General features: G+C 70.8%; 48 protein-coding genes and 1 riboswitch (1 of these 49 running past the window's edge). Of the genes, 29 read left to right on the top strand and 19 right to left on the bottom strand.

The window, feature by feature from the left end; all coding sequences use genetic code 11:
- The 4 genes from QH270_RS32925 to QH270_RS32910 form a co-directional block, all read right to left on the bottom strand.
- Positions 1-688, bottom strand: the 5' end (the start) of a protein-coding gene (locus QH270_RS32925; protein WP_280348590.1) for a PspC domain-containing protein. Its footprint begins 1,142 nt before the window's first position; 688 of the gene's 1,830 nt are visible here — the first part of the coding sequence; its start codon is at positions 686-688; its stop codon lies off the left edge, out of view.
- 65 nt (positions 689-753) lie between these two features.
- Positions 754-4,599 carry an NACHT and WD repeat domain-containing protein gene (locus QH270_RS32920; RefSeq protein WP_280348588.1) on the bottom strand — a complete coding sequence of 1,282 codons (3,846 nt, stop codon included), beginning with the start codon at positions 4,597-4,599 and terminating at the stop codon, positions 754-756.
- Between the two features lie 83 nt (positions 4,600-4,682).
- Complete coding sequence (locus tag QH270_RS32915; protein ID WP_280348586.1) at positions 4,683-5,312, bottom strand: MspA family porin; 630 nt, start codon at positions 5,310-5,312, stop codon at positions 4,683-4,685.
- 230 nt (positions 5,313-5,542) lie between these two features.
- The gene (locus QH270_RS32910) at positions 5,543-6,685 is read right to left on the bottom strand and encodes a N(5)-(carboxyethyl)ornithine synthase (RefSeq protein WP_280348583.1); all 1,143 of its coding nucleotides are present in this window, start codon (positions 6,683-6,685) and stop codon (positions 5,543-5,545) included.
- A gap of 438 nt (positions 6,686-7,123) precedes the next feature.
- On the opposite strand from QH270_RS32910, the gene QH270_RS32905 reads away from it, so the two are divergent.
- The gene (locus QH270_RS32905) at positions 7,124-8,596 is read left to right on the top strand and encodes an ATP-binding protein (RefSeq protein ID WP_280348600.1); all 1,473 of its coding nucleotides are present in this window, start codon (positions 7,124-7,126) and stop codon (positions 8,594-8,596) included.
- Between the two features lie 93 nt (positions 8,597-8,689).
- Positions 8,690-9,331, top strand: coding sequence for a response regulator (locus QH270_RS32900; protein ID WP_373867128.1), 642 nt, complete (start codon positions 8,690-8,692; stop codon positions 9,329-9,331).
- Here QH270_RS32900 and QH270_RS32895 read toward each other — a convergent pair whose 3' ends face one another.
- On the bottom strand, positions 9,332-10,459 hold the full coding sequence (locus tag QH270_RS32895; RefSeq protein WP_280348581.1) for a serine/threonine-protein kinase: 1,128 nt from the start codon (positions 10,457-10,459) through the stop codon (positions 9,332-9,334).
- A gap of 209 nt (positions 10,460-10,668) precedes the next feature.
- Here QH270_RS32895 and QH270_RS32890 point away from each other — a divergent pair, with 209 nt between their 5' ends.
- The 3 genes from QH270_RS32890 to QH270_RS32880 all read left to right on the top strand — a co-directional run bounded on the left by QH270_RS32890 (position 10,669) and on the right by QH270_RS32880 (position 14,526).
- On the top strand, positions 10,669-11,424 hold the full coding sequence (locus QH270_RS32890; RefSeq protein ID WP_280348579.1) for a hypothetical protein: 756 nt from the start codon (positions 10,669-10,671) through the stop codon (positions 11,422-11,424).
- 375 nt (positions 11,425-11,799) lie between these two features.
- Positions 11,800-13,371, top strand: a complete 1,572-nt coding sequence (locus tag QH270_RS32885; RefSeq protein ID WP_280348576.1) for a DNA polymerase Y family protein — start codon at positions 11,800-11,802, stop codon at positions 13,369-13,371.
- 210 nt (positions 13,372-13,581) lie between these two features.
- Entirely contained in the window at positions 13,582-14,526 is a 945-nt protein-coding gene (locus QH270_RS32880; protein WP_280348575.1) for a sucrase ferredoxin, read from the top strand.
- A 120-nt stretch (positions 14,527-14,646) separates the two neighbouring features.
- Here QH270_RS32880 and QH270_RS32875 read toward each other — a convergent pair whose 3' ends face one another.
- Positions 14,647-15,603, bottom strand: a complete 957-nt coding sequence (locus QH270_RS32875; protein WP_280348572.1) for an SDR family NAD(P)-dependent oxidoreductase — start codon at positions 15,601-15,603, stop codon at positions 14,647-14,649.
- 132 nt (positions 15,604-15,735) lie between these two features.
- On the opposite strand from QH270_RS32875, the gene QH270_RS32870 reads away from it, so the two are divergent.
- The 5 genes from QH270_RS32870 (at position 15,736) to QH270_RS32850 (ending at position 22,093) form a co-directional block, all read left to right on the top strand.
- Entirely contained in the window at positions 15,736-16,191 is a 456-nt protein-coding gene (locus QH270_RS32870; protein ID WP_232996755.1) for a hypothetical protein, read from the top strand.
- A 57-nt stretch (positions 16,192-16,248) separates the two neighbouring features.
- Entirely contained in the window at positions 16,249-19,815 is a 3,567-nt protein-coding gene (locus QH270_RS32865; RefSeq protein ID WP_280348570.1) for an error-prone DNA polymerase, read from the top strand.
- Positions 19,816-19,885: 70 nt separating this feature from the next.
- Entirely contained in the window at positions 19,886-20,848 is a 963-nt protein-coding gene (locus QH270_RS32860; protein ID WP_280348568.1) for a M48 family metalloprotease, read from the top strand.
- A 98-nt stretch (positions 20,849-20,946) separates the two neighbouring features.
- Positions 20,947-21,906, top strand: coding sequence for a DUF4349 domain-containing protein (locus tag QH270_RS32855; RefSeq protein WP_280348566.1), 960 nt, complete (start codon positions 20,947-20,949; stop codon positions 21,904-21,906).
- Entirely contained in the window at positions 21,866-22,093 is a 228-nt protein-coding gene (locus QH270_RS32850) for a DUF167 domain-containing protein (RefSeq protein WP_280348564.1), read from the top strand. The genes QH270_RS32855 and QH270_RS32850 overlap by 41 nt, the downstream gene beginning before the upstream one ends.
- Before the next feature lie 23 nt (positions 22,094-22,116).
- Here QH270_RS32850 and QH270_RS32845 read toward each other — a convergent pair whose 3' ends face one another.
- Positions 22,117-22,599: a tRNA (cytidine(34)-2'-O)-methyltransferase gene (locus QH270_RS32845; protein WP_280348561.1), complete on the bottom strand. Its 483-nt coding sequence runs from the start codon at positions 22,597-22,599 to the stop codon at positions 22,117-22,119.
- A 135-nt stretch (positions 22,600-22,734) separates the two neighbouring features.
- On the opposite strand from QH270_RS32845, the gene QH270_RS32840 reads away from it, so the two are divergent.
- Complete coding sequence (locus QH270_RS32840) at positions 22,735-23,019, top strand: DUF3017 domain-containing protein (protein WP_110037522.1); 285 nt, start codon at positions 22,735-22,737, stop codon at positions 23,017-23,019.
- Here the strand turns inward: QH270_RS32840 and QH270_RS32835 are convergent.
- On the bottom strand, positions 23,012-23,653 hold the full coding sequence (locus QH270_RS32835; RefSeq protein WP_280348559.1) for a nitroreductase family protein: 642 nt from the start codon (positions 23,651-23,653) through the stop codon (positions 23,012-23,014). The genes QH270_RS32840 and QH270_RS32835 overlap by 8 nt on opposite strands.
- Before the next feature lie 69 nt (positions 23,654-23,722).
- On the opposite strand from QH270_RS32835, the gene QH270_RS32830 reads away from it, so the two are divergent.
- On the top strand, positions 23,723-24,100 hold the full coding sequence (locus tag QH270_RS32830; protein WP_280348557.1) for a winged helix-turn-helix transcriptional regulator: 378 nt from the start codon (positions 23,723-23,725) through the stop codon (positions 24,098-24,100).
- 48 nt (positions 24,101-24,148) lie between these two features.
- On the opposite strand, the gene QH270_RS32825 is transcribed toward QH270_RS32830, so the two are convergent.
- Positions 24,149-25,108 carry an oxygenase MpaB family protein gene (locus QH270_RS32825; protein WP_280348555.1) on the bottom strand — a complete coding sequence of 320 codons (960 nt, stop codon included), beginning with the start codon at positions 25,106-25,108 and terminating at the stop codon, positions 24,149-24,151.
- A 145-nt stretch (positions 25,109-25,253) separates the two neighbouring features.
- Here QH270_RS32825 and QH270_RS32820 point away from each other — a divergent pair, with 145 nt between their 5' ends.
- Positions 25,254-25,886: a TetR/AcrR family transcriptional regulator gene (locus tag QH270_RS32820; RefSeq protein ID WP_280348552.1), complete on the top strand. Its 633-nt coding sequence runs from the start codon at positions 25,254-25,256 to the stop codon at positions 25,884-25,886.
- A 4-nt stretch (positions 25,887-25,890) separates the two neighbouring features.
- On the opposite strand, the gene metX is transcribed toward QH270_RS32820, so the two are convergent.
- Both metX and QH270_RS32810 read right to left on the bottom strand, forming a co-directional pair.
- The gene (gene metX / locus QH270_RS32815) at positions 25,891-27,039 is read right to left on the bottom strand and encodes a homoserine O-acetyltransferase MetX (protein WP_280348551.1); all 1,149 of its coding nucleotides are present in this window, start codon (positions 27,037-27,039) and stop codon (positions 25,891-25,893) included.
- Positions 27,036-28,352 (bottom strand): bifunctional o-acetylhomoserine/o-acetylserine sulfhydrylase, encoded by a 1,317-nt coding sequence (locus tag QH270_RS32810; RefSeq protein ID WP_280348548.1) that lies wholly within the window; start codon positions 28,350-28,352, stop codon positions 27,036-27,038. Before QH270_RS32810 ends, metX begins: the two co-directional genes overlap by 4 nt.
- Before the next feature lie 81 nt (positions 28,353-28,433).
- Positions 28,434-28,544, bottom strand: a riboswitch (SAM riboswitch).
- A 174-nt stretch (positions 28,545-28,718) separates the two neighbouring features.
- Here QH270_RS32810 and QH270_RS32805 point away from each other — a divergent pair.
- Entirely contained in the window at positions 28,719-29,372 is a 654-nt protein-coding gene (locus QH270_RS32805) for a hypothetical protein (protein ID WP_280348545.1), read from the top strand.
- Positions 29,373-33,485 carry a BTAD domain-containing putative transcriptional regulator gene (locus QH270_RS32800; protein ID WP_348537700.1) on the top strand — a complete coding sequence of 1,371 codons (4,113 nt, stop codon included), beginning with the start codon at positions 29,373-29,375 and terminating at the stop codon, positions 33,483-33,485.
- 113 nt (positions 33,486-33,598) lie between these two features.
- On the opposite strand, the gene QH270_RS32795 is transcribed toward QH270_RS32800, so the two are convergent.
- Complete coding sequence (locus QH270_RS32795) at positions 33,599-34,291, bottom strand: hemerythrin domain-containing protein (RefSeq protein ID WP_280348542.1); 693 nt, start codon at positions 34,289-34,291, stop codon at positions 33,599-33,601.
- A 312-nt stretch (positions 34,292-34,603) separates the two neighbouring features.
- Here QH270_RS32795 and QH270_RS32790 point away from each other — a divergent pair, with 312 nt between their 5' ends.
- From QH270_RS32790 to QH270_RS32780, 3 genes are all read left to right on the top strand, one after another.
- Complete coding sequence (locus QH270_RS32790) at positions 34,604-35,824, top strand: NADP-dependent isocitrate dehydrogenase (RefSeq protein ID WP_110037050.1); 1,221 nt, start codon at positions 34,604-34,606, stop codon at positions 35,822-35,824.
- Between the two features lie 280 nt (positions 35,825-36,104).
- Positions 36,105-37,274 (top strand): MFS transporter, encoded by a 1,170-nt coding sequence (locus QH270_RS32785; protein ID WP_280348596.1) that lies wholly within the window; start codon positions 36,105-36,107, stop codon positions 37,272-37,274.
- 124 nt (positions 37,275-37,398) lie between these two features.
- The gene (locus tag QH270_RS32780; RefSeq protein WP_280348540.1) at positions 37,399-37,734 is read left to right on the top strand and encodes a hypothetical protein; all 336 of its coding nucleotides are present in this window, start codon (positions 37,399-37,401) and stop codon (positions 37,732-37,734) included.
- Positions 37,735-37,900: 166 nt separating this feature from the next.
- On the opposite strand, the gene QH270_RS32775 is transcribed toward QH270_RS32780, so the two are convergent.
- The 3 genes from QH270_RS32775 to QH270_RS32765 form a co-directional block, all read right to left on the bottom strand.
- Entirely contained in the window at positions 37,901-38,362 is a 462-nt protein-coding gene (locus tag QH270_RS32775; RefSeq protein WP_280348594.1) for a nitroreductase family deazaflavin-dependent oxidoreductase, read from the bottom strand.
- A gap of 66 nt (positions 38,363-38,428) precedes the next feature.
- A complete protein-coding gene (glpK, locus tag QH270_RS32770) occupies positions 38,429-39,925 on the bottom strand; it encodes a glycerol kinase GlpK (protein ID WP_280348538.1) in 1,497 nt (498 codons plus the stop codon).
- Positions 39,926-40,013: 88 nt separating this feature from the next.
- Entirely contained in the window at positions 40,014-40,766 is a 753-nt protein-coding gene (locus QH270_RS32765; protein ID WP_280348536.1) for an IclR family transcriptional regulator, read from the bottom strand.
- A 118-nt stretch (positions 40,767-40,884) separates the two neighbouring features.
- On the opposite strand from QH270_RS32765, the gene glpK (QH270_RS32760) reads away from it, so the two are divergent.
- The 4 genes from glpK (QH270_RS32760) to QH270_RS32745 all read left to right on the top strand — a co-directional run bounded on the left by glpK (QH270_RS32760) (position 40,885) and on the right by QH270_RS32745 (position 45,715).
- Positions 40,885-42,402: a glycerol kinase GlpK gene (glpK, locus tag QH270_RS32760; protein ID WP_280348533.1), complete on the top strand. Its 1,518-nt coding sequence runs from the start codon at positions 40,885-40,887 to the stop codon at positions 42,400-42,402.
- Positions 42,403-42,431: 29 nt separating this feature from the next.
- Entirely contained in the window at positions 42,432-44,111 is a 1,680-nt protein-coding gene (locus QH270_RS32755) for a glycerol-3-phosphate dehydrogenase/oxidase (protein ID WP_280348531.1), read from the top strand.
- Between the two features lie 117 nt (positions 44,112-44,228).
- Positions 44,229-44,867 carry a TetR/AcrR family transcriptional regulator gene (locus QH270_RS32750; RefSeq protein ID WP_280348529.1) on the top strand — a complete coding sequence of 213 codons (639 nt, stop codon included), beginning with the start codon at positions 44,229-44,231 and terminating at the stop codon, positions 44,865-44,867.
- A gap of 98 nt (positions 44,868-44,965) precedes the next feature.
- Positions 44,966-45,715, top strand: a complete 750-nt coding sequence (locus QH270_RS32745; RefSeq protein ID WP_280348527.1) for an SDR family oxidoreductase — start codon at positions 44,966-44,968, stop codon at positions 45,713-45,715.
- Between the two features lie 57 nt (positions 45,716-45,772).
- On the opposite strand, the gene QH270_RS32740 is transcribed toward QH270_RS32745, so the two are convergent.
- Entirely contained in the window at positions 45,773-47,398 is a 1,626-nt protein-coding gene (locus QH270_RS32740) for a purine-cytosine permease family protein (RefSeq protein WP_280348525.1), read from the bottom strand.
- Between the two features lie 192 nt (positions 47,399-47,590).
- Here QH270_RS32740 and QH270_RS32735 point away from each other — a divergent pair, with 192 nt between their 5' ends.
- From QH270_RS32735 to QH270_RS34780, 3 genes are read left to right on the top strand one after another with little or no spacing between them, the layout of a single operon-like run.
- Positions 47,591-48,808, top strand: a complete 1,218-nt coding sequence (locus QH270_RS32735; protein WP_280348524.1) for a lipid-transfer protein — start codon at positions 47,591-47,593, stop codon at positions 48,806-48,808.
- Positions 48,809-48,825: 17 nt separating this feature from the next.
- The gene (locus QH270_RS32730; protein WP_280348523.1) at positions 48,826-49,260 is read left to right on the top strand and encodes a type II toxin-antitoxin system Rv0910 family toxin; all 435 of its coding nucleotides are present in this window, start codon (positions 48,826-48,828) and stop codon (positions 49,258-49,260) included.
- Positions 49,261-49,269: 9 nt separating this feature from the next.
- Entirely contained in the window at positions 49,270-49,671 is a 402-nt protein-coding gene (locus QH270_RS34780; RefSeq protein WP_432420466.1) for a hypothetical protein, read from the top strand.
- Between the two features lie 49 nt (positions 49,672-49,720).
- On the opposite strand, the gene QH270_RS32720 is transcribed toward QH270_RS34780, so the two are convergent.
- The gene (locus QH270_RS32720; RefSeq protein WP_280348521.1) at positions 49,721-50,659 is read right to left on the bottom strand and encodes a LysR substrate-binding domain-containing protein; all 939 of its coding nucleotides are present in this window, start codon (positions 50,657-50,659) and stop codon (positions 49,721-49,723) included.
- Between the two features lie 126 nt (positions 50,660-50,785).
- Here QH270_RS32720 and QH270_RS32715 point away from each other — a divergent pair, with 126 nt between their 5' ends.
- Entirely contained in the window at positions 50,786-52,015 is a 1,230-nt protein-coding gene (locus QH270_RS32715) for a Glu/Leu/Phe/Val dehydrogenase dimerization domain-containing protein (RefSeq protein ID WP_432420467.1), read from the top strand.
- 4 nt (positions 52,016-52,019) lie between these two features.
- Here QH270_RS32715 and QH270_RS32710 read toward each other — a convergent pair whose 3' ends face one another.
- The gene (locus tag QH270_RS32710) at positions 52,020-52,859 is read right to left on the bottom strand and encodes a helix-turn-helix transcriptional regulator (RefSeq protein WP_280348518.1); all 840 of its coding nucleotides are present in this window, start codon (positions 52,857-52,859) and stop codon (positions 52,020-52,022) included.
- A 147-nt stretch (positions 52,860-53,006) separates the two neighbouring features.
- On the opposite strand from QH270_RS32710, the gene QH270_RS32705 reads away from it, so the two are divergent.
- Positions 53,007-53,948, top strand: a complete 942-nt coding sequence (locus tag QH270_RS32705) for an SDR family oxidoreductase (protein WP_280348516.1) — start codon at positions 53,007-53,009, stop codon at positions 53,946-53,948.
- Positions 53,949-54,076: 128 nt separating this feature from the next.
- Here the strand turns inward: QH270_RS32705 and QH270_RS32700 are convergent, their stop codons facing one another.
- Positions 54,077-54,781, bottom strand: a complete 705-nt coding sequence (locus tag QH270_RS32700; protein WP_280348514.1) for a flavodoxin family protein — start codon at positions 54,779-54,781, stop codon at positions 54,077-54,079.
- A gap of 92 nt (positions 54,782-54,873) precedes the next feature.
- Between QH270_RS32700 and QH270_RS32695 the strand changes: the two genes are divergently transcribed.
- Positions 54,874-55,323, top strand: a complete 450-nt coding sequence (locus QH270_RS32695) for a Fur family transcriptional regulator (RefSeq protein WP_280348512.1) — start codon at positions 54,874-54,876, stop codon at positions 55,321-55,323.
- Entirely contained in the window at positions 55,281-57,551 is a 2,271-nt protein-coding gene (gene katG / locus QH270_RS32690) for a catalase/peroxidase HPI (protein ID WP_280348509.1), read from the top strand. The genes QH270_RS32695 and katG overlap by 43 nt, the downstream gene beginning before the upstream one ends.
- Positions 57,552-57,671: the final 120 nt, after the last annotated feature.

The raw sequence follows: 57,671 nt of genomic DNA, 5'->3' as shown, positions 1-57,671 counted from the left end.
CCGACGAGGGCGCTGCCGCGTTCTTGTGCAGGACGACCGTGTCGGTGGCGTCGACGCGCAGCAGCGGCGTGGATTCGGCGGCCGCCGTGGCCGGGTCGGGGACGTAGGCGTCGGGCAGCTTCGTGTAGGGCGTGTACATGCCGGTCGGCGGCACGTCGGGGGTGTACGGGTAGCCGCGCACCGGAACGCCGGTCGGGTAGCCCACCGGCGGGTAGTCGCCGGTGCCGTACGCCGCGGCGCGGTAGGTGTCGAAGCCGGTCGGCAGTTCGGGATGCCGGATGTAGAGCATCCACCAGCCCGCCAGCATCAGCCCCATACTGACCACGCCGGACCCGCCGAGCCCGAGCCCGATCGGTCCCATGGTCGAGACCGCGATGGCCAGCGCGACGATCAATACGATCGTCTTGGTCTGCGAATGCCCGCCCCTGGCGTGATCGGTCAGCGCCTCGGCCGCCGAGACCTCGTTCCCCGCGGAACTCAGCACCAGCCAGGCCAGCAGGTACAGCACGATGCCCGCGCCGCCGAAAATGGTCGACACCACGAACGCCACCCGCAGCAGCACCGGATCGATCCCGTACCGCAGCCCGAACCCGGCCGCGACACCGGCGATCGGCCCCTGCCGCGGCAGCCGGACGGGCCGCGTATGCCACATCTGCTGGATCTGGTCACCGAAGCTCGTTCTGCTCATGGGTTCCATGGTCTGCCCGACCAGCCCTTTTCCGCATCGGGGGGAACCCTGAGGTTTGCCCGGGTTCAGGAGCAGGGTGGGAGATAGGGGACATTCGGGAGCTGACGCCGCCAGACCTGCTCGGTGAGCAGGTCACCGGTGGCCGCGCAGATCCGGTCGGCCACTCGCTCCGGATCGAGGTCCCACATCCCGAACTGGCCGCTGTCGGTGACGACGGCGAGATGGCCACCGTCCGGATGCAGCGCCGTGAGCCGGTTCCGGACATCGTTGCGCCCGATCGGCGCGCTGACGAGACGCGGCGCCCGGGGATCGGCGATGTCCCACAGTTCGGTGGTGCGGTCGTTGGCGGTGACGGCCAAGGTGTGGCCGGATGCGGTCGACATCGCGATGATGTGGACGCCCTCGGTGCGGATCGGCGCGGAGAGCCGTTCGAGTCCGGACTCGGTTCGCCACACCGCGAAGGAATCGGTATCGGCGACTATCGCGGTGTGGTCGTCGGGCAGCAGCGACAGCTTGAAGGCCTCGGTGTTCCCGTCGGGTTCGGTTGTTCCCAGCAGGGTCGGGCGGTGCGGGTCCTCGATGCTCCACAGGTGGGTGGCGAACGGCTTGTCGGTGTCCTCCCGGTCGTAGGAGACCACCTCCAGGCGCGTGCCGTCGGCCGACAGCGCGTTGATGTACACCTCGTCCGCACCCTCGGTCGGGACGATCGGTGTGGCGCCGCGGATCGGTGCCTGCCGATCGCTGACGTCCCATATTCGGACCTCGTGCGAATCCGCGGTCACCATGCGGCCGGCCTGTACCTGGGACTGGACGACGAAACCCGTCGGCCAGGCCGGCAGTGGCTTCGGCCGCTGGGAATCCGTCAGGTCGAAGACGAGTCTGCGATCGGACGGCTGGTCCTGGATCGACAGCGTGCGACCGTCGGGGCTCAGCTCCGGGCTGAAACGGTTCGTCCCGCCGGGAAGGGTCGACAGCCGTCGCGGGCGCGCGGGATCGGAGGTATCCCAGATGGCCACGGCGCCGGCTACATCCGCGATCACCATCCGGTCTCCGGCATTGTCGAACACCGGTGGCAGCTGTGAGCCGGGCGAAACATCCACCAGCGAGGACGGCAGCGTCCACACAGCGAGGGCGCCATCGCTGCCTGCCCCCGCCAACAGTGGTCTGCCGGGCAGGAAAGTCAGCGACCGCAGCCCGGTGCTGCACGGCGACGCCGGGCCGCGGTCACAGGACGCCGGACTGGTCGACAGCATCGGCGTCGCCGCTACCGGCCGGCCCGGGTCGGTGATGTTCCACAGCTGCCCCGCGGTCGCCGAGCTGGTGACGAGAACGGTTCCGCCGTCGTTGAAGTCGATCGAGCTGAGCGTGCTGTTGTCGGTGTGGATGGTGCCGGTTCGCCGGGGCTCGGCGGCCTCGGCGATATGCCACAGTTCGACCCGACCCGTGCGTGCCGAGCTCGTCTCGGTGGGCCCGTAGGCGGCGACTGCCAGCGTCGTGCCGTCCGGACTGAACGCGAGGTCGCACAGGTAGGCATCGGGCGCGGTTGATATCGGTGATCCGACCGGGCGGGGTGTGCGGGGGTCGCGGATGTCCCAGAGCTGGATGCTGTCCGCGACACCGGCGTCATGGACCACCCGGCCCACCGCGAGCAGCTTTCCGTCGGGGCTGAACTCGACGAGATGTGCCTGACCGGCGCGCGCGGCGGGCAGATCCACCCGCGCGGTGCGCGTCGGCTCGGTGCGGTCACCGATCCGCCAGAGCGTGAACGAGTCGGCGCCGGCCTCGGCGAGGAGCGTGCCGTCCGGCCCCGCGGCGATCGAGTTCCGCTTCTCGATCCCGAGGCTGTGCAGGAGCCGCGGCGCCCGCGGCCTGGCCAGGTCCCACAGCTGTAGGCCGGCCGGGCCGTCGGTGACCGCCTCGGTGCTGTGCGGCACGAAGGCCAGCCGGCCGACCGGAACGCCGAATTCACCGCCGATCTGCCGCGGCCCGGCGGGGTCGGTGGTGTCCCAGAGTGACACCTTCTGGTCGTAGTCGAGCGAAGCCAGCCTGCCGTCGCTCGCGCGCGCCACGAGTGCGGTGATGTCGGAGGTGTGGCCCGGCACGGAGGTGGCCAGCGGCAGTTCCTGGGTGGTCAGCAGCTGTGCGCGGGTGGACGGGTCCGGTCGCATCCGATAGGCCGCCAGCGACAACTGCGCCGACAGCGACGGATCACTCGCCCTGGTCCGCTGCGCCGCCGCGACCAGTTCGGCGTGATCGCGGTCCGCGGTGCGCTGGTCGGCGAGCTTGCCGCGGTCCCAGGCGACGACGCCGGTGCCCAGTAGCGCGACGACGATCATGGCGGCGCCGAGTCGCCAGCGCTTGCCGAGGCGGGCCGAGCGGCGTGAGGCGTCGAGGAAGGCGCGGGAGCGGGGGCTGGTGGTGGAGCGGGCGTGTTCGGTGGCGCTGTCGAGGCGGGTGCCGCGATAGAGCAGGGCGGGGTCGCGGGCGGCGGCCTCCCATTCGCCGGCGTCGGTTTCCAGGCGCTGGCGGACGAGGTGGCCGACGCGGTCGGTCGCGATCCAGCCGCGCAGCCGGGGCCAGGCGGTGAGGACGATCTCGTGGGTGAACTGGACCGAGTCGGCGTCGAGGGCGACGAGCCTGCTGGCGGCGAGGACTTCCAGTGCCTGCGCGGTGGCGTCGGGATCGGCACTGTGGGAGAGCAATTCGCCGCGGCCTGCGGTGCGCCGGGTGTCGCGGGCGTCCTGCCCGACGGTGACCAGCGAGCCGAGCAGGTCCTGGGCGGCCTCCTGCTGGACCGGGGTCAGCTCGCTCCACGCCAGTTCGGCGGTCTCGGCGACCGAGCCGGCGACGCCGCCCGCCGTGCGATACCCGGCGACGGTGAGTTTGCGACCCTCGCGCTGAAGCCAGGTCGCGGCCATCACGTGGGAGAGCAGGGGCAGCGAGCCGGGATCGTAGGCGTCGGTGTCGGCGTGCGCGCCGAGCCCGCGCAATTCGCTGAGGACCAGCTCTTCCAGGCCCTGTTCGAGGGTGAGTCCGGCGGCGGTCGCGGGCCCGGTGATCGCTCGCGACACCTCGTCCATCGACATCGGTCCGAGCAGATAGTTGTTGCGTCGCAGGCTGTCCCGCAATACCGGGTGGTGCAGGCAGCGTTCGTAGAAGTCGGCGCGCAGGGCGAGGACGACCGTGAGCGGGTCGGCGGCGCGGGTGGTCAGGTCGGCGAGCGCGGTGAGGAAGGCCGTGCGTTCGGCCTCGTCGGGGCACAGGGTGAACAGTTCCTCGAACTGATCGACGATCAGCACGCGCGGCTCGTCGGTGTCGACGGCGGCGAGCGCCGCCATCGGCGCGGTGCCCGGGGTGATGGTGGCCGAGGGCAGGTCGAGGGCGGGGCGTAGGCCCGCGGCCAGCAGCGAGGACTTGCCCGCGCCGGAGGCACCGATCAGCACGACGATCCCGGTGGTGGCGCGGACCAGGTCGACGAATTCGGCGGTGGCCTGCTCGCGGCCGAAGAACAGCGGGCGTTCGTCGGCGCGGAAGGCGCGCAGGCCGGGATAGGGGCAGGTGTCGCCCTCGGTGACGGTGGCCGTCCAGGTCACCGATTCCTGCCACAGCCTGCGCCATTCGTGTGGGTCGGCGAGCCGGCGGGGCAGCTCACGCTGGGCCTTCTCGGTGAGGTCGACGAGCGTGAGGACCACCGGCAGCAGCGATTCGAAGCGGGCGGGCACATTGCGTCCGGCCTTCCAGTCGCTGATCCGCTGTGGCGACGGCGTGCCGGCCTGCGTGCCGCGCATGCGCCGCTCGGTGGCCGCGGCGACCCGGCGGAGGGTCGGATTGCCCGCGGCGGCATAGAGTTCGGCGAAGCGTTGCGCGAAAGCCGCACGCGGCGAAGCACTGTGCGGATCGACAGTGGTCAAGGAACCCCCCGTTCGATGAAAACGACCGAGGGGAATGGTATTCGGTGGATCGGGGCCCGGCACAGTGCCGGGCCCCGATCGGCTCACAGGAACATGGTGTCGCCGAAGATCGAGTTGGTCGCGCTCACCTGCGGGGTGCTCGCGGTGACCGTCGCCCAGGAGTAGATGTCGAGCGGGCCACCGCAATTGCCCACCATCAGGTGGAAGTCGCGATTCACCAGGTAGGTGGTGCCGGTGCCGAGCGGCATGCTCCCGACATCGATCTTCTTGATCTCGCCCGGCGCGAGCGTCAGGCTCAGATCCATCCCCGCGAAGATCGACGGACCGATGTCGACCGACGCGTCGGGCCCCGACGAACCGAAGCCCGCGGACGCCCCCGCGTCGACCGCGATGCCGCCGTCGAGTCCGACGGAGAGCTCCAGATCCACGGCGCAGGCCACGAGGTAACCGGATTCGAGGGTGCCGGTGGCTCCGGCCGGCGCGGTGACGTAGGCGGTGTTGTTCAGGAACACCTCCCGGTTGGTCGGCATGGCGTTGAGCGCGGGCACCTGCCGGTAGGACTCGTCGGTGTGGCCGAGGGTCATCTGGAAGCCCTCCGGCCCCAGATAGGTGGTTTCGTGCGGCGCCATCGGACCGGCCGCCGCGACGGGTGCGAGCCCGAGGGTGGCGAGTGCGACAGCGGTGGCCCCGAGCACGGTCGTGATGATGTTCAACGTTCCTCCCCTGACTGACGGCCGTGGATTCCGGCCTGCCATCAACGTAGGAACGCGGCCCCGGTCACGGCCGCCGCAAACCCGGCGGGAGCGCGAATATCCGCAGGTGGGAGGGCCGTGACCGGTTATCCGGTCCGGCATCGTCGCCGGCGGTGTCCGTCGACCGGTGATGCCGGTGAATGCCCAGGTGGGCGGGGATTTCTGTCCGGACCGGACAGCATCGGACCAGGTCAGACCACCGCGTACGGATGATCGGCGGCGCGGCCCTGGAAGGAGAGGATGCGCGGGTTGAGCACCCGGCCCTCGCGGATCTCGACGGCGCGGCGGATGGTCTCGTCGCCGTCCCAGGCCGCGGGCCCGGCCAGCACGGTCGGCACGTACTCGAGCAGGGCCTCGGAGTTCTCCCAGGTGGCCGACTCCCACAGGAAGGAGGGACTGTGGTCGACGCCGTAGTGGTGCAGACCCGCGCCGACGGTGAACATCGGGTCGGCGAAGGTGGTGGGGCGGGCCCAGGAGAAGCCCATGCCCTCATCACAGGAGACGTCGACGAACAGCGTGCCCCTGGGGAACAGGCCGAGATCGTCGTCGGTGATGAACATCAGCGGTTCCTCGGTGTCCTGGAACATGCAGTTGACGATCACGTCGTAGTGGGCGAGAACCTGCGCCAGCGGTCCGGGTTCCGCCCCCTCCAGTGCGAGGGTGCGACCGGGGTCGGCCGGGTCGCGCTGGAAATGCTGCATGCGCACCGACGCGAACGGTGAGGCCACCGCGGACACGCTGCGCTGGGTCAGCACGGTCACATCGCTGATGCCCAGTGCCGAGAGCGCCCGCACCGCGCCCCGCGCGGTCGCGCCGAAACTGATCACCGCCGCGCGCATCCGTCGGCCGTAATCGCCGGTGGCGCCGCGCAGTTGCAGTGCGTGCATGACCGAGCAGTAGCCGGCCAGTTCGTTGTTCTTGTGGAACACGTGGACACTGAAATGCCCGGCCGCGGTCCAGTGGTTCATCGCCTCCCAGGCGATCAGGGTCAGCTCGCGGTCGACGGCCAGCTGGGTGATCCGCCGGTCCTGCACACAGTGCGGCCACCCCCACACGATCGTGCCGGGTCGCATCTGTTCGAGGTCCTCGGCGAGTGGCTTGGCCAGCAGCAGCACATCGCATTCGGCGAACAGTTCGGCGCGGGTGCGAAAGCCCGCGACCAGCGGAGCGAGGAGGTCGTCCGGGTAGCCGAATCGGGCGCCGTAGCCGTGTTCGAGGAAGATCTGACCGCGTATTCCCGGATCGATCCGATCCAGGTGGGCCGGGTGGATCGCCAGCCGGTGTTCGTTTTCTTTACGGGAGGTCGCGACGAGGCCGACGGTCAGGTGTTTCACAGTTGCTTCACCTGCTCAGCCTACGCGTCCCCCCGAGCGCGGAAAGCGGCAAGATCAGGGAGATTCCCGATGCCGGTGCTCGGCGGGGCGTGCCACTATCGAAGGATGGATCCGTCTGTTCCCGCCCGCGCCGCCGCACCTGATCGTGGCGCCGTGCCGAACGGCTACGTCGCCCGAGGAACAGGTCCCGGGTTCGACGGCGCGCGGAACCCGGGTTTCCCGCCGCAGGGCGTCGCGGGGTCCGGCCCCGGCGCCGCGGCGAATCCGCGTGGCGGGCACCGGCCGCGCGGCCCGCAGCGATTCGTGGCTCGGACCTTCGGCGGCGGGAACGCCGTCTACGGTGCGCCGCAGCCTTACCTCCCGCCGCAGTCCTATCGCTCCATGCAGCCGTATCAGGGAGCGCCCGCGGGCTACGGCGTCCCGCGCGGCTACCGGCCGATGCTGCCCGCGCCGGGGCCGGAGCCGATCGGCGCGCCGCTGTCGGAGACCCGGCGGCTGGTCCGGCGGACCGGCGGACGGGTCGTCGGCGGCGTCGCGGGCGGGCTGGCCGATCATCTGGGCGTCGACGTGTTCAAGGTGCGGATGGCGTTCGTGTTGCTGTCCGCGCTGATGGGCGCCGGTCTGGTCGCCTACGGGCTGCTGTGGATCTTTACCCCCGCGGGCGGTGACGCGACGAAACCGACCGGCGACGAGCGCAGGCAGGCCATCGGCCTCGCCCTGCTCGGGCTCGGTCTCACCGCGACGGTGGGCTGGCTGTTCCAGGGCACCGCGGCACGGGTGATCGCGCCGATCGTGGTGATCGCGGTCGGCGCCGCGCTGGTGTGGCGGGAGTACGACGTCGCCGCGCCGGGCCCGCGCGCCCTGTTCGGGTTGCCCGCGCGGCCGTCGGTGATCACCTGGTCGCGGATCGTGGCCGGGGCGACGCTGATCGTGTTCGGCCTCGGTGTGGTGGTGCTGGCCAGGATCGACCTGAGTTCGCTCGGGTCGGCGCTGATCGCGGTGGCGGTCACCCTGATCGGCGCCGGGCTGCTGACGGTGCCGCTGTGGCTGCGCATGGTCCGCGCGCTCAATGCCGAGCGCGGCGCCCGCATCCGCAACGAGGAACGCGAGGAGATCGCCTCGCACCTGCACGATTCGGTGCTGCAGACGCTGGCCCTGATCCAGCGCCAGGCCGAGGACCCGCAGGAAGTGTTGCGCCTGGCCCGCAGCCAGGAACGCGAACTGCGCAAATGGCTCTTCGACGACACCGCGCCGGCCCATTCCAGCTTGGCCACCGCCCTGCGCATGATCGCGGGTGAGGTGGAGGACCAGCACGGGGTGAAGGTCACCCCGGTGACCGTCGGCGATGTCGCGATGGATCCCGGCGATACCGGCGCGGGCCTGCCGAAGGAGCATTTCACCGCCCTGCTCGGCGCCACCCGCGAGGCGCTGGTGAACGCCGCCAAGCACGCCGACGTCCCCGAGATCGATCTGTTCGCCGAGGCCGAGCCGCACCAGGTGAGCATCTTCGTCCGCGACCGCGGCGCCGGCTTCGACATCACCGCCGTGGCCGACGACCGGCGCGGCATCGCGAAGTCCATCCGCGCCAGGGTCGAACGCCGCGGCGGCACCGCCGAGATCGACTCCACCATCGGTCGCGGCACCGAGGTACGGATCGTGATGCCGCGCACCGACTCCGGCACCGCCGAGCCCGCCCCGGACACCGATTCCGGTACCGCCGAGCCCACCCCGGCTCGCGATTCCGGTACCGCCGTGACGAGGCCGGTCGCCGGGCCCGACGCCGCTGTACCGGCCCGCGACCCGGGGGCGGGTGCTGTCGGCGCCGTACCCGGCCGGTCCGAAGCGGACCGCGCGGCGGCGCACCGGTCGGCCACGGCCCGGTCCGCGGCCGAGGAGCGCACCAGCGACTGAGCGCCCGATTCCGCGCCGGGATCGGCGGCGGAGTGGTGCGCTGTGGTACCGATGAACCGAGCCGATCGCACGGTGGGATGAGGAGAGCTGTCAGTGAGTGTTCGGGTGTTCCTGGTCGACGATCACGCCGTGTTCCGCTCGGGCGTGCGCGCCGAGCTGAGCCGCGAGACCGATATGGAGGTCGTCGGCGAGGCGGGCGGCGTGGCCGAGGCGGTGGCCGGGATCGATGCCGCGCGCCCCGATGTGGTGCTGCTGGATGTGCACATGCCCGACGGCGGCGGCGTCGCGGTGCTGACCGGCATCGCGGAGGGCCCGGTGTGCCTGGCGCTGAGTGTCTCCGATGCCGCCGAGGACGTGATCGCGGTGATCAGGGCGGGTGCGCGCGGGTACGTCACCAAGACGATCTCCGGCGCCGAACTGGCCGACGGTATCCGCCGGGTGGCCGGCGGCGACGCCGTCTTCAGCCCGCGCCTTGCCGGTTTCGTGCTCGACTCGTTCACCGGCCGCTCGCCGGTCCCGGAGCCGCCGCTCGATCCCGAACTCGATTCGCTCACGCCCCGCGAACTCGAGGTGCTGCGTTTGCTCGCGCGCGGCTACACCTATCGCGAGATCGCCGAGACCCTGTTCATCTCGGTGAAGACGGTGGAGACGCACGCCTCCAATGTGCTGCGCAAGACCCAGCAGTCGAACCGGAACGCGTTGACGCGCTGGGCCCACCGCCGCCGCATCGAGTAGCTACATCACCGCGATGATGATCGCGATGAGGATGACCAGCCCGATCAGCACGCCCGCGCCGATGGCCAGCGGCGCGCCGTTGGGCAGGTTGTCCAGGAAGCTGCCGGCGCGCGGCGCCGCGGCCGGTGCGGCGACGGGCGCGCGCTGGGGACGCGGCAGCGGCGCGGAGTGCGGGCTGCGCAGGCCGCTGGCCCCGTTGCGGGCGGCCCAGGACGGGATGGTGCCGTCCTCGGTGCGCAGCGGCACGCCGAGGATGTAGGCGGCGGTTCCGGGACCGAAGGCGGCGGTGAGGATCTCGTCGCGCGCCTGGGCCATGCTCGGGCGGCGCTGCGGCGCGGGTTCGAGCATGTGCAGCAGCGGCTGGGTGAGGATGCCGGTGCGGCTGGGCGGGATGATCTGGCCCATCGCGGCCTTGGTGACGACGTCGTTCTCGTCGCTGTCGAAACCGAACGGCGGCTGGCCCTCCAGCATGGTGTAGAGCGTGGCGCCCAGGGAGAACACGTCGCTGGCCTCGGTGGGCCTCGCGCCGCGGGCGACCTCGGGCGGCAGGTAGGCGGGGGTACCGGTGATGGTGCCCTCGGGGTCCTCGCCGTGGGTGTCGCCGGCGCCGCGGGAGATGCCGAAGTCGCTGAGCTTGGCCTTGCCGAGATCGGGGCCGCGGTCGGCGACGAGGATGTTGCCCGGCTTGATGTCGCGGTGCACGATGCCCGCGGCGTGCGCGGCGGCGAGCGCGTCGGCCACCTGCGCGCCGATCTGGGCGACCTCCACCGCGGGCAGCGTGTCGACCATCGACAGCGCCTTGGCCACGCTGCGCGAGGGTAAGTGCTCCATGACGAGCCACGGCTCGCCCGCCTCGAGCACCACGTCGTAGACGGCGATGGCGTGCTCGTGCGACAGCTTGGCCGCCACCCGGCCCTCGTGCACGATGCTGCTGCGGATCGCCTCGGCCTCGGCCTCGCTCAATCCGGCCGTGGAGAGCACCTGCTTGATGGCGACGTCCCGGTTCAGCAGCCGGTCGGTCGCGAGCCAGACCGCGCCCATGCCACCGCCGCCCAGTTTCGACTGAAGGCGGTAGCGACCCGCGACGAGGTAGTCGGGGCCGATATGGGGACGAGCACGTTCGGTCACGGGTGCGAGGGTAGCCGAATATGCCGATGACTGGCCGGTATCACGGCGCGCGGGTATAAGGCCCCCGCGGTGGACACGGGGGAGGGGTGGGTGTCACGCTGGTCGCTATCGAACGTATATTCGAATACGATCGATAGCTGGAATGGTGCTGCGGTCGGCGGTGCTGAGCGGTCTCCGCACGCGGGTCCATCGGGAAGTGGGTGGTGTTGATGGGTTCGGATGCGTCCTCACCCGAGGTCGCCGCGCGGGAAGACACGCTCGACGACCTGCGCCGCCGCATGGCAGCGGTGCAGGGCCACCGCACGAGCGCCACCCGGCACATGCCCGGTGAGCAGCCACTGAGCCGCGATCTGCTGCCGGTACCCGCCCCGCTCGCCGACCTGTTGCCCGATGGCGGACTGCCCAAAGGCGCGGTGGTCGCCTACTCCGGTGCGCATTCACTGCTCTCCGGGTTGCTGGCCGCGGTGACCGGCGACGGTGGGTACGCCGCGGTGGTCGGCCTGCCCCGGCTCGGTTTGCTGGCCGCCGCCGAGATGGGCGCGCAGCTGTCCCGGCTGGCGGTGATCGCCGATCCCGGCCCCGATCCGGCCGAAGTGGCCGCCGTCCTGCTCGACGGACTCGATCTGGTGGTCCTCGGTCTCGCCGGGCGTGCCGTCCCGCCCGCCCGCTGCCGTGTCCTGGCCGCCAGGGCTCGCAACCGCGGCGCCACCCTGGTCGTCGCGGGCGGCGCCTGGGCCGATCCGGCGCTGCGGCTGGACACCCGCGTCACCGGGTACGACGGTCTCGGTCCCGGCCGCGGCCGCCTGCGCTCGGTCTGCCTCGACGTGCGGGTCAGCGCGAAGGCGGGCCCGCCGCGACACGGCCGGATGGACCTGTGCGCCGCGGCGGGTCGTACGGAATGGCTCGCGCGCGAACCGGTTTCGCGCTCGGCGGAGGTACGCGAACTCAGGGAGGCGGTGTCGTGACGGGCAGGCGGTCCGTGGCCTGGGCGACCGGCTCGATGGCGCCGGGCACCGAGCCGAGGCCGACCTCGGGCGTCGACGCGCGCGTCCGAGCCGCGCCTGCTCTGACCGAGGCCCGGTCGGGACGGGCAGTCTCCGTTCGACGATGGCAGACCCCGGTGTGGCGGCGGGCGATGATCCGCGCGGAATATAGACGGGCACTGAGGGTTCCGGGCTGGTCCGCAGTTGTGGATGTCTGCGACACGTTCGGTGGTCGCGCGCCAGGGGTGTCGTGATGACGCGCGCGGAGCGGGTGCTGGCGCTGTTGTGTTCGGATCGGTCCGCGGTGGCGGGGGTGACCGCGGCGTCGCCGGTGGCGGCGCACTCGGAGGTGTCGTGATGACGCGCGCGGAACGTGTACTGGCGCTGCTGTGTCCGGACTGGCCCGCGGTGGCGGCGGCCGCGGCGGCCGGGGTGGCGACGGATCGTCCGGTGGCGGTACTGCGGGGGAGCCGGGTGGTGTCGTGTTCGGCACTCGCCCGTCTCGAGGGCGTGCGGGTCGGGCTGAATCGACGGGAAGCGCAGGCGAGGTGCCCTGATCTGCTTGTCGCCCAGGACGATCCGGACCGTGATGCCAGGCTGTTCGAGCCGGTCGTCGGTGCCGTCGACGCGACCGTCCCCGGCGTCGAGGTCTTGCGGCCAGGGCTGCTCGTCCTCGGTACCCGCGGCGCCACCCGCTTCTTCGGCTCGGAGGAAGCGGCGGCGGTGCGTCTCATCGATGCCGTCGCGGTGGCGGGCGCCGAAGCGCAGATCGGCATCGCCGACGCCATGTCCACGGCGGTGCTGGCGGCCCGGCGCGCCGCGATCGTGCGGCCGGGTGAGGGCGCGAACTATCTGGCGCCGCTGCCGGTGGCCGAGCTGGCCGCCGAACCGGCACTGGCCCCGCCCGAGCGAGCCGACCTGGTGGACCTGTTGCACCGCTTGGGTTTACGTCGCGTCGGTGATTTCGCCGGGCTCACCCCCACCGAGGTCGCCTCGCGGTTCGGCGCCGACGCCGTGCTGGCCCATCGCCTGGCCCGTGCCCTGCCGGAACGTCCGCCCTCGGCCCGGCAGGTGGCGCCGGAACTGGCCGTCGACCTGGACTGCGATCCGCCGATCGACCGGGTCGACGCGGCCGCCTTCGCCGGTCGCGCCCTGGCCACCCGGCTGCACACGGCCCTCACCGCCGCCGGTGTCGCCTGCACCCGGCTGGCCGTCACCGCGCGCACCGAGGCGGGCGAGGAGCTCTCGCGCATCTGGCGCTGCGCCCGTCCGCTCACCCCACCCGATACCGCCGACCGCATCCGCTGGCAGCTCGACGGCTGGCTCACCCACCGCGACCGTCCCACCGCGCCGATCGTCGCGTTGCGCCTGGAACCGGTGGAGGTGGTCGCCGCGGGCGCGCTCCAGCTCGGCCTGTGGGGCGGGGAGGGCGAGGAGACCGAGCGGGCCCGCCGCGCCCTGGTCCGGGTGCAGGGCCTGCTCGGCGGCGAGGCGGTGCGGGTGGGGGTGCTCAGCGGCGGGCGCGGTCCCGCCGAACGCATCACCATGATCGCCCTGGGCGACGAACTCACCCCCGCCGCCGACCCCGCCCAGCCCTGGCCGGGCCGCCTGCCCGAACCCGCCCCGACCCTGCTGCTCCTGCACCGTCCCACCGTCGAACTGACCGCCGCCGACGGCGCCCCCGTCGCGGTCACCGCACGCGGCCTGTTCACCGCCGACCCCGTCCGTCTGCGGTGGGGTCGACGGCAATGGACCCTGCTCGGCTGGGCGGGCCCGTGGCCGGTCGACGAACGCTGGTGGGCCGGCCCCGAGCACGCCGCCCCCGCCGCCCGCGCCCAGGTCCAGCTCGACGCCGCCCCCACCGAGATCCGGGTGGTCCTGCTCGTCTACGACGCCGACTCCTGGCACGCGGAAGGTGTCTACGAGTAGCCGGACATCCGAGCGGCGCGCCACACCGGCTCGATCCCGCCCGGTGCAGCTCGAGCCGCACCCCGGTCGAAACGCCTGGTGTGGATCGGGTGTGTCCCGACTCGAACACTCCGGAACAGAGGGTGCCCTTACTACCGCGCGCGCGTGGTTCTACAGTGAAACGACACCTGTTCCGGATCGGCCGGACGGTCGGTCGCGGAAGGAGCTGTCATGAACCCGTTCGAGGGCATGGGCTGCTCGGCGGCCGCCGTCGACCTGCCGATGCTCGGCACCGCGGTGCACACCCCCGGCTGGCTGTGCGTCGAGCATCCCGGGGCCTGGGGCCGCGACGTGATCGCCGACGAGGTGCTCGGCCCGGAGATCACCGCCGAACTGGCCGCGCGGACGACGGCGGCCCAGGTGCGGCCCACGCTGATCCGCCGTCCCGGCCGCAACGAGTTCACCGGGAAGCGCACCGTCCTGCTGGCCTCCTCCCGGCCCGAGGGCTCGTGGTGCGAGCGCTTCGAGATCACCGACCTGCGCGAACTGTTCGACATCGACCTGCGGCTCGTCGACGGACCGGCACCGGGAATCGGTGTGCGCGTGGACGATCCGGTGGTCCTGGTCTGCGCGCACGGCAAACGCGACCAGTGCTGCGCGCTGCTCGGCCGCCCCATCGCCGCCGCCCTGGCCGCCGACAACCCCGGCCGGGTCTGGGAGGCCACCCACACCGGCGGCCACCGCTTCGCGCCCGCCGTGGTCCTGCTCCCGTCTGGCCTGACCTACGGGCGGGTCGACGTGCCCGCCGCCCGTGCCCTGCTCGCCGCCGCGGAGCAGGGCGAGGTGTCCATGACCGGCCTGCGCGGCCGCGGGTGCTACGACCCGATCCGGCAGGTGGCCGAAGTCGCTGTGCGCGAACAACTCCCGCCCGTGCCGCTCGACGATCTCACGGTCACTCCCGCCCCGGCGCCCGCCGAGGACGCCACCCTGGCCGGTGCCGCTGTCGTCACCCATCGCGACGGCCGCCGCTGGCACGTCACCGTCCGCACCGTCGCGGCGCCGCCACGCCAAGCCAGCTGCGGCGGCCCGGCCAAGCCGGTCACCTACCTGGAACCCGCTGCGGTGGAACAACTCTCGGAGGTAGCTGCCGCTCAGGTCGGGTGCTCGTCGACCTGACGGGCGCACGGATTCCTCGAGTGGGACCGACTCCGTGGAAGTCGGGTGTGGGTCCTGGTCGGTCTGGGAAGTGCCCCGGACGGCTCGACGCGCGGGCCGTCGGATCGCCTCAGTGTCTGTTCACCAATGCGTGCCCGGCACCCAACGGGCGGCGCGGCGCAGGGCACTACCGGTGGCCTTGCGCGCCGCCGACTTGGGCTTCGGCGCGGGTGCGGTGGTCGATTCCACGACAACCGGCTCGACCGATTCGCCCTTGGCCGCAGGCGAATCCGGCAGCGCGCGGTAGTAGCGGTGCAGCACGCGGTCGCGCAGCTTCGGGGTGAGGATGCCGCCGTACTCGGCGAGCGTGCCGAGGGGGACATCGATGCGCTTGGGGCGTTCGCTGAGCGCGCGGACGATGGTGGCCGCGGCCCATTCCGGCGATTCCGATGGCCCCTGGTCGCCACTCGGGGCGATCATCGGCGTGCGCACCAGTGGCATGTGGATGGTGGTGAAAGTGACCCCGTCGGCGAGGGTTTCGACGGCGGCGACCTCGGTGAACTTGTCCAGCGCGGCCTTGGAGGCGAGGTAGGCGGCGAAGCGCGGGGTGGCGACCTGCACGCCGGCACTGGAGATGTTGACGATGTGGCCGAAGCCGCGCTCGCGCATCTGCGGCAGCAGCGCCAGCGTCATCCGCACCGCGCCGAAGTAGTTGACCGCCATGGTGCGTTCGAAGTCGTGCATGCGGTCGGTGGAGCGGTGGATGGCGCGCCGGATCGAGCGGCCCGCGTTGTTCACCAGCATGTCCACGTGGCCGTGCTGATCGAGGATCGTCTTGACGGTGGAATCGACGGATTCGGCGTCGGTGACATCGCACTGGTAGCCGTGTGCCCGGCCGCCCGCGGCGCCGATCTCGGCGACCACCTCGGCCAGTTCGTCGCCGCGGCGGGCGAGCAGGAATACGACGGCGCCCTTGTCTGCGGCCGCCAGTGCGGCGGCCCGCCCGATCCCGGACGACGCGCCGGTGATCACGACATGCCTGTCGGTGAGATCGCGCCGCCGCCGACGGTTCGGTGTGCCGGGAGAAACCTGAGACATCACTGCTCCTTTGCAGCTCGTTCCCTCGAACTTACTCCAAAGTAAGTTCCGGGACCAGGTCTGGCAAGAAACTCGAAAATATGTTCGAACACCTCTCGCCATTATTCGAACGTATGTGCGATACTTGTGCCCATGGCGGACGATCGGATGGCGGATATCTATGCCGCGGTGCGGCTCGGCGGTATCGACCCTGACGCTGCGCGCGCGGCGCTGACCAGGCTCTGGGACGAGATAGGAGAAGGCGGCGACGCGTTGCATCGCTGCGTGATCGCACATCACCTCGCTGATGTGCAGGAGTTGCCCGAGGGCGCGTTGCTCTGGGATCAGCGGGCGCTGGCCGCGGTGTTCGGGCCGGGCATCCCGCTGGACGAGGGGCTGCGCGGGTTCCTGCCCTCGCTGTATCTGAACCTGGCCGACAGTCACCGGCGGGTCGGTGATTTCGAGATGGCGCGGATGCAGCTGGCCATCGCGCGCGGGCACCTGGATGTGCTCGCCAACGATGCCTACGGCGCGGTGATCCGGTCGGGGCTCGGCCATGTGGAGGCGGCGCTGGAGTCGCGATCGATGGAGCGTTTGCCCGCGAGTTGAGGGGTCGGGCAACCGCGATCGAGTGGGAGGTGACGCGGGGTAGGAGAGGAGTTGGGTGTGGGCTGGAGCAACGGTCCGCCGACCTGGTCGGAGCTGGAGCGGGTGCTCTCGGGCAAGCCGAGTCGCCGCCCCGCCGAGGAGATGCATCCCGGCGACGGCGGTGACAGCCCCGCATGGTCGCGTAAACGCGGTGCGTACGAGGCGGATTCGATCGCACGTCCGGCCGCGTCCGTGCCCTACGCGGAGCTGCACGCCCACTCCGCCTACAGCTTCCTCGACGGTGCGAGCCAGCCGGAGGAGCTGGTGGAGGAGGCGGTGCGGCTGGGTCTGGAGGCGCTCGCGCTCACCGACCACAACGGGTTCTACGGGACCGTCCGGTTCGCCGCGGCGGCCTGGCTTTGGGCAATCCCATCGTTTTGCGGGCCCCACCTCCCCCGGGCACCCGTGGGGGCGGCGGCGCGGGGCGGCGGGGCGGCGGCCCGGCCCCGTACTGTTCCCCGGGGCGGCAGGCGCACCATCGGCGATCCGCGAGGCGGGCGCACGACCTCGGCCGAACCGCGTGTAGGCGCCGATCCGGCCGGGTCTTCCAGTGGGCACGTGCGAGCGCCGGATTCGCTGCCGCGCACCGGTTCCGCCGATCCGCGCGGTCCGCACCTGCTGATCCTCGCCCGTGGTCAGGAGGGGTATCGCAGGCTGTCGCGGGAGATGGCGGCCGCGCATATGGCGGCGGGAGAGAAGGGCATCCTGCGCTACGACCTGGACACGCTCACCGCCGCCGCGGGCGGGCACTGGCATGTCCTCACCGGCTGCCGGAAGGGACACCTGCGCTCCGCGCTGGAACTCGACCTGCGCGCGGGTGACACGGCGCTGCCGAAAGCCGAAGCGGCCCTTCGTGAGCTGGTCGAACGCTTCGGCGCCGACCGGGTGAGCGTCGAACTCACCCACCACGGCATCGCCACCGACGACGAACGCAATGCTCACCTCGTCGCCCTGGCCGACCGGCTCGGCCTGCCCGTGCTCGCCACCACCGGCGCGCATTTCGCCTCGCCCGCCCAGCGCCGCAGGGCCATGGCGCTGGCCGCGATCCGGGCCAGGAGCAGTCTCGACGAGATGGCGGGCTGGCTGCCGTCCACCGGTGGCGCGCACCTGCGGTCCGGCGCGGAGATGGCGCGGCTGTTCGCCGCGCATCCGCCTGCCGTGTCGAACGCGGTGGAGCTGGCCCGCGCATGCGCCTTCGACCTGCGGTTGATCGCGCCGAAGCTGCCACCGTTCGAGGTGCCGCCCGGCTACGACGAGGACTCCTGGCTCCGCCACCTCAGCTACGAGGGGGCCGCCAGGCGCTACGGCCCGCGCGCGGCGAACCCGAGGGCGTACGCGCAGATCGAGCACGAGCTCGCGGTGATCGAGCGGATGGAGTTCCCCGGCTACTTCCTGGTCGTGCACGACATCGTCGAGTTCTGCAAGCGCAACGGCATCCTGTGCCAGGGCCGTGGCTCGGCCGCCAACTCCGCGGTCTGCTACGCCATCGGCATCACCAATGTCGATCCGGTGGGCAACAATCTGCTGTTCGAACGCTTCCTGTCCACCGAGCGCGACGGGCCACCCGACATCGATATCGACATCGAATCCGATCGGCGCGAGGAGGCCATCCAGCACGTCTACGGCAAGTACGGCCGCGACTACGCCGCCCAGGTGGCGAACGTGATCACCTATCGCGGCAAGTCCTCGGTGCGCGATGCGGCACGGGCACTCGGCTTTTCGCCGGGTCAGCAGGACGCGTGGAGCAAACAGGTGAGCCGCTGGTCGGGGGTGGCCGCCGAGACCGGCACCGACATCCCCGCGCCGGTTCTCGAACTCGCGGGCGAACTCGACGGTCTGCCACGGCATCTGGGCATCCACTCCGGCGGCATGGTGATCTGCGACCGGCCGATCGCGGACGTGTGCCCGGTGGAGTGGGCGCGGATGGCTGGCCGCAGCGTGCTGCAGTGGGACAAGGACGACTGCGCCGCGGTCGGCCTGGTGAAATTCGACCTGCTCGGCCTCGGCATGCTCTCGGCGCTGCGCTACATGATCGACCTGGTCCACGAGCACAAGGGGCAGAAGGTCGAACTGCACGCGCTCGATCTCGCCGAACCGGCCGTCTACGAGATGCTGCAGCGGGCCGATTCGATCGGGGTCTTCCAGGTGGAATCGCGCGCGCAGATGGCGACGCTGCCCCGGTTGAAGCCGCGAGAGTTCTACGACCTGGTGGTGGAGGTGGCGCTGATCCGGCCCGGCCCCATCCAGGGCGGCTCCGTGCACCCGTACATCCGCAGGCGCAACGGTCAGGAAGCGCCGGTCTGCGACCACCCGGCGCTGGAGAATTCGCTCGCCCGCACCCTCGGCATCCCGCTGTTCCAGGAGCAGCTGATGCAGATGGCCATCGATGTCGCCGGCTTCAGCGCCGCCGAGGCCGACCAGCTCCGCCGCGCCATGGGTTCCAAACGCTCGCCGGAGAAGATGGAACGACTCAAGGGCCGTCTCTACCAGGGCATGCGGGACCTGCACGGGATCACCGGCGCGCTGGCCGACCGCATCTACGAGAAGCTCTACGCCTTCGCCAATTTCGGCTTCCCCGAAAGCCATTCGCAGAGCTTCGCCTCGATCGTGTTCTACTCCTCGTGGTTCAAGCTGCATCATCCCGCCGCGTTCTGCGCCGGACTCCTGCGCGCCCAGCCGATGGGGTTCTACTCACCGCAGTCGCTGGTGGCCGACGCGCGCAGGCACGGCGTGCGGATACACGGTCCCGACATCAATGCCAGCCGGGCCGAACCCACCCTGGAGAACGCGGGCACCGAGGTCCGGCTCGGTCTCGCTGCCGTCCGGCACATCGGCGACGACCTCGCCGAACGCCTCGTCACCGAGCGCGCCGAGCACGGCCCCTACACCTCGATGCTCGACCTCACCGGTCGCGTGGGATTGTCTGTCGCCCAGGCGGAATCGCTGGCAACGGCGGGCGCGCTCGACGGCCTGGTCGATGTCGACCACGATGAGACGGCAGCGGCCGAGGGCGCGGTCGACGACGGAGTGCGGAGGCGCGCCGGGGACAGAGCGGACCGGGGGAGCAGCGTGCGCAGGGCCGCGCTGTGGGCGGCGGGCGCGGCGGCGGGGGAGCGTCCCGAACTGCTGCCCGGCACCGGTGCGGTGACCGCGGCCCCGTCCCTGCCCGGCATGAGCGCGCTCGAGCTCGCCGCCGCCGACGTGTGGGCCACCGGTGTCTCGCCCGGCAGCTATCCCACCGAATTCCTGCGCGCGCACCTGAATTCGCTCGGCGTGGTGCCCGCCGCCGACCTGCTGCTCGTCGAGGACGGCACGCGCATCCTGGTCGCGGGCGCCGTCACCCACCGGCAGCGCCCCGCCACCGCCGCCGGCGTCACCTTCCTCAATCTGGAGGACGAGACCGGCATGGTCAATGTCGTCTGCTCGGTGGGCCTGTGGACCCGCTACCGCCGCCTCGCCCAGACCGCCACCGCCCTGCTCGTGCGCGGCCGCCTGCAGAACGCCGAAGGCGCCGCCAGCCTCCTCGCCGACCACCTCGAGCCCCTCGACCTCACCATCGTCGCCCGCTCCCGCGACTTCCGCTGAACCGTTTCCGCCGAGTCTGTACAGCATCGAACACGCTGGGTAGCGTGTCTCCCAGGGAGATCGGGGGAGCATGCCGAACAACTCGCTGATCTCACGTCGGCGCCGCGTACTGTCGCGGGCCACGACACTTCTGCTCGGACTGCCGCCCGCGGCGTCGAACGGCTGGTTCCTGATCGGTCTGAGCGCCCGGCTGTCGCCCCGGCTGGGATTCGCGGTGGGTGCGGCATGGCTCGGCGCGGGCCCGCTGGTGCTGCGCCGGAACCTGCGTGCCACCGAGCGCGAGATCCGCGCCCGGCAGGCGGCTTCGGCCGAGGAGCTGCCCTCGGCGACCCGGCGGGTCCGCACCGCGTGGCGGAATGTGGCGCGCGCCGCCGATGTGCCGTTGTCGGCGTGCACGATCCGCGTCATCCACGACCACGATTTCCGAGCGTCGGTCAGCCACGATCGGCACATCGGCGTCAGTCTGCGCGCGGTGGAGGCGCTCACCGATCGCCAGCTCGAGGCGGTGATCGCCCACGAGTTCGGCCACGCCATCGAACGCGATCACCGGGTGCAGCTGCTCACCCGCTGGTACGGCGGGCTGTTCGATCGGCCGATCCGGGCGGGGACCAGGTTCTCGCTCGCGCTGTCCGAGAAGGCGCTGACGCACAGCGCCCGCGATCCGGCATCCGCGTCAGCCATCCTGCTCGGGGCCGCCGGGTCACTGGTCGGCATCGGCACGATGTGCGCGTTACCCGCCGCCCTGTGGCTGCTGCTCGGTCCGCGGGCCGCGCTGCTGGCCCTGGTGGGATACCCCGTGCGAGATGTGCTGTCCACGCGCCGGTCGCGCTGGGCCGAAACCCACGCCGACCGGGTCGCGGTGGCCCTCGGCTACGGCCACCACCTGCGCGAATCGCTGACGATCGCCGAGATCGACTGCGCGACCGGCCCCACCATCACCGACCTCGTCCCCGGCTGGATGAACACGCACCCGAGCCACGAACGCCGTCTCGCCGCCATCGACGACGAACTGCGCCGCCGGCAGGAACGCTGACAACGCCATTCGCCGGTGTCGCGGCGTTCCGCATTCTGCCCGCCGATCTGTAGCGGCGGCTGCGCCCGCCATCGGCTCCGGCGCATTACGCTGCGAGCATGCGCAAGCTTGCGGTGGTGCTGATCGGGATACTCGGGCTGTTGTTCCTGGCCGGGTGCGGGGACGACGCGGGGGAGACGAGCGCGGACCAGGCGTCCTCGCCGACGGTCTCCGGGCCCGCGGCGGCCGTGGCGCCCGGGTTCCGGGAGGGCGCCCCGGCGAAAGAGGGGCCTGCGCCGCAGGATTCGGCGAACCGGAAAGAGGTGATCACCGGTTCGGTCGACATCACCGCCGACGATCCGATCGGCGCCGCGGCCACGGTCGCCGAGCAGGTGCGCGCCATGGACGGCCGGATCGACAGCAGGACCGAGCAGCCCGGCACCGACAAGCGCACGCCGCGCGCGGTGCTCAGTGTGCGGGTGCCCGCCGACAAGACCGATGCCTTCATCACCGGGCTCGGCGGCGTCGGCAGCGTGACCAAGGTGAGCACCAACCGCGACGACGTCACCATGCAGTGGGAGGATCTCGACGCCCGCATCCGCGCCCTGCAGGCCTCCGTCGACCGGTTGCGCGCGCTCATGGCCAACGCGGCCAACACCGCCGACCTCATCGACGCCGAGGAGGCGCTGTCGAGCAGGCAGGGCGAACTCGACAGCCTGACCGCGCAGAAGCGTTCGCTCGACGATCAGGTCGCGCTGTCCACGCTCACCATCACCCTCACCGCCGACGACAAGACCGCCCCGGGCGACCCGGACAATTTCTGGGACGGGATCGTCGCGGGCTGGAATTCGCTCGTCGACTGGCTCCAGGACGCGATCGTCTTCGCGGGCAAGGCGATTCCGTGGCTCGGCTTCGCCGCCGTGCTGGGCGGGGTGATCTGGCTGGTCCTGCGCGTGCTGGTGCGCCGCCGCCGTCCCGCCGCGCCGGCGCCGAAACCGGCCGCACCGGCCTCGAGCGCGGTGAAGGAGGAGCGGACCGGTGCCGACGGTACGGGCGACGATCAAACCGAACAGCCGTAAAGGCCCGCTGGTCGAGACGGCCGACGACGGCACGCTCACCCTCTACGTGCGCGCCCCCGCCGTCGAGGGCAAGGCTAACAAGGCCGCCATCGAACTCCTCGCCGCCCACTTCGGCGTCGCCAAGTCCGCGGTGCGCCTGACCGCGGGCGCCACCTCCCGCTTCAAACGCTTCGACATCGACGCCTGAATTCGGCCGGGCAGGCGCTTCCGCTACTCCCCGCCGGGGAAGCCCAGTTGGCGCCATGCCTCGTAGACCGCGACCGCGGCCGCGTTGGAGAGATTCATCGAGCGGCGGCCGGGCAGCATCGGAATACGGATCTGGTCGGTGATGCGCGGGTTGGCCAGCACCTCGGCGGGCAGGCCCGTCGGTTCGGTGCCGAACAGCAGCGCGTCGTCGTCGCGGTAGGCGATGTCGGTGTAGCGGGTGCTCGCCTGGGTGGTGAACGCGAACACCCGCCCCGGGTCGATGGCCGCGAACGCCGTCGCGAGATCGGGGTGCACGGTCACCACCGCGAGGTCGTGATAGTCCAGCCCGGCGCGGCGCAACTTCGATTCCGACAGGTCGAAACCCAACGGCTCGATCAGATGCAACGCACACCCGGTCCCCGCCGCCAACCGGATCGCGTTACCGGTATTGGGCGGGATCACGGGATTGTGAAAGATCAGGTGCAGCACAGCGCACCACTCTGTCATGCCACGGCCACGCGGTCGGCTCGCCCCACCGTCGCGGCCGAGATCGGGCTCCGGGGCGCCCGCTCGGTGCCCGCGTCTGGAACAATCGGGGCCGTGAACAAGGCGGAGACGACCGGGAAGCATCGGGTCGTGCGGATGACGGCGGGCGAGCAGTACCTGCGCAGTCACCTGCCGATGACCGTGGTGAGCGCGCTGATCCTGGTCGCGATCGTGTTCGTCGCCTGGGATCGGTGGCGGCGTGGTGCGATCATCTTCGGCAGCGCGGCGCTGGTGGCGGCGGCGTTCCGGCTGTGCCTGCCGACGGTCCAGGTGGGCTTGCTCGCCGTGCGCAGCAAGCCCTTCGACGTGGCCACCCTGACCGCGCTGGGCAGCGCCATCGTCTTCCTGGCCGTCACCATCAACACCCTCGGCGTCAGTTGAGATAGCGCTCGGCGAACACCGTGAGCTCGCGCGGCCTGCGGCCCGGGTGCGGTGGGACCGCGACGCCGTGGCCGACGGTGACCATGACCGCGATGGCGAGATCGCTGTCGGCGTCGATGCCGATCGCCCGCTTCACCAGTTCGGGATCCCACCCGTTCATCGGCGCCGACGCCAGCCCGAGGCCGGTCGCGGCGAGCATCACGTAGGTCGCGGCGATCATCGCGTTCTTCACGGCGTTCTCGCGCAGCAGCCCGCGCTCGCGCAGTGCGTGGTATTCGGCGCGGGACTCGAACATCGCCTGGAACTCGGCGTTCCAGGCGCCGCTGGCCGAGGCCTGCGCGGCGATGTCGGTGTTGGCCGCCGCCCAGGCCGTCGGATCGGCCACGAACACCAGCACCGCGGGCGCCTCGAGCGGTTGGGGTTGTCCGAAGGCCGCCTCGGAGAGCGCTTTTCGGCCCTCGTCGCTGGTCACCACGACGATGGAGCGGTCCTGCATGTTCCAGGCGCTCGGCGCCTGCACGGCGAGGTCGAGCAGTTCGTCGAGCAGCGCGGGGTCGATCGGATCGGGTCGGTAGTGGCGGACGGTGCGGCGAGTGCGGATGGCTTCGGTGACCGAAAGTGTCTGTGTGCTCATGATTCCTACTATCGGAGAGTCGCTCTCCATTGGGAAGTAGGCACCTGAAAGTGCGTTAGAATCGGTGAGGTGCGCACGATTCACGAAGCCAGCGGCCTGCCCGCCGACGTCTACTCGGCCAAATGCCCCACCCGCGAGGTCCTCGACCACATCGCGGGCAAGTGGACGGTCCTGATCGTCGACGCGCTCGCCGACGGCACCCTGCGCTATACCGACCTGCGCCGCCGCATCGAGGGCATCTCGCAGAAGATGCTCACGCAGACGCTGCGTCAGCTCGAGACGGACGGATTCGTGGCGCGCACCGTGTATCCCACCGTGCCGCCGCGAGTCGAGTACACCCTCACCGAACTCGGGCACAGTCTGCGTGAACCGATCGCGGCGCTGCGCGAGTGGATCGAGACGAACATCAACCACATCGAAGCGGCCAGGCGCGCGACGTCACGGTGACCGCCTAGCCGGGGCAGCGTCGACCCGGCAAGGCGGTCACCGCGTGGTTCAGGCGGTTTCGGAGACGGGTGCGCCCTGTGCCCAGAGGCTGCGACCGCCCTGGCTGCCGTACAGCGCTCGCGCCCGGTCGGGGGTGATCGTGATAGGGCTCGCCGGCGGCGCCGCGGCGACGTGGGCGGCGAAGATCGAACCGGTGAGCGGGGCCACCAGCGGAGCGGCCTTGATCATCGCCCAGTTCTCCCGGCGCGAGGCGATCCACACGACCATCCGCACCGGAATGCGGACGAGCAGATCGAGGATCCGGGGAAAGGGCAGGCGTCCGAGCTTGCGCATCCAGATCGGCAGGGTCGGAATGCTGGCCAGCGACAGCAGCCGGCTGCCGAGCGCGAACCGCCAGCCCTTGCTCATCGGCACCCACATCAGATAGTGCATCGCCTGGACGGCCCGTTCGGTGACGCACAGGCGCGGCCGCACCTGCTCGAAGTAGGCGCGCACCCCTTCGCGCGTGCGCGGGACGTCGGCGGCCTTGCAGGTCTGCAGTTCGGCGGCGATCGCGCACTCGGCCCAGAACTGCCGCTCCTCCTCCTCGGTCAGGCCGGGGCCGTACATCTCGTAGGCGATGAGCACCGAATGCCAGCCGGTGAGGTGGATCCACAGCTGGGTCTCGGGGCTGTTGGCGGCGTAGCGCTTGCCGGTGACGGGTTCGATGCCGGTCATCGGCGCGTGGACCCGCATCAGATGCTCGGCGGCCTGGATGGCCGTGCGCCCGTCGCCGATCGCGACCAGCACGAAGTAGGCCAGCGTGTGGTCGAGGCGCGAGGCCGGATTGTCGTAGATGCCCTGGGAGTCGGCGACGGCGGCGGTGAGGAAGGGGTCGAAGTGTTCGAGGGTGACCGCGCGCTGGAAGCCGATCAGCGCGGTGGGTGAAGCCCACACTTTCCAGGTGACCGAGTCGGGTCCGAAGAATCCGTAGTCGTCGCGGCGCAGGGTGGACGGGTCGAAGGCCATTGCACGTGCTCCTTTGCAGTGCCGAGGGTGAACCTCGCAGGTGAATACAACGCCACCGTAGCAATTGCGCGCAGCGAATACAACGGCTGCGTAGGATTCGCGTGACGGGGCCGGGTATCGTCTGGTGGACGAAGGAGGTGTCCGTGTGACCGCGACGCGAGAGCAACGACCGCGCCGCCGCTATGCCCCGCGCCTGCCACCCGGGGAACGCCGCGCGCAACTGCTCGACGCCGCGTTCACCGTCCTGGGCCGCATGGAACTGCACGAGCTGAGCATGGAAGCGGTCGCGCAGGAAGCCGGCGTGGGAAAACCGGTGCTGTACACCGTGTTCAAGACTCGCGCCGAACTCGTGGAAGCCCTGCTCGAACGGGAACGCGAACGGGGACTGGAGCAGATCGCCGACACCCTGCCTGCGGACCTGCTCGATGCCGATCCGGTGGCCGCCGCCTCGGCGACCGTGGAGGCGTTCGTCGGTGTGGCACTGGCGAATCCGACCCGCTGGCGGCTGATCCTGGCGACCCCGGCCAGCGCGCCCGACGAATATCGCGCCGCGCTGCGCGCCGCCCGTGCCGATATCCTCGCCCGCGCGGAATCCCTTGTGCGCGTCGGTATCGCGATGTCACCGCGCTGGTCGGCGATGGACGCGGGGTTGCTCGCGAACTCGACTCTCACCGTCGCGGAGATGCTCGGCAGGCTCGCGGTGAGTGAGCCGCAGGAGTATCCGAAGGAGCGGCTGCAGAACTACGTGCGCTCGATCGTCACCCTGCTGACGAGCTGACCGGTCAGCGGTTCTCGCGCGCGAGCCGCATGGTCTCGGTGAGCAGCTTCGCCACCGCGGCCGCCTCGGTGAGGAAACCGTCGTGTCCGTCGCGCGAGTGCACGATCTCGAGGCCGGCGCAGCCGGGCAGCCCCTCGGCCAGCTCGGCCTGGGTGTGCAATGGATAGAGCCGATCGGAGTCGACGCCACCGACCACGCACGGCACCGGCGTCGACGCCAGCGCGGCGGCGACACCGCCGCGCCCGCGACCCACGTCGTGCCGGTTCATGGCCTCGCTGAGCAGCACATAGGTGGCCGGGTCGAAGCGCTGGCACAGCTTGTCGGCCTGGTGCTCGAGGTAGCTCTGCACCGCGTAGCGGCCGCCGGTCCACGGATCCTCGTCGCCCTGGGCCCGATTGGTGAAGCGATGGTCGAGTTCACCCTCGGTGCGGTAGGTCAGGTGCGCGATCCGGCGGGCCAGGCCCATGCCGGTCATCGGCGCGCGGCCGGTGCCGTGATAGTCGCCGCCGAGCCAGTCCGGATCGGCGGTGATGATGGCCATCTGGGTGGTCTGGGTGCCGATCTGGTCGGCGGTGGCCCTGGCGCCGACGGCCAGCACCAGCGCGGCCGCGACCCGATCGGGCTGACCGATCATCCACTCCAGCACCCGCATGCCGCCCATCGACCCGCCGACCACGGCGGCCAGCCGCTCGATCCCCAGCAGATCCAGCAGCTGCGCCTCGGCGGTGACCTGGTCCCGGATGGTCAGATCGGGAAAGCGAGAACCCCACGGCGCGCCGTCGGGCGCGAGCGAGGACGGTCCGGTGCTGCCGCGACAGCCGCCGAGCACGTTCGTCGCGATCACACACCATTCGTCGGTGTCGACCGGGGCGCCGGGCCCGACCATGCCTTCCCACCAGCCGGGCGCGGTGTTGTCGGCACTCGCGATGACCTGCGAGTCACCGGTGAGCGCGTGCTCGACCAACACCACGTTGTCGAGCGTGGGCGACGGCTCGCCCCAGCGTTGCACCGCCAGCCGCACATCGGGGACCACGGCGCCGTTCTCCAGCGTCACATCCCCGATGGCGACCACGCCGAGTCGCCCGTCCGGCGGTGGCAGCAGGGCCACCCCGGTCGCGGGACGGGCGATCGGCGATTCGGTGCTCACTGTCACGTGTTCGCCGCCGCGAATCCGGCCCGCAGATCGGCCAGGATGTCGTCGATTCCCTCGATGCCGACGGCCAGCCGGACCAGCCCCGGGGTGACGCCGGAGGCCAGCTGCTCCTCGGGCGTCAACTGCGAGTGCGTGGTCGACGCCGGGTGAATCACGAGAGAACGCACATCACCGATGTTAGCGACATGGCTGTGGAGGCTGAGAGCGTCCACGAACTTCTTGCCCGCATCGACACCGCCGGCCAGCTCGAACGAGACGATCGCGCCCGCGCCCTTGGGGGCGAGCTGCTTGGCCCGCGCGTACCAGGGCGAGGTCTCGAGGCCGGCGTAGTGCACGGCCTCGACACCCGGCTGTTCGGCGACGAACTTCGCGACCGCCTCGGCGTTGGCCACGTGCCGCTCGACCCGCAGGCTCAGCGTCTCGATGCCCTGGGCGATGAGGAAGGCGTTGAACGGCGAGACCGCCGCGCCCAGGTCGCGCAGCAGCTGCACGCGGGCCTTCAGCGCGAAGGCGGGCGCGCCCAGGTCGGCGAAGACCGCGCCGTGGTAGCTGGGGTCGGGCTCGGTGAAGCCCGGGAAGCGAGCGTTGCCGTCGGCGTCGCGCACGGTCCAGTCGAAGGTGCCGCCGTCGACGATCGCGCCCGCGACCGCGGCGCCGTGGCCGCCCAGGTACTTCGTCGCCGAGTGCACGACGATGTCGGCGCCGTGGGCGAGCGGCTGGATCAGGTACGGGGTCGCGACGGTGTTGTCCACGATCAGCGGCAGACCGGCGGCGTGGGCCACCTCGGCGATACCGGGGATGTCGAACACGGCGCTGCTGGGATTGGCGATGGTCTCGCCGAAGAAGGCCTTGGTGTTGGGCCGGACGGCGGCGCGCCACTGCTCGAGGTCGTCGGGATCCTCGACGAAGGACACCTCGATGCCGAGCTTGGGCAGCGAGTAGTGGAACAGGTTGTACGTGCCGCCGTAGAGGTGCGGGCTGGACACGATGTGGTCACCGGCGCCCGCCAGGTTCAGGATCGCGTAGGTCTCGGCGGCCTGGCCGGAGGCCAGCAGCAGCGCCGCGACGCCACCCTCGAGCGCGGCGATGCGCTGCTCGACCGCGTCCTGGGTGGGGTTCATGATCCGCGTGTAGATGTTGCCCGGCTCGGCCAGACCGAACAGCGCGGCGGCGTGATCGGTGTCGCGGAAGGTGTAGGAGGTGGTCTGGTAGATCGGCAGTGCCCGCGCGTTGGTGCTGGCGTCGGGGGCCTGGCCCGCGTGGATCTGCTTGGTCTCGAACGACCAGTTCTCGGGCAGGGCGGAATCGGACATGGCTACATGCTCCAGGGGTTGTGCGTCGGTGGGTTCAGCTGGGGCGGATCGACGGACAACAACACATGGGGGCCTCCTGCGAATGCGCGCTTGCTCCCGACCTTCGAGAGCCCGGTCATCACCCGGAGCACCCCACCGCAGCTGGAGGGTTGCCGACCAGCGAGCCGGGGCTTGACGCTGGTACTCATGACCTTGCCGTCATGGTAACCGGACAGCCCGCCCACACGGAAACTTCCCGCCGAAACGTCGCCTGGATCACTTCTCGGCCGGTGTGCCGGGCCTGGCGTGTCGCGGCGTGCCGACCGACCGTCCCGGCCGCAAATCGTTCGCAAGTGGGCGCCAATCGGCACCGGTCAGGCTCGGCGCATGACGATCGAATACGCCCCGGAATCCCACGCTCCAGCCCTCGCGGCGCCGCCCCGCCGGGATCGTGCCCGTGCGGTGACCCTCGCCGCAGGCGCACTGCTGTGGGCCGTGGGCAATCTGCTGCACCCGCTCGAACATTCCGAAGCAGCCGTGCACGCGACGACCTGGACGGCCGCGCATCTCACCTTCGCCATCGGCGCGGTACTGATGGCGGTAGGCCTGCCCGCCCTGGTCCGCGCCATCCGCCGACCCGCCGACGGATGGGCGAGCCGGATGCTCACGCTCGCGCACGGGTTGCTGTTCGCCGGGCTGGCCGTGGTGATCCCGATCGGCGCCTATCACGAGGTGTTCGTCAGCACCGGGGTCGATCACCACACGGCAGGCGAGATCGCCGACGCGTCCGCCGCGGTGCTCGCGCCGCTGTCGATGGCGCTGCTGCTCGGTTTCGTGCTGCTCGCGGCATACGCCCTGATCCGGCCCGCGGCGGTGTTCGGGCGGTGGTCGGGAGTGCTGATCATCGCGGGCACGCTGTCGATGACGGTCGCGGCGATGGCGCCCGGACTGCTGCCGGGCGCCGAGGGCTGGTGGATCATTCCCGGCACGGTCGCCCAGGGCCTCGCGATCGGCGTCGCGGGGGTGCGTATCGCCCGGTAAATTGACCGTATCGAACAGGACGGACCGTACGGCGGCGCGACCGCCGTACGCATCGATGTACTCGGCCCGCTGCGGGTCGAGGTAGGCGAGCGGCCCGCCGATCTGGGTGGGCCGCGTCAGCGCGCGCTGCTGGCCAGGCTGGTGCTCGCCGGCGGTGCGGTGGTGTCCACCGATCGGTTGATCGATGACTTGTGGGCGGGCGACCCGCCACCCAAGGCGCTGGGCGCGCTCCAGGCGCATATCTCCTACCTGCGCCGCGCCATCGAACCGGCGCGCCCGCCGCGCGCGCAGCCCACCGTGCTGGTCTCCGAGGCGCCCGGTTACGCCCTGCGTCTCGACCCAGCGGCGGTCGACGCCTGGCGGTTCGAGCGGCTGCTCGCCGCGGGCGAGCCCGACGACCCCGCACGGCGTTATCAGCGGCTCGGGGCAGCGCTGGCGTGCTGGCACGGCGAGCCGTACGCGCCCTTCGCCACCGCGCGCTGGGTGCTCGCGGAAGCCGCACGCCTGCACGAACTCCGCCGCGTCGCCGTGGAAGGCCGCGCCGAATCGGCACTGACCCTCGGCCGCCCCGACGAGGCCTTCGCGCTGCTGCACCGCCACGTCGCCGACCATCCCGACCGGGAGAACGCCGCGCGCCTCCTCGCGCTCACCCAGTACCGCCTCGGCCGCCAACTCGACGCCCTGACCACCCTGCGCGACCTGCGCGCCTACCTCGACACCGAATTCGGCGTCGTCCCGAGCCCAGCCATCAGTGTCCTCGAAACCGCCATCCTCACCCACGCACCGGAACTGACCCACCGAGTCCCGGCGGAACTCGCGGACGCCTCCCCGCGCTCCGGAGCGGGCGCGGGGGCCGTACGGGATCGATCGGACAGCCCTGGCAAGGGCGATCGGGCGCCGGAGGTGGTCGAACGCAGTGCCGGTGCGGGTGTGCGCGGTGAGGACCCGGCGGGCCGCCGGAGCGGGTCGTCCGGTCCGAGAGTCGACAGCTCGCGCGAGCCGGCGATGGACGGTCCTCGTTCCGAGCGGCCCGCCGCTGAGTCTGCGATTGACGGTGCTGTGTCCGGGCCGTCGGTCGCTGAGTCCGCGGCGGTGGGCTCTCCGTCCGGGAGGCCCGCGGTCGTCGGTTCGGCGCCGGGACGGTCGGTCGCCGACCCCACGGTGGTCGGCTACGCATCCGAACGCGCGGCCCTGCTCGCCGAGGCCGCGGCGGTGGTCGCGCACGGACGCGCGCGGGTGGTGTGGCTGGAAGGCGAAGCGGGCGCGGGCAAATCGACGCAGGTCGAGGTGCTGGCCGCGGCCCTGTCCGCCGACGGATGGACGGTGGCGAGCGCATCCTGTCCCGAGGTCGACGGCGCTCCCGCCGCCTGGGCCTGGGTGCACCTGCTGGACGGTCTCGGCGGCGACCATCCGGATCAGGGTCGGCACCGGCGCGGTCTCGATCCGGCGGCGCCGACGTCTCCGGGCTCGTCCGCGCCGGCGGCCGGGACCTTGCCGGGGCCGGATCAGCTGGGAGCGGTGTGGTTCGGCGGGGAGCCGACGGACTCCGGTTCGCGAATGGGCGACTCCGCGAGCGACGACGTGCCCGGCGCGCGTGAGCCGGCGGAGCGAGTCGCCGGTCTGTCCGTGATGCCGGGCGGGTTGCCGTCGAGCGATGAGCGGGCGCGGACCACCACCGGTCGAGACGATCGCGCGCACCCGTCGGGCGCGGTGGCGGATGGCACCGGGGCTCAGGCGGGGCCGGGTGCTCTCGTGTGGGCGGCGGATGTCGGGGCGCAGGCCGGGACGGGTGCGCTCGTGCCGGCGGCGGAAGGTGTCGGGGCGCAGGCAGGGCCGTTCGCCATCGCGCGGGAGGTGGCGCAGGTGTGTGGTCGGCGCCTGACTGGGGGGCCGCTGCTGGTGGTGCTCGAGGACGTTCACCGGGCCGACAGCGCGACCTTGCAGATCCTGCGGCAGGTGGTGGCGTGGCTGACACGGCGGCCGTTGCTGGTACTGGTCACCGCGCGAGGGTCGGAGGCCGACGCGGGCGTGCGGGCCACCGCCGCGGCACTCGCGGGGTCGACCGGCCGGCGGCTGGTGCTGGAAGGGCTCGACGGCGCGGCGGTGCGCGCGGTCGCGGAGCGCGCCGGGCTGGCGTCCATCGACGACGACACGGTCGAGTGGCTGCGCGCGCGGACCGCCGGTAATCCACTGTTCGTCCGTGAGGTCGCGACGCTCGCGGCCGCGGTGGGCGATCTGCGCGCCGTGCCCGAGGGGGTGCGAGCCGTGCTGCACCGCCGGATCGCCCGGCTGCCCGCGGGCGCCGCCCGCGCCTTACGGCTGGCCGCGGTCTGGGGTGACGACATCGACTTCGACACCCTGCTCGCCCTGACCGCCGAACCGGAGGACACCCTGATCGACCTGGTCGACACCGTCACGGTCGCCGGTCTCGTCCGTATCGTCGACACCGACCGAATCACTTTCGCCCACGCCCTGATTCGCGACGCGGTCTACGGCGACATCCCCACCCTCCGCCGCGCCCGCCTGCACTGGGCCGCCCTGGAACTCCTCGAACGACGCACCGGCGCTGCCCGGGTCGACCTCGAGCCCGTCCTCGACACGGTCGTGCTCGACGCGATGGCGCACCACGCCATCGCCGGGGCGGGCTCCTCGACGGCTACCCACGCCCTGCGCTACGTCCTCGCCGCCGCGCGCAGGCGCACCGCCGGCCGCGCCCACCAGGACGCCGAGCCATTGTGGCGCGCGGCTCTCGAACTGCACGCCCGCGCCGGCCACGACAGCCCCGCGGCCACCCGCCCGGACCGCCTGGCCGCCCTCGCCACGCGCTGCGCGCTGATCAACGCCCTCGCCTACGGCGGCAACGACGAGCAGGCCCGCCGGCTGCGCACCGAAACCCTGGCCATCGCTCGCGCACTGATGCCCACCGACCCTGAGCGGACACACGACCGCGATGCGGCGCGGACAGGCGATCGTCCGGCGGACGCGGCGACCTCCGCCGACACCGGGATCGACACCGACCCCGTCGTGGCCGTCCTCACCTGTTGGCGCGCTCCCACGATCTGGACCAGCCGGGATCGTGGTCTGCCCGACTCCGACATCTCGGTCGATCTCGCGTCCGCGCTGGACCGCACCACCGCGCCGGACCTGCGCGTCCGGCTGCTCGTCACCACCGTGTTCGCCGTGGAGGGGTTCGACAACCCGCGCGCGTTCGCCTGCTCGGCCGAGGCGGTGCGCACCGCGCGCGAGCTAAGCGACCCCGAACTGCTGTGCGCGGCGCTCAATGCCAGGGCCTTCGTCGCCCTCGGCCCTGATCTGTGGTCGGAACGCGGCGAGCTGGCCGACGAACTGCTGCGCGTGGCGACCACCGCCGGCCTCCCCGAGTATCAGGCCATCGCGCATTTCCTGCGTTTTCTCGTCGCCTCGGGCGCGGGCAGGCTCGTCGACGCGCGGTCGGAGATCGCGGAGGCGCTCGACTGCGCGGAGGGCGGACAGCTCGGCCCGCTGCTGGTCGTCTCCACCGCGCACCTGGCCGTCCTCGCCGTCCTGCGCGGCGACCTGGCGACGGCCGAGGCGATCGACGCCGACCTGAGCGCCAAGATGATCGCCGCGGGCAACGCCAACGGTGCCGAACTGGTCCTGCTGGCCCGCATGATGACCGGGTGGGCGCGCGGCGACCTGGCCCCCGGCCTGGACGGGTACGCCCAGCTCTACGCGGCCGCACCGCACGCGATCAGCTATGTGTACGCCCTGGCGCTGCTCGACGCGGGCGACACCGAGCGCGCGAGCACCGTCCTCGCCGCGGGCACCGAGGTCCTGCGCGACTACTACTGGGGCGCGATGTCGGCGTTCGAGGCCAGGGTGGTCGCCCGGATCGGCAGCGTCGAGGCGGCCGAGCGGCTCTACCGGGACCTGCTGCCGAGGGCGGGCACCATCGCGGGCATGGATTCCGGGTCGGTCGCTTTCGGCCCCGTCGACACGGTCTTGGCCGAACTGGCCGACAGGCTGGGCGACCACGCCGCCGCATCCCGGCACCGCGCCGCCGCCGAGCGGGTCCTCGCCGATCTGGCGACCGAGCTGGACGCCCTCGACGGAACCGGCGCACCGCTCGCCTGAGGGTCACTTTTCGCGCCCGCGATCCCGCAGCCAGCGGCATCATCCCGCTCGGGCCGCCATCCCACGCCCTCTCGTGCCGCCCCGATCTGAGCGCAGCACCCGCGCCGCCCGAACTACGAGGGCAGCGTCCAAGCCCACCTGCGCCGCCGCCCGCGCAACCCGCAGCTTCCCGCCAGCACCCGCTCCCGCCTGCGATACCGCGCCCCGAACACCGCCAGCATCGCGCGCACCGGCAGCCCACCTTCGCGCAGCACCTCGGCGCGTTCGGCGGGCGTGCAGACAGCCATCATGCGGGGCAGTTCGAAACTCAGCACCGCACCGCCGCGGGCGGCCGCCTCGACCTCGTCCCAGCGCGCGGGGCTCAGGTACTCGGTGACGATCGGGAACACGGTCCGCTCCTCGTCGGCGATGTGCTCGTCGAGCACGGTGTGCAGGCGGGTCAGCTGCTCGGCGAGGTGCGCGGCCGCCGTGGACCGGCCGGCGACCAGGTCGGCGCAGGCGGCCCTGATCTCGGCCAGCATCGGGTCGAGCTGGGCGTGGTCGTCGGTGAGTTCACGCAGATCGACCGCATCGCCCGCGGCGGCGGAGAGCATCGGCCAGAGGACCTCGTCCTCGATCCGGTGGTGATGGTGGATGGAATCGCACAGCAGGCCGAGGTGGTCGGCGACCGCGCGCGCCCGCCGGCGCGGGCACTGCCCACCGGCGAGCTCGCGGGCGAGACTGGCGAAGCGGGACGTATCGGCGAGCATGGCGCGATGGGCCAGCCGGATGCCGAGCAGGTTCGGGGTCGGGGATATGTCGGTCACCACCCGAGCGTGGGCCCGCCCACTTGCGACCCGTTTGCCATCCGCTGCCTGCGCGGTTCCGTCATTACTCGCGGGTACGCGGAGCGGGTGTCGGCCCGGGCTCCCGGCGGGGTAACTTCGTGGAGTCCCGCACAGCGGGCCCTCCCGTCGCGGTGAGGGCGGGGGCAGCAGTACGCTCGTCTTGTTTGCACCACACGTCCCGCAGACAACGCGGGGCATATACGTTGTCTGTTGGAACAGCTGGGGTCCGCTCACAAGCGTGTTCGCCTGGCCGTGCAATGAGGGCACCATCCTAGGAGGACACGAAGATCCATGTCCAAGATCAAGGTTGAAGGTACCGTCGTAGAACTCGACGGCGACGAGATGACCCGGATCATCTGGCAGTTCATCAAGGACAAGCTGATCCACCCGTATCTCGACGTGAACCTCGAGTACTACGACCTCGGCATCGAGTACCGCGACAAGACGGACGACCAGGTCACCGTCGACGCCGCGAACGCCATCAAGAAGCACGGCGTGGGCGTGAAGTGCGCCACCATCACCCCCGACGAAGCGCGGGTGAAGGAGTTCAGCCTCAAGAAGATGTGGCGCTCGCCCAACGGCACCATCCGAAACATCCTGGGTGGCACCATCTTCCGTGCGCCGATCATCATCTCCAACGTGCCGCGCCTGGTGCCCGGTTGGACCAAGCCGATCATCATCGGCCGTCACGCGTTCGGCGACCAGTACCGCGCCACCGACTTCAAGGTCTACGAGGCGGGCACCGTCACGCTGACCTTCACGCCGGAGGACGGCAGCGAGCCGATCGTGCACGAGGTCGTGAAGATGCCCGAGGACGGTGGCGTCGTCATGGGCATGTACAACTTCAAGAAGTCCATCGAGGACTTCGCGCGGGCCTCGTTCAACTACGGCCTGCAGCAGAACTACCCGGTGTACCTCTCCACGAAGAACACCATCCTCAAGGCCTACGACGGCATGTTCAAGGACACCTTCCAGGAAGTCTTCGACGCCGAGTTCAAGGCCGAGTTCGACGCGGCGGGCCTCACCTACGAGCACCGCCTGATCGACGACATGGTCGCCTCCTCCATGAAGTGGGAGGGCGGTTACGTCTGGGCGTGCAAGAACTACGACGGCGACGTGCAGTCCGACACCGTGGCGCAGGGCTTCGGCTCGCTGGGCCTGATGACCTCGGTGCTGCTCACCCCGGACGGCCGCACCTGTGAGGCCGAGGCCGCGCACGGCACCGTCACCCGGCACTACCGCCAGCACCAGCAGGGCAAGCCGACCTCGACCAACCCGATCGCGTCGATCTTCGCCTGGACCCGTGGCCTGGAGCACCGGGGCAAGCTGGACAACACCCCCGAGGTGATCGGCTTCGCGCAGGCGCTGGAAGACGTCGTCATCAAGACCGTCGAAGGCGGCCAGATGACCAAGGACCTGGCGCTGCTCGTCGGCGGCGACCAGGGCTACCTGAGCACCGAGGAGTTCCTCGGCGCCCTGGACGTCAACCTGGCCCGCGCGCTGAAGCGCTAGCACCACCTCCCGCGCACTCGGCCGCCCGGCGCGCGATCCGCGCCCGGCCGACGGTGAGGTCGATACCCGACCCGGTGAGTCACCCGTGTTCTCCCCAGAACACGGGCCACTCGCCGGGTCGCACGTTTTCCGGGGCCCTTCGGCGCGGATTCGGGGTGGGGAGGTCGTCGCATGATGTCGGTGGTGGGATAACTCACGCTCCGCGCGGGTAGCGATCGGGGAGTGGGGGTCGTTGCATGGAGGCGTGACTTCTTCCCTCGCCACCGGTGACCGCGTCGAAGTGCCGCGTACGAGCTGGCACGTCCCGGCGATGCTCGCGCTGGCGCTGGGTGGGTTCGGTATCGGCACCACCGAGTTCGTGACCATGGGGCTGCTGCCCGATATCGCCGCCGACTTCACCATCTCCGAGCCGACCGCGGGGCACGCGGTGTCGGCGTACGCGCTCGGGGTGGTGGTGGGTGCGCCACTGATCGCGGCGCTGGCCGCGCGGGTGCCGCGCAAGAAGCTGCTCATCGCGCTGATGGTGGCCTTCACCGTCGGCAACGCGGCGACCGTACTCGCGCCGACCTTCGCGACGCTCACCCTGGCCAGGTTCGTCTCGGGCCTGCCGCACGGCGCCTACTTCGGGGTGGCCTCGCTGGCCGCCGCGACGCTGGCACCGGTCGGGCAGCGGGCCAAGGCGGTGGCCGCGGTGATGCTCGGGCTGAGTGTGGCCAATGTGATCGGGGTGCCCGGCGCGACCTGGCTCGGTCAGCATCTGGGCTGGCGTGACGCGTACGTCGTGGTCGCCGTGATCGGGGTGGCGACGGTCGCCGCGCTGTGGCGGTTCGTGCCGGACCTGTCCGGGATGAAGATCACCAATCCGATCACCGAACTCGGCGCGCTGCGCAGGCCGCAGGTCCTGCTCACGCTGGCCGTCGGCGCGATCGGCTTCGGCGGCATGTTCGCCGTGTACACCTACATCGCCACGACCATGACCGATGTGGCAGGCATGCCGATCGGCGCGGTCCCGGTCGTGCTCGCCCTGTTCGGTCTCGGCATGATCGCGGGCAACATCCTCGGCGGCGTCCTGGCCGACCGAGGCGTCGATCGGTCGATCTTCGCCGCCCTGCTCGCGATGGTGGTGATCCTCGCCGGCTTCGTCCTGGCCGCCCACAACCCGATCACCGCCTCGATCGGCGCGTTCCTGGTCGGCGCGTCCGGCGCGGCCTTGGCCCCCGGCCTGCAGACCCGACTCATGGACGTGGCCGCCGACGCCCAGACCCTAGCTGCCGCCCTCAACCACGCCGCCCTCAACATGGCCAACGCCGCGGGCGCCTGGCTGGGCGGCCTCGTCATCGCCGCGGGCCTCGGCTACACCGCCCCGGCCGCCGTCGGCGCCCTGCTGGCCGTTCTCGGCGTCGCGCTGTTCACCGTCACGGTGTGGGTGGGCCGCAGCGCGTCGCGCTGACCGACCCCGGGGTCCTCACCGTTGCCGGCAAGGTCGCCGAAAAGCCGTGTCGCGCAACACGCCGCGACAATTTCGACACCATGTTCATCGGCTATAGGTTTCCCCCGCATGCCGAGCTACGAAAATGTATATCGACCTGGTCGACGAGACATTGACCACCGCGGCAAGCCGACGTCTGGAGGACCTGATGGCACGCTCTCCCGAGTACCACGGCCGCATCGCCACCAAGTACGTGGAACAGGGCCTTGCCGAGGGCCGAGCGAAGGGCCGTGCGGAAGGCCGTGCGGAGGGCCGTGCGGAGGGCATCGCCGGCTCTGTGCTGACAGTGCTGACGGGTCGTGGCATCGAGCTGTCGGCTGCCCAGCGCGCTCAACTCGCGGAGTGCACCGACCTCGCCCGACTCGAAGGCTGGCTCCAGCAAGCCCTCACCGCGACGTCAGCGGACGACCTCTTCACATGAGGTCTCAAACCCGGCGGTGTTGATCACCTGTTGGGTTGTTGCCGGGTGGCGGAGTACCGATGGCGATGTTCGACCGGGCCGCGACGGTGACCGCCGGTCTTCCGCGCCGGTTCAGTTCCCGGGCACCGCATCCACGCGTCCGGCAACAGACCTGGCGGGTGGCAGGCTAGCCGGTACCCGATCGCAGGTGCAGCCGAATCATCGGCAGGGTGTTCACTGGCGTTCCCGTCGCCCGTTCGATGGTGGCGCGCAACTTGTCCCAGGCACGGGGATGCTCTTCGGCGTACTGCGCGAGTGCCCGCGCCGATTCCGCTTCGCTCATCGGGGTGGCCTGCGCGGGCACCAGGCGCCGGAACCACCACGAGACCCGAACGTGTGGATAGGCCACGACATTGCGGTACCACTGCGCCCCGGTGCCGAATCCGGAGACGATCACGAACTGGTTCGGCGTCGGACGTTCGACGACCTCGAGGACGACGTACCGCCGCGCACCTGTGCGCCTGCCGACATGCTCGAGCATCAGCAACCACCGCCCGAACAGGAAACCCAGCCCGGTGCGATAGAGGACGATGGGCGCGCGGACCAGCCATCGGGTACGCAGCGCGCGGGCGCTGAGCCCGGTCAGCATGTCGGCCACGTTCGTCCTCCTGACGGATCGGAACTCTTGCAGCGTAACCTCGCCAGGCGCACGGGATCAGTGTTCGACCGCCGGGCGCGCCCAGCCCACACTGAGCTGCACCGCCCGCTGCCACCGCTCGTACTCCTCGTCGCGGACCGCTCGATCGTCGCGCGGCACCCACTGCGCCGCCACCCGCCAATTACCGCGCAGCCCTTGCAGATCCGGCCAGTACCCGACGGCGAGACCCGCCGCGTAGGCCGCGCCGAGCGAGACCGTCTCGGTCACCAGCGGGCGCATCACCGGAACACCGAGCACGTCGGCGATGATCTGCATGAGCAGGTTGTTCGCCGCCATCCCGCCCGCGACCCGCAGCGACGCGGCCCGCAGCCCCGCGTCCGCGTTCATGGCCTCGACGACATCGCGCGTCTGCCACGCGGTGGCCTCCAGCACCGCGCGCGCCAGGTGCCCCCTGGTGACGTACGAGGTCAACCCGATCAGCAGCCCCCTGGCATCGCTGCGCCAATGCGGCGCGTAGAGACCGGAGAACGCGGGAACGAGGTAGCAGCCGCCGTTGTCGTCGACCGTGCTCGCGAGAGTCTCGATTTCGGGCGCGGTGGCGATCAGGCCGACGATGTCGCGCATCCACTGCACCAGCGATCCGGTGACCGCGATCGGCCCCTCGAGCGCGTACACCGGCTCGGGACCCACCTGGTAGCCGATGGTGGTGAGCAGTCCGTGGCGGGAGCGGATCAGTTCGGTGCCGGTGTTCATCATCAGGAATCCGCCGGTGCCGTAGGTGCATTCGGTCTCGCCGGGCGCGAAACAGGTCTGTCCGAACAGCGCCGCGTGCTGGTCGCCGAGCGCGGCGGCGATCCGCACCCCGGGCGCCACCGTGCGCGCGGTCCCGAAATCGCCGGTCGACGGCTCGATGCGGGGGAGCATGGCGCGTGGAATGTCGAAGAACCGCAACAGTTCCGCGTCCCACTGGCGGGTGGCCAGGTTCATGAGCAGGGTGCGGCCCGCGTTGGTGACATCGGTGACGTGCGCACCGGTGAGATTCCAGATCAGCCAGGACTCCATGGTCCCGAACAGCACCTCGCCCCGTTCCGCGCGGGCCCGCAGCCCCTCGACGTGGTCGAGCAGCCACCGCAGCCGGGGCGCCGCGAAATAGGTGGCCAGTGGCAACCCGCTCAGCTCGGTGATCCGGTGCGCACCAGGCGCTTTCCGGAACCTCTCGACGAGTTCCTCGGTGCGGATGTCCTGCCAGACGATGGCGGGTCGCACCGGCATCCCGGTCTCGCGATCCCACACCACGGTCGTCTCGCGCTGGTTGGCGATCCCGATCGCCGCGACCTGCTCGACCGTGATCCCGGCATCCCGCAGCGCCGCGGGCACGATCCGCTCGACCGTCCGCCAGATCTCCATCGCGTCCTGCTCGACCCAGCCCGAGCGCGGATACCGCTGGCGGTGCGCGCGCTGCGCCAGCCCCACCAGCCGCGCGTGCCGGTCGAACACGATGCACCTGGTCGAGGTGGTGCCCTGATCGAGGGCGAGGACATACCGTGGCGTCACCGGAGTCTCCCGTTCCCGCGGCCTGTGGTGCGGCCGCGTCGCGCTGTAATCGGTTGTCGCGCAGTCGTTTCACTGGGGTGTAGCTGGATCATCGCGCGGCCGCGAGATCGCGGTGGACGGCTTCGGCGGCGGCGCGCACCAGGGCCACGGCGGCGGGCAAGGCCTGTAACCGGTTGTCACACAGTCGATCCACCGGCCCCGAGATGCCGATGGCGGCCACCACCAAACCGCCGCGCGCCCGGATCGGCGCGGCGATACCCGCCTCGCCGGCACGGTACTCCTCGACCTCCCTCGCCCAGCCGGTCCGGCGAACCTCGGCGACGGCACGTTCCAGCGCCGCCTGATCGCCGATCGTCCGGTGCGTAAAGGTAGGCAGCGAAGTAGGTCTCGGCGCGGCGTCGTAGGCGAGCAACACCTTGCCCAGCGCGGTGGCGTGCGCGGGTAGCGCCTCGCCGACGGTGAGCACCTGCGCGGTGTTGTCCGGCCGGAACACGTGATGCACCACCGTCACCCCGCCGGGCCGCGACACCGCCATCCGCACCGCCTCGCCCGTGCGCGCGGCGAGCGCGTCGGCGCGGTGGATCGCGCGCGAACGCAGCTCGTTGACGTCGAGGTGATCGCTGCCGAGTTCGCCGAGCGCGGGCGCGAGCAGGTAGCGGCCCGTCGCCGGATCCTGGTCGACGAACCCGACCCCGAGCAGCGTCCGCAATATCCCGTGCACGGTGGGTTTGGCCAGGTCGAGCGCGGCGGCGACCTCGCCGACGGCCATCGGCCCCGACCCGCGCGCGAGCAGCCGCAGCACGGCGGCGGCTCGCTCGATCGACTGGATCGGACCCGGCATCGCCCGAACCTATCAGCCGCGGCGTTCAGCATTGTCGAACGGCAGCCGTGGCGGCGGGGTCCGGCGGTTCCTAGCGTGGGTTCCGGGCTCGATGGTGAGCCCGCTCGAAAGGACCACGATGACTCGGTATGTGGGCGCGATCGATCAGGGCACGACCTCGACGCGTTTCATGGTTTTCGACCACGGTGGCGCCGTCGTCGCCCGGCACCAGCTCGAACACGAGCAGATCATGCCGCGCGCCGGCTGGGTCGAACACAATCCGGACGAGATCTGGGAACGCACCCGCACCGTCGTCAAGACCGCGCTGGCCACCGCCGATCTCACCGCCGCCGACCTGGCCGCGATCGGTGTCACCAACCAGCGCGAGACCACCGTCGTCTGGAATCGCCACACCGGTCGCCCGTACTACAACGCGATCGTCTGGCAGGACACCCGCACCGACCGCCTCATCGCCGCCCTCGACGCGGCCGGGCACAGCGATCTCATCCGCGAGCGGACCGGACTGCCGCCCGCCCCGTACTTCTCGGGCGGCAAACTGCGCTGGATCCTCGACAACGTCGCGGGCGTGCGGGCCGACGCCGAACGCGGCGACGCCCTGTTCGGCACCCTCGACACCTGGCTGATCTGGAACCTCACCGGCGGCAGCCGCGGCGGCGTGCACGTCACCGACCCGACCAACGCCTCGCGCACCATGCTCATGGACCTCGAGACGCTGCGCTGGGACGACGAACTCCTGCGGATCTTCGACATCCCGCGCGCCATGCTGCCCGCCATCGCGCCGTCGTCGAACCCGGCCGGTTTCGGCACCACCAACCCCGACGGGCCCTTCAAGGGCGCGGTCCCGATCGCCGGTGTCCTCGGCGACCAGCAGGCCGCGAGCGTCGGCCAGGTGTGTTTCCAGCCGGGTGAGGCCAAGAACACCTATGGCACCGGCAATTTCCTGATGCTCAACACCGGCGCCGAGATCGTCCGCTCGAACCACGGCCTGATCACGACCGTCGCCTACCATTTCGGCGACGACAAACCCGTCTACGCCCTGGAGGGTTCGATCGCGGTCACCGGGTCCGCGGTGCAGTGGCTGCGCGATCAACTCGGCGTCATCGCGGGCGCCGCGCAGATCGAGGACCTGGCCGAACAGGTCGCCGACTCCGGCGGGGTGTACTTCGTGCCCGCCTTCTCCGGTCTGTTCGCCCCGTACTGGCGTCCCGACGCACGCGGCGCGGTCGTCGGACTGTCGCGCTACAGCAACAACGCCCACTTGGCCAGGGCGACACTGGAATCCATCGCCTACCAGACCCGCGACGTGGTCGAGGCGATGCAGCGCGATTCCGGCGTGCGGCTGGCGACGCTGCGCGTCGACGGCGGCGTGACCATGAACAAACTCGCCATGCAGATCCAGGCCGACCTGCTCGGCGTCCCGGTCTCGCGCCCGGTCGTGGCCGAGACCACCGCGCTCGGCGCCGCCTACGCGGCCGGGCTGGCGGTCGGGGTCTGGGGCTCCACCGACGAACTGCTCGCGAACTGGCACGAAGACGTCCGCTGGTTCCCCACCTGGTCCGACGAGCAGCGCGAACGCGGCTACGGCCGCTGGCTCAAAGCCGTCGAACGCACCCTCGACTGGGCCGAACTCGACTGATGAACGACCACCTCGACAAGGAGTAAGCCGTGTCCGTTTCCCTGGACCCCACCTACCGCGCCGCGGCGATCGCGGCGCTCGGCGACCACGAGATCGACGTGCTGGTGATCGGCGGCGGCGTCACCGGCGCAGGCGCCGCGCTCGACGCTGCCTCGCGTGGTCTGTCGGTGACCCTCGTCGAGGCCCGCGATTTCGCCGCCGGTACCTCGAGCCGCTCGTCCAAGCTCATCCACGGCGGCCTGCGCTACCTCGAGCAACTGGACTTCGCGCTGGTCCGCGAGGCGCTGAAAGAGCGTGGGCTGCTGCTGAACACGCTCGCCCCGCACCTGGTCCATCCGGTGCCGTTCCTGTTCCCGCTGCAGCACCGCGTCTGGGAACGTGCCTACATCGGCGCCGGCGTCGCGCTCTACGACACCCTCGGCGGCGCGCGGGCCGTGCCCATGCACAAGCACCTGACCCGTTCCGGCGCACTGGAACTCGCGCCCGCCCTGCGTGACGACACGATGACCGGCGCGATCCGCTACTACGACGCCCAGGTCGACGACGCCCGCCACACCATGATGATCGCCAGGACCGCCGCCGAGCACGGCGCGACCGTGCTGACCCGCACCAAGGTCACCGGGCTCGTCCGCGACGGCGAGCAGGTCGTCGGCGCCCACGTGCTCGACCTGGAAACCGGTGCCGCGCATACCATCCGGGCCCGCAGCGTGATCAGCGCGACCGGCGTGTGGACCGATGACATGATCAAGATGACCGGCGTCGACTTCCCCTTCCACGTCCAGATGTCCAAGGGCGTGCACATTCTGGTGCCGCGCGACCGGCTCGACCTGCACACCGGCTTGATCATGCGCACCGAGAAGTCCGTGCTGTTCGTGATCCCGTGGGCCGAGCACTGGATCATCGGCACCACCGACACCGCGTGGTCGCTGGACAAGGACCACCCCACGGCCACCGCCGCCGATGTCCAGTACATCCTCGACCACGTCAACGCGCTCTTGCGCGAGCCGCTGACCAGGGCCGACATCGTCGGCACCTATGCCGGGCTGCGCCCACTGATGACCGGCGCGTCCAAGGAGACCGCCAAGCTCTCCCGCGAACACGCCGTCGCCGAGCCGGTGCCGGGGCTGTTCGTGATCGCGGGCGGCAAGTACACCACCTACCGCGTGATGGCCGCCGACGTGGTCGACGCCGTCACCGCTCGCCTCGGCGGCGAGGTCCCCGCCTCGGCGACCGCGCGCCTGCCGATCGTCGGCGCGCGGGGATACGCCGAGCTGCGCGCCGAGGCCGCCCAGCTGGCCGCGTCGGTGCGGCTGCCGCTCGACGTCGTCGAGCATCTGCTCGGCCGCTACGGGTCGCTCGCCACCGACATCTTCGACCTGATCGCCGCCGATGCCACACTGCGTCAACCGATTCCGGGCGCGCCCGACTACCTGGCCGCCGAGGCCGTCTACGCGGTCACCCACGAGGGAGCGCTGCACCTGGAGGACCTGCTCACCCGCCGCACCCGCATCTCCATCGAGGTTCCCGACCGTGGTCTGGCCGCCGCGCCGGAGATCGCGCGCCTGATCGCGCCGCTGCTCGGCTGGGACGAGGAGACGACGAACGCCGAGATCAACCGCTACTACGATCGGGTGCACGCCGAGCTGGCCGCCAACGCGGCGGACGACGACGAGTCGGCGAACTCCGCCCGGCTGGTCGCCGTGCGGTGAAACCCGTGTGCGAGTGGTCAGCGGCCGATCGGCGCGGGTGAATGGCCGATGGGTGCGGCGGCTCGGGCGGCAGCACCGCTTACCAACAGGTCTGTATGTAAGCGGTAAGATCGGCCGATGACCAGCACCGCAGCCGACAAACCGCAGCGGCGTACGCAGGAGCAGCGCAGTAGCGAGATGCGTACCCGCCTGCTCGACGCGACCATCGACTGCCTGGTCGAGTACGGCTACGCGGGCACCACCACGCCCAGGGTGGCCGAGCGGGCCGGCGTCACCCGTGGCGCGCAGGTGCACCACTTCGGGTCCAAACACGATCTGGTGGTCGCCGCGATCAAACACCTGGCCGAGCGGCGGGTGGCGGCGGCCATGAGCGAGATGGCACGGGTGCGGGTGGGTGACGATCCGGTCGGCGCCGCCCTCGAATTCCTCTGGGACCTGCATCAGGGGCCGCTGTTCATCGCGACGGTGGAGCTGTGGGTGGCGGGCCGGACCGATCCGGTGCTGGCCGCGGCGATGGAAGAGGTCGAGCCGGTGGTCAACACGGCGGTGCTGCGGGCGGTCGCCGAACTGATCCCGGACGACCTGCGCCGCAAGGGCGCCCGCGATTTCGCCTACACCGCGATGGACGCCCTGCGCGGCATCCTCGTCGCCAATTTCGTCCTCCCCGACACCGAACGCGCGCACCGCCGCTGGCGTCGCGCCGCGGTCGACCTGCGCGCGTCAGCAGCCGCGGTGATCGTGCCTGGCCCGCACTGATCGCGGGTTCGCCGGCGGTGATCGGTTCCGCCGGCCGTGTCCGATGACTACCGTGAGCGCATGGAATCGCATATCGAGCCCTCGTCGGCGGTGGCGTCGTGAGCCGGGGCACCATCGTGATCACCGGCGCCAGCTCCGGCCTCGGCGCCGAGATGGCCCGTCAGTTCGCGGCGCTCGGCTATGACCTCGGGCTGTGCGCTCGTCGCACCGAACGGCTCGACGAGCTGCGTACCGAGATCCTCGCCGCACATCCCGATCGCACCGTCTCGGTGAAGCAGCTCGACGTCACCGACGACGCGGCCGTGTTCACCGTCTTCGACGCCTTCGCCGCCGAGTTCGGTGCCATCGACCGGGTGATCGTCAACGCGGGCCTCGGCAAGGGCGCGCCGCTCGGCACCGGCAAGTACGCCGCGAACCGCGAGACGGCGGTGGTGAATTTCCTCGCCGCGCTGGCCCAGACCGAGGCGGCGATGACGATCTTCCGCGCGCAGGGCCGCGGCCACCTGGTGATGATCTCCTCGATCTCCGGCTTGCGCGGTATGCCCAAGACCCTGACCGCGTATGCCGCCACCAAGGCCGGTGTCGCCGCGCTCGCCGAGGGCCTGCGCGCGGAAGCTGTTCCCGGCGTGGATATCTCGGTGATCTATCCCGGCTACATCCGCTCGGAGATGAACGACCGGATCAAGCACGAGCCGAAGTTCATGGTGGACACCGAAACCGGCGTGCGCGCCATGGTCGCCGCCATCGAGAAGCGCCGCGCCAAGGCGTACGTGCCGGACTGGCCGTGGATTCCGATCGCCTTCGCCCTGCGCACCCTGCCGATGCCGGTGGTCCGCAAACTCCTCTGACGACGAAGGCCGTACCAGGCGAACACTTTTCGCCCGGTACGGCCTCGGTACGTGCCGTCAGTGCTGGCGCGGCAGCAGGTGCTTGCCCTCGCGGTCCGTGGACAGCGCCAGCGAGCTGATGTACTGGATCTCGCCCTCGGGGCCCGGCACCGCGGAGGCGATCATGTCCGGGCGCTCGAACTCCAGTCCGGTGACGTGGCAGGGCAGCAGGTCGCCCGACGGGTTGCCGTGCTCGTCGAACATCGGCAGCTCGATGCCGTCGTCGGCGCGGCGCAGGTAGTACTTGCCCTTGGTGACGATCGCGGTGAGCGGGGTCGCGACGAAGGCCACCAGGACCGCGACCAGCGGCGAGTACGGCTTGAGCAACTCACCGAAGAGGCCGAAGAAGGTCATGATCGACAGCACCGCCGAGAGGCCGAAACCGACCAGGCCGACCGGGTTGAAGTCGTAGAGCATGCCGCGCCGGAACTCGGGCACCTTCGGCGAGATCTTCAGCAGGTACTTGTTCACCGCGATGTCGGTGGCCACGGTGACGATCCAGGCGATGCCGCAGTTGGCGTAGAAGCCGAGGATGTTGTTGAGGAAGTCGAACATGTCCGCTTCCATCAGCACCAGCGCGATGGCCAGATTGACCACCAGGAACACCAGGCGACCGGGGTAGGTCTTGGTGACGCGGGTGTAGGAGTTGGTCCAGGCCAGCGAGCCCGAGTACGCGTTGGTGACGTTGATCTTGATCTGGCTGATCACCACGAGCACCACGGCCAGCGTCATGGCCAGCCAGCCCGGCACCATGTCGCGGTAGATCTCCAGGAACTGGTGCACCGGCTGGTTCGCGATGCCCTGCGCGGCAGGCAGATTCGCGATCAGGTAGACGGCGAGGAACAGGCCGACGACCTGCTTGGCGGCACCGAAGATCACCCAGCCCGGCCCGGCGAGCAGCATCCAGCCCCACCACTTGGCCCGGTTCTCGGGGGTGCGCGGCGGCATGAAGCGCAGGTAGTCGATCTGCTCGGCGATCTGCGCGATCAGCGACAGGCACACACCGGCGGCCAGCAGCGCGCCCGACAGGCTCACCCCGGCGCCGTCCTTACCGCCGTAGGCGAAGAACGACCCGACCGAGTCGGGGTGGCGCAGGAGCAGGAAGCCGAACGGGGCGACCATGAGCAGCAGCCACAGCGGGGTGGTCCACACCTGCAATTTGGCCAGCGTGTTCATGCCGTAGATGACCAGCGGGAAGATGATCACCGTCGACGCCAGATAACCCAGCCAGAGTGGAATTCCGAGGCCCAATTGCAGGCCCTGCGCCATGATCGAACCTTCCAACGCGAAGAAGATGAAGGTGAACGAGGCGAACACGATATTGGTGATCACCGAGCCGTAATAACCGAATCCGCTACCGCGCGTGATCAAATCCAGATCGATGTTGTAGCGGGCCGCGTAATACGCCAGCGGGAAGCCGGTGAGCATCACGACGACGGCGAAGATACCGATCCCGATCAGCGCGTTTCCGGTGCCGTGAGCGATGCCGATATTCGCGCCGATGGCGAAATCGGCGAGATAGGCGATACCGCCGAGGGCGGAGATGCCGACCACCGCCGGGCTCCATTTGCGGTAGCTCCGCGGGGCGAAACGCAGCGTGTAGTCCTCGAGTGTTTCTTTGGCGGCGGTATCTGCTCCGGCCATTGCCTCTCTCCCTCATCTGCTCGCCCCACGAATCCGTGCGACTCACCGACGGTCCTCGATGGATGTAGACGGCAATTTTCCGAACCGTTACGCCGTTGTTACGCACCCGGATGGTGACCGGCGTCACGGAAACCGTTGTGAAGATACATGCAGAGCTGTATGTTTGTGGCCAACCGCGAGGATGGGAGTTCGATGGCGAACAAGGTCTATGTGATCGGCGTCGGGATGACGAAGTTCGAGAAGCCGGGCCGCAGGCAGGTCGAGGAGGCCGACGGAACCACCAGGGCCTGGGACTATCCGGACATGGCCCGCGAGTCGGGCACCAAGGCACTGGCCGACGCGGGGATCGACTACCGCGAGGTCGAGCAGGCCTACGTGGGCTACGTCTACGGCGAGTCGACGTCCGGTCAGCGGGCGGTCTACGAGCTGGGGATGACGGGCATCCCGGTCGTCAACGTCAACAACAACTGTTCCACCGGATCGACCGCGCTCTACCTCGCGGCACAGGCGATCCGGGGCGGACTGGCCGAGTGCACGCTGGCACTGGGATTCGAGAAGATGCAGCCGGGCTCGCTGGCCTCCACCTGGGACGACCGCGAGCAGCCGATGGGTAAACACGTGCTGGCCCTGGCCGAGATCTCCGAGGTGCTGTTCCCGGTGGCGCCGTGGATGTTCGGTGCGGCGGGCCGTGAGCACATGAAGCAGTACGGCACCACCGCCGAGCACTTCGCCAAGATCGGCCACAAGAACCACAAGCACTCGGTGAACAACCCGTATTCGCAGTTCCAGGACGAGTATTCGCTCGACGACATCCTCGGCTCGCGGATGATCTACGACCCGCTCACCAAGCTGCAGTGCTCGCCGACCTCGGACGGCTCGGGCGCGGTGATCCTGGCGAGCGAGGCGTTCGTCGACCGGCACGATCTGTCGGCGCAGGCGGTCGAGATCGTCGGCCAGGCGATGACCACCGACTTCGCCTCGACCTTCGACGGCACCGCCAAGAACCTCATCGGCTACGACATGAATGTCAAAGCCGCGCAGCTGGTCTACGAGCAGGCCGGACTCGGCGCCGAGGACTTCCAGGTGATCGAACTGCACGACTGCTTCTCCGCCAACGAACTGCTGCTCTACGAGGCGCTCGGGCTGTGCGCGGAGGGTGAGGCCGGGAAGCTGATCGACGCCGGGCAGACCACCTACGGCGGCAAATGGGTCGTCAATCCCTCGGGCGGCCTGATCTCCAAGGGGCATCCGCTGGGCGCCACCGGGCTCGCCCAGTGCTCCGAGCTCACCTGGCAGCTGCGCGGCACCGCCGACAAGCGCCAGGTCGGCGACGTCACCGCCGCACTGCAGCACAACATCGGCCTCGGCGGCGCCGCCGTGGTCACCGCCTACCAGCGCGCCGTGCGCTGAATCGCAGGAGTACTCGTATGGGACACATCGAAGCCACCAAGTCCGTCACCGCCAGCCCCGAGGCTCTGTGGGCGGTCGTCTCCGACCCGCAGACCTGGGACAAGTGGTTCACCATCCACGAACGCTTCATGGAGGAGCCGCCCGCGGTGCTCACCGAGGGCGCGGGGCTGGTCGCCAAGATCGTCATGCTCGGCATGGCGAACAAGATGGAGTGGACCGTCAAGGCCGTCGAGGTGCCGAACCGTCTGACCCTCGCCGGCGCCGGAATGGCCGGTGTGCGTACCGAATTCACCTTCGACATCCAGCCCGACGGCACCGGCAGCACCATCGTGGTCTCCGGCGACTTCGAAGGCGCCCTGATCAAGGGCGCGCTGGGCAAGGCGGTGGAGAAGGACGGTCGCGCGCAGCTCGACAAGTCCCTCGACCAGCTCGACGCGCTGGCCTCGGCGTAGGGCGCGCCGATGACAGCGCAGGCAGCGGGCCGGGCCGTCGAGTTCGACGACTCAGGACTGGAGAAGTGGAGTGACGCCGAGGAATTCGCCGTCACGGCCGAGCGGATCGCCGAGTACGCCGCGGCCACCAACGACCCGATCCCGGCGCACCGCGCCGGCGCCGGCGCCCCGCCGGGGGTGGCGGTCGGGGCGGGGTTGGAGGGGTTCCGCAGCGCGAGCCTGTGCGTCGACCGGTCCACGGGCCGTGCGGTGGGCTCGACCGTGTGGTCGAGCGTCGAGGAGCTGGAGAGCAGCCGTCAGCAGACCGACCGGCTCAGGGCGGCGGTGGTCCGCGACGTGGGCGCCGATGTCGTCGAGGTGGCGGAGTTCCGGCTCGGCTTCGCGCATCTGCGCGTTCCCGAACTGGTCTGAGCAAGGTGTCGTCCGGTCGGGGAACGCGCGCCCGGCCGGACGGCTCGTGCTATTCCGGCGGTTCGATCGGGGCGGGCGGGGAAGCGTCGAGTCCCTTCCCGGCGGCGGCGGCGCGGATCGCGTCGATGACGAGCAGCAGCGCCGTTCTGCGCGCGGAATTGGTGCGATAGGCCAGCGACACCGTCCGGGTGAGGATGTCGCCGAGGGCCACGATGTCCACCCCCGGCGGACGCAGGGCGAGCCCGAGGTCGGAGACCAGCGTGACACCGAGCCCGGCCGCCGCCATCGCCATCGCGGTGGCCTGCTCCTCCACCTCGTGGTCGATCCGCGGCGCGATCCCCGCGGACTGGAACGCCAGGCGGGCCGAGTTGCCGAAATGCGAGCGGGCAGGCGCCAGGATCCACGGGTACTCGGCCAGCTCGGCCAGCGTCACCCGCGTCGACGGCACCGCGCCGGCCGGGACGGCGGCGTGGATCCGCTCCACCGCGATCACGGCGCGTTCCAGGCCGTGATCCCAGGTCATGGGGGAGTTGGAGTAGTCGAGCGCGAACGACAGATCGAGGGCGCCGTCGCGGACCGCCGCCGCGGTCGCCTCCGGCGCGAGTTCCCTGGTGCGCACCAGGATTCCGGGATGGGTGCGGGCCAGCGTGGTGAGTGCGTCGGGGAGCAGGCCCGAGGCCACCGACGCCCACACGCCCGCGGTCAGCGTGGCCGTCACCGATTCGCCCGAGTCCTCGAGCGCCTGGGTGGCGCGTTCGACCAGGGCCAGGATCTCCTCGGCGTGCTCGGCGAGCAGCACGCCGCGATCGGTGAGCTGTACCCGGCGGCCGCGCCGCTCGAGCAGCCGGGAGCCGACATCGCGTTCGAGCTGCGCCAGCTGCTGGGACACCGCCGACGCGGTGTAGTGCAGCGCGGACGCCGCGGCAGTGATCGTCCCGCGTCGGTGCAGCTCGCGCAACATGCGCAGGCGGGGCAGCGACAGGTCCATGGGACCGAGCGTATGCGTTGTGCAGCAATGCTGAACACCGCCGTGAACGAACCGTAAATAGACGCGCGCGCGGATGCGGCCGCAGGCTGGTGACACGAGCCCGAAGAGGAGGTTGTCGCCGTGACGATGATGCAGAACTCACCTGGGAGTACCCCGCAGGTGACCGCGCAAACCACTCCGACAATTCCCGTGGTCGCCCGCCCCGAGCCGTATCTGCGCCTGCACTGGACGGATTCGAGCACGGGGGCGGTGGGCTACCTGGTCGTGCACACGCTGCGCGCGGGCCTGGCGACCGGCGGCACCAGGATGCGCGCGGGCTGCAGGCTGAGCGAGGTCGAGGATCTGGCGCGCGGGATGGCCGACAAGACCGCCACCTTCGATCTCCCGGTCGGAGGCGCCAAGGGCGGCATCGACTTCGACCCCAAGGATCCGCGCGCGGTCGAGGTGCTCGAGCGGTTCTGCGAGGCGATGCGGCCGTGGCTCGACACGCACTGGGTCACCGCGGAGGACCTGGGCGTTCCGCAGCATCTCATCGACGCGGTGTTCGACAGGCTCGGTCTCGGCCAGAGCTACCACGCCGCCATCCGCCGGTCGGCCGATCCCGAGGCGACGCTGCGCCGGGTCAGGCGCGGGCTCGACGCCGCGGTCGAGGGCGGATTCCTGCTCGGCGATGTCATCGGCGGCTACGGTGTCGCGCACGCCTGCCTCGCCGCCGCGGTGTCGTGGGGCCGCGCGCCCGCCGCGACCACCGTCGCGATCCAGGGGATCGGCACCATGGGCGGTTCGGCCGCCTACTACCTGCACGAGGCCGGGATGACGGTCACCACCATCGCCGACGCCGCGGGCACCCTGCACCGCGCCGACGGGCTCGACATCCCCGCGCTGCTGGCCCTGCGCGACGCCTTCGGCGAGATCGACCGTTCCCGGCTGCCGGCGGATATCGAACAGTCGCCGCGCGCCGCGATCGTCTCGGCCGACGTGGACATCCTCGTCCCCGCGGCCATCTCGTACGCGCTCACCCCGGACAACTCCTTCGATGTGCGGGCCCGCATCGTGGTCGAGGCGGCGAACGCCGCCACCACGCCCGAAGCCGAGGCCATGCTCGCCGCCCGCGGCATCGCCGTGCTGCCGGACTTCGTGGCGAACGCGGGCGCCGTCGCCTGGGCCTGGTGGTTGCTGCTCGGCGAGGTGGACGACACCCCGCAGACCTCGTTCGACCGGCTGCGCGTCATCATGCACGCCAAGGTCGCGCAGCTGTTGAGCGCCTGGACCGAGCAGCACGTCACCCCGCGCGAGACCGCCCGGCGCTGGACCGAAACCCCGTCCGCGCCAGCGGGACCGGTCGTCATCCCCTGAACGATCAGCGAACCATCCCGCTTCCTACGACCGCGAGCAGCCGCAATTTCTCGGCGCTCTCGGTGCCGGGCGTGGCCGTATAGACCAGCAGCAGATGCGACTGGGCGGGGTCGAGCAGCGTCTGGCAGTTCAGCTCCAGCGCACCGACTTCGGGATGCCGGAACCGTTTGACCTCGTGGGGCCGCACGCCTACCTCATGGGTGTGCCACAGGGCGCGGAACTCCGCGGACTCGGCGAGGAGCAGATCGGCGTAGTGGGCGGCGCGGGAATCCGGACCGCGAACGGTGGTGAGTTCACGGAGTCCGGCGACGAACATCCGCGACAGGAACGGGTGGTCCTCCGGCGCGTAGCGGTCGCGTTCGGCGGGGTCGGTGAACCAGCGGTAGCCGATGCTGCGCGCGGGTCCGGTGAACCGGGTCGTGTCGCCGGTGAGGGCGAGGCCGAGCGGTGTCTGGCGCAGTGTCTCCCCGAGTTCGGTGACGATCTCGGCCGGTGTGTCGTTGAGCCGGTCGAGAATCCGCAGCAGGCCGGGACTGATGTGCTCGCCGAGCGCGCCGCGCGCGGGCGGGGTGTGCCCGGCCAGGCGGAACAGATGGTCGCGTTCGTCGAGCGACAGGTGCAGGCCCTGGGCGATGGCGGCGGTCATCTGTGCGGAGGGTTGGGGACCGCGTACCTGCTCGATGCGCGCGTAGTAGTCGGTCGACATGTGACACAGGACCGCGACCTCCTCCCGGCGCAATCCCGTCGTCCGGCGGCGCTGCCCGCGCGGCAGCCCGACGTCCTCGGGCTGTAGTGACTCCCTGCGCCGTTTGAGGAACTCGGCCAGTCCGGCCCGATCGATCATCGGCGTTCCACCCTTTCGCGACTCGGGTTCGGTTCTACCGTCCGGACCAGGACGTATCCACGGACAGGTAGTCCCTGGATCGCGCTTCCCGGATCGACGATCGTCGAGGGCGAGCCAAGCACGCCGAGGCGAACAAGGAGAAGCGACATGCCACGTCGGTCACTCGACATCACCGTCCCCGATCTCAGCGGCAAGCGCGCCGTGGTCACCGGCGCCAGCGACGGCATGGGGGTCGGGATCGCGACGCGCCTCGCGGCCGCGGGCGCCGAGGTCGTCCTGCCGGTGCGCAACCAGCGCAAGGGCGAGGCGGCGCGCACGGAGATCCTGCGGACGGCCCCCGACGCGCTGGTATCGCTGCGCGAACTCGACCTGTCGTCACTGGCGTCCGTGGCGGCGCTCGGGGCGAGCCTGCTGGCCGAGGACCGCCCGATCCACCTGCTGGTCAACAACGCCGGGGTGATGACCCCGCCGGACCGGCAGGTCACCGCCGACGGCTACGAATTGCAGTTCGGCACCAACCATCTCGGCCATTTCGCCCTCGTCGGGCACCTGCTGCCGCTGCTGCGCGCGGGGCGGGCCCGCGTCACCTCGCAGATCAGCGTCGCGGCGAATCAGAACGGGATCAACTGGGACGACCTGAACTGGGAACGCTCCTACGACGGCATGCGCGCCTACAGCCAGTCCAAGATCGCCTTCGGCCTGTTCGGGCTCGAACTCGCCCGCCGTAGCCGGGCCGGCGGCTGGGGCATCACCAGCAATCTCGCCCACCCCGGCGTCGCGCCGACGAACCTGCTCGCCGCCAGGCCGGAGGTCGGGCGCGCCGAGGACACCACGGGGGTGAAGCTCATCCGCTGGTTGTCCGCGCGCGGTCTCGTCGTCGGCACGGTCGAGTCGGCGAAGCTGCCCGCGCTCTTTGCCGCCACCTCGCCCGCCGCCGAATCCGAACGCTTCTACGGCCCCCGCGGCCTCGGCCACCTCGGCGGCCCACCCGCCGAACAGAAGCTCTACCGCCGCTTGCGCGACCCCGAGGCGGCCCGGCGCATCTGGCAGATCTCCGAAGAACTCACCGCCACCCGCATCCACGCCTGACGTCGTTCCGATCGTCCGAGGCCGCTGCCTGCCGCCGGTCGTAGCAGGTGACCGATCGTGAGCTCGTGGCGACGGCCGCCGGCTGTGCCCGCTCACCCAGATCACCGCGGCGAACCCCGGGTGAGCGCCTAGCGGTACTCGGGGTTCTCGAAATCGAAGCGGCAGCCCGCGTCCCATTCCGAACGCTGGTTGCCGTGCGCGGGGATACCGCCGTTGTCCTTCAGTGCGCGGGCCAGGTGCATCAGGTTCCAGGTCATGAAGGTGGTGTTGCGGTTGGTGAAATCGTTGTCGGGGCCACCGGAGCCGGGGTCGAGGTAGGACGGGCCCGGTCCGGCCTCGCCGATCCAGCCCGCGTCGGCCTGCGGCGGGATGGTGTAGCCCAAATGCTGCAGGCTGTAGAGGATGTTCATGGCGCAGTGTTTGACGCCGTCCTCGTTGCCGGTGATCAGACAGCCGCCGACCCGCCCGTAATAGGCGTACTGCCCGTGCTCGTTGAGGATCGAGGAATTGCCGTAGAGGCGCTCGATCACCCGCTTGGTGACAGAACTGTTGTCGCCCAGCCAGATCGGGCCCGCCAGCACCAGGATGTCGGCCGCCATCACCTGTCGCTGCAGCGCGGGCCACTCGTCGGTGGCCCAGCCGTGCTCGGTCATATCCGGCCACACCCCGGTCGCGATGTCGTGGTCGACGGCCCGCAGGTGCGACACCCGCACCCCGTTCCTGGCCATGATCCCGGCACTCACGTCGATGAGCCCCTGCGTATTGCTCGGCTCGGGGGAGCGCTTGAGCGTGCAGTTGATGAACAGCGCGCGCAGATCGTCGAATCGAGTCATGTCTGCCAGTGTCCTCCGCGTCGGTCTCCGTGACAGGAACCGGAAACCCACAAATGCTTGACTGATTCCAGAAAGCGGAGAACACTGCGAGCGTGCCCACGGACACGGAGCTCCAGCAGCTGCTGCGAAGCGTGTCGCTGCGCGTGACCGCGCCGCGGATCGCGGTGCTGAGCGCTGTGCACGAGCATCCGCACGCCGATACCGATTCCATCATCCGCGCCGTGCGCGCTCGCCTGTCCGTGGTCTCGCACCAGGCCGTCTACGACTCGCTCCGGGCGCTCACCGCGGCCGGTCTGCTGCGGTGCATCCAGCCCAGGGGGCATGTGGCCCGCTACGAGTCGCGGGTCGGTGACAACCACCATCACGTCATCTGCCGCGCGTGCGGGGTGATCGCCGATGTCGACTGCCAGGTCGGTCCGGCGCCCTGTCTGACCGCTTCCGACGACCGTGGCTTCGTGATCGATGAAGCCGAGGTCATCTACTGGGGCCTGTGCCCCGAATGTTCGCAGCCCGAACATCCCGTCCAGGAAGGAATATCGTGACCTCCGACAGCCGCCCACCCACTCCTGACTCCGACACACGCAGCACCAGCGAGAGCGAGAACCCGGCGATCCCGTCGCCCACGCCCGACACCGACCGCCGCCCCCACTCGAACAAGGACTGGTGGCCCGAGCAGATCGATGTCTCGGTGCTGCACGCGCACTCGTCCAAGTCCAACCCGCTCGGCGAGGACTTCGACTACGCGAAGGAATTCGAGAAGCTCGACGTCGAGGCGCTCAAGGCCGACGTCGCCGCGGTCCTGACCGATTCGCAGGACTGGTGGCCCGCCGACTACGGCAACTACGGCGGCCTGTTCATCCGGATGAGCTGGCACGCCGCGGGTACCTACCGCATCGCGGACGGGCGTGGCGGCGGCGGGCAGGGCTCGCAGCGCTTCGCCCCGCTCAACAGCTGGCCCGACAACGCCAACCTCGACAAGGCCCGCAGGCTGCTCTGGCCGGTGAAGCAGAAGTACGGCAACGCGATCTCGTGGGCCGACCTGCTGGTCTTCGCCGGCAATGTCGCCCTGGAGTCGATGGGCTTCCAGACCTTCGGCTTCGGCTTCGGCCGCCCCGACATCTGGGAGCCAGAGGAGGTCTTCTGGGGTCCGGAGGACACCTGGCTCGGCGACGAACGCTACAGCGGTGACCGCGAACTGTCCGGTCCGCTCGGCGCGGTCCAGATGGGCCTGATCTACGTGAACCCGGAGGGCCCCAACGGCCGCCCCGATCCGGTGGCCGCCGCGCGCGACATCCGCGAGACGTTCGGCCGGATGGCCATGAACGACGAGGAGACCGCCGCGCTGATCGTCGGCGGGCACAGCTTCGGCAAGACCCACGGCGCCGGTGACGCCGCGGCCGTCGGTCCCGAGCCCGAGGCCGCCCCGCTCGAGCAGCAGGGTCTCGGCTGGAAGAGCACCTTCGGCGAGGGCAAGGGCAAGGACGCCATCACCAGCGGCCTGGAAGTGGTCTGGACGGCCACGCCGACCCGGTGGAGCAACGGCTTCCTGCAGAATCTGTACGGCTTCGAGTGGGAGCTCACCAAGAGCCCCGCCGGCGCCTGGCAGTGGAAGCCGAAAGACGGTGCGGGCGAAGGCCTCATCCCCGATCCGTTCGGCGGGCCCGGCCGCACCCCGACGATGCTGACCACGGACCTCTCGCTGCGCGAGGACCCGATCTACCGCGAGATCACCCGGCGCTGGCTCGACCACCCCGAAGAGCTGGCCGAGGCCTTCGCCAAGGCCTGGTACAAGCTGCTGCACCGCGACATGGGCCCGGTGAGCCGCTACCTCGGCCCGTGGGTGCCCGAGCCGCAGCTGTGGCAGGACCCGGTTCCGGCCGTGGATCACCCGCTGGTCGACGAGCAGGACATCGCCGCGCTCAAGACCACCGTGCTCGATTCCGAGCTGACCGTCACGCAGCTGGTCAAGACGGCGTGGGCGGCCGCGGCCAGCTTCCGCAGCACCGACAAGCGCGGCGGCGCCAACGGCGCCAGGATCCGGCTCGAACCCCAGCGCGGGTGGGAGGTCAACGAGCCCGCCGAGCTGGCGAAGGTGCTGCCCGTGCTCGAGCGGATCCAGCAGGACTTCAACGCCTCGGCCGCGGGCGGCAAGAAGATCTCGCTGGCCGACCTGATCGTGCTCGCCGGTTCGGCGGCGGTCGAGAAGGCGGCGGCCGACGCGGGTTACAAGGTCACCGTGCCGTTCGCGCCCGGTCGCACCGACGCCACCCAGGAGAACACCGACGTGGAGTCGTTCGCCGTGCTCGAACCGCGCGCCGACGGCTTCCGCAACTACGTGCGCCCCGGGGAGAAGGCACCGCTGGAGCGGCTGCTGCTCGACCGCGCGTACATGCTCGACGTGACGGCGCCGCAGCTGACGGCGCTGGTCGGCGGATTGCGCGCGCTCGGCGCCAACTACGGCGGGACCTCGCACGGTGTGTTCACCGACCGGCCCGGCGTGCTGACCAACGATTTCTTCGTCAATCTGCTCGATCAGAACACCGAGTGGAAGGCGTCGGAGTCGGCGGAGAACGTCTACGAGGGCACCGACCGGAGCACCGGCGCGAAGCGCTGGACCGCCACGGCCAACGACCTCGTGTTCGGCTCGCATTCGGTGCTGCGCGCCGTCGCCGAGGTCTACGGCCAGCGCGACGCGGGGGAGAAGTTCGTGAACGACTTCGTCGCCGCGTGGGTGAAGGTCCTCGACAACGATCGGTTCGACCTGCGCTGACCCGACGTCGCCCAGCCCCGGCCGGGGGGTGCGCGCGCGGCGGGGGGGCCTGCGGGGCCGGCCCGGCGAGGCCCGGCGTGTCGCGGGCCGGCGACCCCGCGGGGCCGAACTGGGGGTCGC

This window comes from Nocardia neocaledoniensis (assembly GCF_029868625.1).
Lineage (GTDB): Bacteria > Actinomycetota > Actinomycetes > Mycobacteriales > Mycobacteriaceae > Nocardia > Nocardia neocaledoniensis_A.
The sequence above is the reverse complement of the archived record's forward strand: the minus strand, read 5'-3'. Positions and strand labels throughout refer to the sequence as shown.

Bases quoted from the DNA above. Each gene is read 5' to 3' on its own strand.
- QH270_RS32730 (WP_280348523.1), top strand. From the start codon at position 48,826: ATGGGACACATCGAAGCCACCAAGTCCGTCACCGCCAGCCCCGAGGCT.
- QH270_RS32710 (WP_280348518.1), bottom strand. From the start codon at position 52,859: ATGATCGATCGGGCCGGACTGGCCGAGTTCCTCAAACGGCGCAGGGAG.
- QH270_RS32740 (WP_280348525.1), bottom strand. From the start codon at position 47,398: ATGGCCGGAGCAGATACCGCCGCCAAAGAAACACTCGAGGACTACACG.
- QH270_RS32735 (WP_280348524.1), top strand. From the start codon at position 47,591: ATGGCGAACAAGGTCTATGTGATCGGCGTCGGGATGACGAAGTTCGAG.
- QH270_RS32860 (WP_280348568.1), top strand. From the start codon at position 19,886: ATGCCGAACAACTCGCTGATCTCACGTCGGCGCCGCGTACTGTCGCGG.
- QH270_RS32845 (WP_280348561.1), bottom strand. From the start codon at position 22,599: ATGACAGAGTGGTGCGCTGTGCTGCACCTGATCTTTCACAATCCCGTG.
- QH270_RS32790 (WP_110037050.1), top strand. From the start codon at position 34,604: ATGTCCAAGATCAAGGTTGAAGGTACCGTCGTAGAACTCGACGGCGAC.
- QH270_RS32750 (WP_280348529.1), top strand. From the start codon at position 44,229: ATGACCAGCACCGCAGCCGACAAACCGCAGCGGCGTACGCAGGAGCAG.
- QH270_RS32890 (WP_280348579.1), top strand. From the start codon at position 10,669: ATGGGTTCGGATGCGTCCTCACCCGAGGTCGCCGCGCGGGAAGACACG.
- QH270_RS32840 (WP_110037522.1), top strand. From the start codon at position 22,735: ATGACGGCGGGCGAGCAGTACCTGCGCAGTCACCTGCCGATGACCGTG.
- QH270_RS32765 (WP_280348536.1), bottom strand. From the start codon at position 40,766: ATGCCGGGTCCGATCCAGTCGATCGAGCGAGCCGCCGCCGTGCTGCGG.
- QH270_RS32810 (WP_280348548.1), bottom strand. From the start codon at position 28,352: ATGTCCGATTCCGCCCTGCCCGAGAACTGGTCGTTCGAGACCAAGCAG.
- QH270_RS32705 (WP_280348516.1), top strand. From the start codon at position 53,007: ATGCCACGTCGGTCACTCGACATCACCGTCCCCGATCTCAGCGGCAAG.
- QH270_RS32885 (WP_280348576.1), top strand. From the start codon at position 11,800: ATGACGCGCGCGGAACGTGTACTGGCGCTGCTGTGTCCGGACTGGCCC.
- QH270_RS32805 (WP_280348545.1), top strand. From the start codon at position 28,719: ATGACGATCGAATACGCCCCGGAATCCCACGCTCCAGCCCTCGCGGCG.
- QH270_RS32700 (WP_280348514.1), bottom strand. From the start codon at position 54,781: ATGACTCGATTCGACGATCTGCGCGCGCTGTTCATCAACTGCACGCTC.
- QH270_RS32835 (WP_280348559.1), bottom strand. From the start codon at position 23,653: ATGAGCACACAGACACTTTCGGTCACCGAAGCCATCCGCACTCGCCGC.
- QH270_RS32875 (WP_280348572.1), bottom strand. From the start codon at position 15,603: ATGTCTCAGGTTTCTCCCGGCACACCGAACCGTCGGCGGCGGCGCGAT.
- QH270_RS32905 (WP_280348600.1), top strand. From the start codon at position 7,124: ATGCTGCCCGCGCCGGGGCCGGAGCCGATCGGCGCGCCGCTGTCGGAG.
- QH270_RS32715 (WP_432420467.1), top strand. From the start codon at position 50,786: ATGATGCAGAACTCACCTGGGAGTACCCCGCAGGTGACCGCGCAAACC.
- QH270_RS32870 (WP_232996755.1), top strand. From the start codon at position 15,736: ATGGCGGACGATCGGATGGCGGATATCTATGCCGCGGTGCGGCTCGGC.
- glpK (WP_280348533.1), top strand. From the start codon at position 40,885: ATGACTCGGTATGTGGGCGCGATCGATCAGGGCACGACCTCGACGCGT.
- QH270_RS32775 (WP_280348594.1), bottom strand. From the start codon at position 38,362: ATGCTGACCGGGCTCAGCGCCCGCGCGCTGCGTACCCGATGGCTGGTC.
- QH270_RS32720 (WP_280348521.1), bottom strand. From the start codon at position 50,659: ATGGACCTGTCGCTGCCCCGCCTGCGCATGTTGCGCGAGCTGCACCGA.
- QH270_RS32880 (WP_280348575.1), top strand. From the start codon at position 13,582: ATGAACCCGTTCGAGGGCATGGGCTGCTCGGCGGCCGCCGTCGACCTG.
- QH270_RS32780 (WP_280348540.1), top strand. From the start codon at position 37,399: ATGTATATCGACCTGGTCGACGAGACATTGACCACCGCGGCAAGCCGA.
- QH270_RS34780 (WP_432420466.1), top strand. From the start codon at position 49,270: ATGACAGCGCAGGCAGCGGGCCGGGCCGTCGAGTTCGACGACTCAGGA.
- katG (WP_280348509.1), top strand. From the start codon at position 55,281: ATGTTCGCAGCCCGAACATCCCGTCCAGGAAGGAATATCGTGACCTCC.
- QH270_RS32825 (WP_280348555.1), bottom strand. From the start codon at position 25,108: ATGGCCTTCGACCCGTCCACCCTGCGCCGCGACGACTACGGATTCTTC.
- QH270_RS32855 (WP_280348566.1), top strand. From the start codon at position 20,947: ATGCGCAAGCTTGCGGTGGTGCTGATCGGGATACTCGGGCTGTTGTTC.